Annotated in this window: 35 protein-coding genes (1 of these 35 running past the window's edge); 21 read left to right on the plus strand and 14 right to left on the minus strand. The window is 47.7% G+C overall.

Going from position 1 to position 42575, the window contains the following annotated elements:
* On the plus strand, nucleotides 1–181 hold the 3' portion of the coding sequence (rsmA, locus tag AC4IFB_RS14605) for a 16S rRNA (adenine(1518)-N(6)/adenine(1519)-N(6))-dimethyltransferase RsmA (RefSeq protein ID WP_490780537.1). The gene continues 614 nt to the left of window position 1, outside the view; the window shows 181 of its 795 coding nt (coding positions 615–795); the start codon falls outside the window, past its left edge; it ends in the stop codon at nucleotides 179–181.
* 830 nt (nucleotides 182–1011) lie between these two features.
* Complete coding sequence (locus tag AC4IFB_RS14610) at nucleotides 1012–2484, plus strand: formate dehydrogenase subunit gamma (protein ID WP_490780538.1); 1473 nt, start codon at nucleotides 1012–1014, stop codon at nucleotides 2482–2484.
* Nucleotides 2485–2496: 12 nt separating this feature from the next.
* Here AC4IFB_RS14610 and AC4IFB_RS14615 read toward each other — a convergent pair whose 3' ends face one another.
* Entirely contained in the window at nucleotides 2497–2916 is a 420-nt protein-coding gene (locus AC4IFB_RS14615) for a hypothetical protein (RefSeq protein WP_490780539.1), read from the minus strand.
* A 710-nt stretch (nucleotides 2917–3626) separates the two neighbouring features.
* On the opposite strand from AC4IFB_RS14615, the gene AC4IFB_RS14620 reads away from it, so the two are divergent.
* From AC4IFB_RS14620 to AC4IFB_RS14635, 4 genes are all read left to right on the plus strand, one after another.
* The gene (locus AC4IFB_RS14620) at nucleotides 3627–4061 is read left to right on the plus strand and encodes a c-type cytochrome (protein WP_490780540.1); all 435 of its coding nucleotides are present in this window, start codon (nucleotides 3627–3629) and stop codon (nucleotides 4059–4061) included.
* A 74-nt stretch (nucleotides 4062–4135) separates the two neighbouring features.
* A complete protein-coding gene (locus tag AC4IFB_RS14625; RefSeq protein ID WP_490780541.1) occupies nucleotides 4136–4573 on the plus strand; it encodes a DUF302 domain-containing protein in 438 nt (145 codons plus the stop codon).
* Entirely contained in the window at nucleotides 4570–5166 is a 597-nt protein-coding gene (locus tag AC4IFB_RS14630; protein WP_490780542.1) for a TlpA family protein disulfide reductase, read from the plus strand. The genes AC4IFB_RS14625 and AC4IFB_RS14630 overlap by 4 nt, the downstream gene beginning before the upstream one ends.
* 231 nt (nucleotides 5167–5397) lie before the next feature.
* Entirely contained in the window at nucleotides 5398–5814 is a 417-nt protein-coding gene (locus tag AC4IFB_RS14635) for a c-type cytochrome (protein WP_490780543.1), read from the plus strand.
* Nucleotides 5815–5844: 30 nt separating this feature from the next.
* On the opposite strand, the gene AC4IFB_RS14640 is transcribed toward AC4IFB_RS14635, so the two are convergent.
* The 6 genes from AC4IFB_RS14640 to AC4IFB_RS14665 form a co-directional block, all read right to left on the minus strand.
* Complete coding sequence (locus AC4IFB_RS14640) at nucleotides 5845–6600, minus strand: ankyrin repeat domain-containing protein (protein WP_490780544.1); 756 nt, start codon at nucleotides 6598–6600, stop codon at nucleotides 5845–5847.
* A gap of 51 nt (nucleotides 6601–6651) precedes the next feature.
* Entirely contained in the window at nucleotides 6652–7560 is a 909-nt protein-coding gene (locus tag AC4IFB_RS14645) for a sulfurtransferase (RefSeq protein ID WP_490775669.1), read from the minus strand.
* Complete coding sequence (locus AC4IFB_RS14650) at nucleotides 7560–8492, minus strand: metal ABC transporter solute-binding protein, Zn/Mn family (protein WP_490780545.1); 933 nt, start codon at nucleotides 8490–8492, stop codon at nucleotides 7560–7562. The genes AC4IFB_RS14645 and AC4IFB_RS14650 overlap by 1 nt, the downstream gene beginning before the upstream one ends.
* 23 nt (nucleotides 8493–8515) lie before the next feature.
* Nucleotides 8516–9127: a hypothetical protein gene (locus AC4IFB_RS14655; protein WP_490780546.1), complete on the minus strand. Its 612-nt coding sequence runs from the start codon at nucleotides 9125–9127 to the stop codon at nucleotides 8516–8518.
* Nucleotides 9127–10245: a NapC/NirT family cytochrome c gene (locus tag AC4IFB_RS14660; RefSeq protein ID WP_490780547.1), complete on the minus strand. Its 1119-nt coding sequence runs from the start codon at nucleotides 10243–10245 to the stop codon at nucleotides 9127–9129. The genes AC4IFB_RS14655 and AC4IFB_RS14660 overlap by 1 nt, the downstream gene beginning before the upstream one ends.
* Nucleotides 10246–10532: 287 nt before the next feature.
* Nucleotides 10533–12884 (minus strand): multiheme c-type cytochrome, encoded by a 2352-nt coding sequence (locus AC4IFB_RS14665; protein ID WP_490780548.1) that lies wholly within the window; start codon nucleotides 12882–12884, stop codon nucleotides 10533–10535.
* A gap of 608 nt (nucleotides 12885–13492) precedes the next feature.
* On the opposite strand from AC4IFB_RS14665, the gene lon reads away from it, so the two are divergent.
* The gene (gene lon, locus AC4IFB_RS14670) at nucleotides 13493–15880 is read left to right on the plus strand and encodes an endopeptidase La (RefSeq protein ID WP_490775703.1); all 2388 of its coding nucleotides are present in this window, start codon (nucleotides 13493–13495) and stop codon (nucleotides 15878–15880) included.
* 99 nt (nucleotides 15881–15979) lie between these two features.
* Here the strand turns inward: lon and AC4IFB_RS14675 are convergent, their stop codons facing one another.
* On the minus strand, nucleotides 15980–16234 hold the full coding sequence (locus AC4IFB_RS14675) for a hypothetical protein (RefSeq protein WP_490775664.1): 255 nt from the start codon (nucleotides 16232–16234) through the stop codon (nucleotides 15980–15982).
* 703 nt (nucleotides 16235–16937) lie between these two features.
* Between AC4IFB_RS14675 and AC4IFB_RS14680 the strand changes: the two genes are divergently transcribed.
* The 3 genes from AC4IFB_RS14680 to AC4IFB_RS14690 all read left to right on the plus strand — a co-directional run bounded on the left by AC4IFB_RS14680 (nucleotide 16938) and on the right by AC4IFB_RS14690 (nucleotide 19378).
* The gene (locus AC4IFB_RS14680; RefSeq protein ID WP_490775663.1) at nucleotides 16938–17438 is read left to right on the plus strand and encodes a type VI secretion system tube protein Hcp; all 501 of its coding nucleotides are present in this window, start codon (nucleotides 16938–16940) and stop codon (nucleotides 17436–17438) included.
* A gap of 219 nt (nucleotides 17439–17657) precedes the next feature.
* Entirely contained in the window at nucleotides 17658–18854 is a 1197-nt protein-coding gene (locus AC4IFB_RS14685; RefSeq protein WP_490780549.1) for an NnrS family protein, read from the plus strand.
* A gap of 170 nt (nucleotides 18855–19024) precedes the next feature.
* A complete protein-coding gene (locus AC4IFB_RS14690) occupies nucleotides 19025–19378 on the plus strand; it encodes a sulfur globule family protein (protein ID WP_490775661.1) in 354 nt (117 codons plus the stop codon).
* 81 nt (nucleotides 19379–19459) lie between these two features.
* Here AC4IFB_RS14690 and AC4IFB_RS14695 read toward each other — a convergent pair whose 3' ends face one another.
* The gene (locus tag AC4IFB_RS14695; protein ID WP_490780550.1) at nucleotides 19460–20206 is read right to left on the minus strand and encodes a sulfite exporter TauE/SafE family protein; all 747 of its coding nucleotides are present in this window, start codon (nucleotides 20204–20206) and stop codon (nucleotides 19460–19462) included.
* Between the two features lie 184 nt (nucleotides 20207–20390).
* Here AC4IFB_RS14695 and AC4IFB_RS14700 point away from each other — a divergent pair, with 184 nt between their 5' ends.
* Nucleotides 20391–23825 carry an EAL domain-containing protein gene (locus AC4IFB_RS14700; RefSeq protein ID WP_490780551.1) on the plus strand — a complete coding sequence of 1145 codons (3435 nt, stop codon included), beginning with the start codon at nucleotides 20391–20393 and terminating at the stop codon, nucleotides 23823–23825.
* Between the two features lie 166 nt (nucleotides 23826–23991).
* On the opposite strand, the gene ssb is transcribed toward AC4IFB_RS14700, so the two are convergent.
* Nucleotides 23992–24441 carry a single-stranded DNA-binding protein gene (ssb, locus tag AC4IFB_RS14705; RefSeq protein WP_490775658.1) on the minus strand — a complete coding sequence of 150 codons (450 nt, stop codon included), beginning with the start codon at nucleotides 24439–24441 and terminating at the stop codon, nucleotides 23992–23994.
* Between the two features lie 65 nt (nucleotides 24442–24506).
* Nucleotides 24507–25889 carry an MFS transporter gene (locus AC4IFB_RS14710; RefSeq protein ID WP_490780552.1) on the minus strand — a complete coding sequence of 461 codons (1383 nt, stop codon included), beginning with the start codon at nucleotides 25887–25889 and terminating at the stop codon, nucleotides 24507–24509.
* Nucleotides 25890–26715: 826 nt separating this feature from the next.
* Between AC4IFB_RS14710 and AC4IFB_RS14715 the strand changes: the two genes are divergently transcribed.
* Together AC4IFB_RS14715 and uvrA are read left to right on the plus strand one after the other, a co-directional pair.
* Nucleotides 26716–28617, plus strand: coding sequence for a hypothetical protein (locus AC4IFB_RS14715; protein ID WP_490780553.1), 1902 nt, complete (start codon nucleotides 26716–26718; stop codon nucleotides 28615–28617).
* 427 nt (nucleotides 28618–29044) lie between these two features.
* Nucleotides 29045–31864 carry an excinuclease ABC subunit UvrA gene (gene uvrA, locus AC4IFB_RS14720; RefSeq protein ID WP_490780554.1) on the plus strand — a complete coding sequence of 940 codons (2820 nt, stop codon included), beginning with the start codon at nucleotides 29045–29047 and terminating at the stop codon, nucleotides 31862–31864.
* On the opposite strand, the gene AC4IFB_RS14725 is transcribed toward uvrA, so the two are convergent.
* Nucleotides 31854–32291, minus strand: a complete 438-nt coding sequence (locus AC4IFB_RS14725) for a hypothetical protein (protein WP_490780555.1) — start codon at nucleotides 32289–32291, stop codon at nucleotides 31854–31856. The two genes, uvrA and AC4IFB_RS14725, sit on opposite strands and share 11 nt — an antisense overlap.
* A 151-nt stretch (nucleotides 32292–32442) precedes the next feature.
* Between AC4IFB_RS14725 and AC4IFB_RS14730 the strand changes: the two genes are divergently transcribed.
* The 6 genes from AC4IFB_RS14730 (at nucleotide 32443) to AC4IFB_RS14755 (ending at nucleotide 38939) form a co-directional block, all read left to right on the plus strand.
* Nucleotides 32443–32691 carry a GlsB/YeaQ/YmgE family stress response membrane protein gene (locus AC4IFB_RS14730; RefSeq protein WP_490775653.1) on the plus strand — a complete coding sequence of 83 codons (249 nt, stop codon included), beginning with the start codon at nucleotides 32443–32445 and terminating at the stop codon, nucleotides 32689–32691.
* Between the two features lie 718 nt (nucleotides 32692–33409).
* Nucleotides 33410–35602, plus strand: coding sequence for a type VI secretion system Vgr family protein (locus AC4IFB_RS14735; RefSeq protein WP_490780556.1), 2193 nt, complete (start codon nucleotides 33410–33412; stop codon nucleotides 35600–35602).
* 78 nt (nucleotides 35603–35680) lie between these two features.
* Entirely contained in the window at nucleotides 35681–36709 is a 1029-nt protein-coding gene (locus tag AC4IFB_RS14740) for a PAAR domain-containing protein (RefSeq protein WP_490775651.1), read from the plus strand.
* A gap of 78 nt (nucleotides 36710–36787) precedes the next feature.
* Entirely contained in the window at nucleotides 36788–37300 is a 513-nt protein-coding gene (locus tag AC4IFB_RS14745; RefSeq protein WP_490775650.1) for a hypothetical protein, read from the plus strand.
* A gap of 24 nt (nucleotides 37301–37324) precedes the next feature.
* Nucleotides 37325–37828: a hypothetical protein gene (locus tag AC4IFB_RS14750; RefSeq protein ID WP_490775649.1), complete on the plus strand. Its 504-nt coding sequence runs from the start codon at nucleotides 37325–37327 to the stop codon at nucleotides 37826–37828.
* A gap of 85 nt (nucleotides 37829–37913) precedes the next feature.
* On the plus strand, nucleotides 37914–38939 hold the full coding sequence (locus AC4IFB_RS14755) for a DUF2169 family type VI secretion system accessory protein (protein ID WP_490775648.1): 1026 nt from the start codon (nucleotides 37914–37916) through the stop codon (nucleotides 38937–38939).
* A gap of 15 nt (nucleotides 38940–38954) precedes the next feature.
* On the opposite strand, the gene gorA is transcribed toward AC4IFB_RS14755, so the two are convergent.
* Together gorA and AC4IFB_RS14765 are read right to left on the minus strand one after the other, a co-directional pair.
* Entirely contained in the window at nucleotides 38955–40364 is a 1410-nt protein-coding gene (gene gorA, locus AC4IFB_RS14760) for a glutathione-disulfide reductase (RefSeq protein ID WP_490780557.1), read from the minus strand.
* Between the two features lie 107 nt (nucleotides 40365–40471).
* Nucleotides 40472–41224, minus strand: a complete 753-nt coding sequence (locus AC4IFB_RS14765) for a glutathione peroxidase (protein WP_490780559.1) — start codon at nucleotides 41222–41224, stop codon at nucleotides 40472–40474.
* A 320-nt stretch (nucleotides 41225–41544) separates the two neighbouring features.
* Between AC4IFB_RS14765 and AC4IFB_RS14770 the strand changes: the two genes are divergently transcribed.
* Both AC4IFB_RS14770 and AC4IFB_RS14775 read left to right on the plus strand, forming a co-directional pair.
* Nucleotides 41545–41913 carry a YajD family HNH nuclease gene (locus AC4IFB_RS14770; RefSeq protein ID WP_490775646.1) on the plus strand — a complete coding sequence of 123 codons (369 nt, stop codon included), beginning with the start codon at nucleotides 41545–41547 and terminating at the stop codon, nucleotides 41911–41913.
* A 3-nt stretch (nucleotides 41914–41916) separates the two neighbouring features.
* Nucleotides 41917–42171: a DUF2164 domain-containing protein gene (locus AC4IFB_RS14775; protein ID WP_490775645.1), complete on the plus strand. Its 255-nt coding sequence runs from the start codon at nucleotides 41917–41919 to the stop codon at nucleotides 42169–42171.
* The last annotated feature ends 404 nt before the right edge of the window (nucleotides 42172–42575 follow it).

Raw genomic sequence — 42575 nt, forward strand, 5'->3', positions numbered from 1 at the left:
GGAGTTCAGCCTTGTGGTCAGAGAGGCCTTTTCACAGCGACGCAAGACACTGCGCAACTGCCTGAAGAAGAGTTTATCCGCCGAAGCTATCGAGTCTGCTGGCATAGACCCAGGGGCACGAGCCGAAACGCTCTCAATAGAGGATTTCGCTACCCTGACCGGCCAGCTCAAGCATGGTTGAACAACATTGAAATACCTGACCTGATTATTCGTCAGCCTCAATATGTGGAGTGCGCTGACGTAACTGGCCGAATAGACCTATTGAACTAAAAATCAAAGTCTATATAAACACGCTACTCTCCCCAAAAACAGTTCGTGTTGCATATTCCGGTTTTTAGTAATTGCCATTTTATAGAGACCCATAGACGGGACAGGGCATACGATCACTTTTCCATCCCTTTATGAATGTAGGTTAGGGCCTTGCCCCAACATATATGCTGTAAATTAGTCTGAAGTTGTCAACATTATCACCATTAATCATCCACTATCAGTCTTTTTTAACCCTATTTTGGTGGGGCATGGCCCCACCCTACCTGGGATGGATAACTTGTTTTCAACCTCATCTTGAAACAGGGAGGATGTGTCACAGTAGTAGCAGATATATTTATTCCATATGACCATAAATCTGTAGTAACAATGAGCAGCAGAATTGAGAAAATCGGGGATATTTGCCTTATGGTGAACATAGACGTTTTCTCTAAGTTGAAAATCTTGGCAGGCAAATTACATTGCAAATAAAACAGCAACAGATGAGATAACTAAATAACAGAATATAAAACCCCAGGTCGTCAGTTGGTAGAGATCATCAGATACAAGCCAACCCTTACATAAATGCGAGTTCCAAATAACACCTGAATTTGTTTTTTCAGCATACAGAGCCGGGCAAGCTCTGGATGTTCAGGGAAACCTTATGTTCATCTTCCTACCTGAGTGACTACAATATCAAATAGGTCAGTATGGTGTGATCAAGTTATTAGATATCCCTGAGTGTTAGCAAGGTAAAGACCCAACATGGCAATTAGTAAAATAGACTGCTGCCACTCTACTCGTGGCTTTATATCAAATTTATTGTCTGCACTCTGCCTGATAATTGTGTTCTCCTTCTCTGCCTTAGCCGAGACCGGCTTTGAGGATCCTAACGATCCCGGCTTACTTATCCCCTCCCAAAAACCAAACAGCAGTTGGTTGGAGGCTATCGGTCCAGGACAGGGCCCAGTGCGCCGTAACTCTGTAAATTCAGATGCACATGAAAAGGTTAAATCGTTCTATCACGCTCGTTATTGCCTCAGCTGTCATGAGGGACAGCAGAAAAACCTGCATTATGCTCGCACTAACCTGGTATGCCGGGACTGTCATATTTCGAAACCTGTAGCCGGTATAAACAATCCCAACGCTGCAGCTTATGCTAAACATCGCTATGAGAAAGTGTGCGCTAAGTGTCATGAAGGGGCCGGCCCTGGTATGGGTAGCTATGTGATTCATGAGAAGCGCCCGTGGTCAGATCAGACTCGTGAAGACTTTCCTGCCCTCTATTGGTCAACAATGTTGATATTCGCTCTAGCTGCAGCGGTATTTCTCTTTTTCATGCCCTATACCTCAGCCTGGGCATGGCGCGAGATCAAACTCTATTTAGCAAGCCGGCGTGAAGAAGATCAACCGCTTGAGAGCTCTTTACTGATTGAGCGTTTCACCCGCGGTGAACGTTGGTTACACACCATTCTAATCATCTGCTTCATGGCTCTTTCGGTGACCGGAGTGGCATGGATGTACATCGAAACCGGACTGGGTAAGGCATTGGCGTGGCCTCTTGGTGGGGCTGAAGGTGCTGTATGGGTGCACCGCTTGTTTGGCTTGATCCTGATGACTGTTTTTGTCGCCCACATTGCCTACCTGATCCGCTCTACACTGAGCGGCAAAGCTGGCCTCCTAAGCGGCCCGGACAGCCTGGTCTGGAGCTGGAATGATTTCAAGGCTGTACACCAGCATATGGCATGGCTGTTTGGACGCAGGGAACACCCGGTGTTCGACCGTTGGTCATGGTGGCAGAAATTCGACTACTGGGCAGTTTGGTGGGGGTTGGTTATCGTTGGCACCACCGGCCTGGTAATGTTCGATTCAGTCGTTACCACGACTATACTGCCGGGGTGGATGATGAATGTGGCCCGCTGGGTGCACAAAGTGGAAGCAATATTGGCCATGGCTCACATCTTCATTGTCCATTTTTTCATCGAGAGTTATCGCCCCAAGGCCTTCCCATTGAACGCCCACATATTCCATGGTGCTGCAGAACTTGAGGCACTGGAGCAAGAACATCCCGCATGGATCGAGCGAATGCGGGCCGAAGGTAGATTAGAGGAGCGTATCATCACTCAACCGCCCCGTAGTGTACAAATCGTCTTCTTCAGCTTTGGCCTTGCAATGGTAAGTCTGGGTCTACTGTTGCTGTTGGGTATGATGCTCTTTGCGCTGGATTTAAGCTTTTAGGGAAGTCCAGGATCATAACTTGGGACAACGGGTAAAAGTGAAGTTGTAGGTTTTATCTTTCCAGGCCCCACCCCAGATACGGGTAAGCTTCATCTCATTCCCATCCAATTGCATTATTTCAGTCACTGGTGATCCCCAACCCCGTACTGTCTTGGCCTCACACTCTGTATAGCCATCATTGCAGGTGAGATCCGCCTCGTAAGTTCGCCCACTGCGACCACCACGGATAAACAGCTTCCCTCTCTTAATGCTGTAGTGGGTGATCATACGCTTCTTCACACGACACCATTCCCCTATGAGATCCGTAGGCACTACGATCGGCTCTGATACAGCAGGCTCCAGCTTAGCGGTTGAGCACCCATGCACTGCAAAAACAGTAACCAGGACCGACAGCCAGGATCGGTGAACCGATGGTTTTTCAAACAGAATCACACCACGCCTCCTGATCAGTAATTTACAGTTGGGCCACCCGTGGTGGGTACTCCCATAAGATGGATAAGGATCATACGCCGTCTCCTCCAGTGGGTAAAATTGGGGTCGGTCAGCACTGCTGCCCCGAAACTTTCAATCTTCTGAGAACAACTCTGAAAGCCCCTCTCCCTTTACGGGAGAGGGGTTGGGGAGAGGGTGTACGCGAAGCGTTTCATGTGGTTGAAAAATAAACCGCACTGATCGTTCATATTTATCTTGCTGATTGTTGGGGAAAATAGGGTGTTTATTCCTGGTATTGGAGTAACATTGCCTGGGCAGAACATAATCTCACTACAGCTCACATATCCTTTCAGCAATTGACTGGAACGGTCTGTTCACACCAATCGGGATCAATGGAACGAATCGTTCAATGCTTTACCCGTAACAGATGCTCATATGCAACTTCTACAATCTCAGCAGAGCAAAAAACATCCAGCTATCAGCTCTTGTAAAACCTTGTGATTCCCCGACATTCCACACTAAGAAGCACTTTAGCGCTGCCGATACACTTGGCTTTATTACTCTCTTCCTCTTTAGGCCTTACACCGGCATAAATATTGCGTTCATATTAGTTTGATCGGAGTTCACATCTCTTTTTTCGATTGGGGTGAATAGTTACCAAAAGAGATCTTTTTCTCTGTCTCAACACATTATTGCTTTAGGAGTTTTTAATGAAGAAGTTTGCTCTTGTTGCGTTAGCTGCTGCTCTCGCTCTACCTATAGTTAACGTTCTCGCAATGGATAGCGGTATGGCAGAGGGTGACGCCAAAATGATAAAAAAGATGGTTAAAAGAGGTAAGAAAGTTGCCATCAAACAGTGTTTCGCCTGTCATGACATAACCAAAGAGAAGCAAAACAGAGTCGGACCGCCTTTGTGGGGCGTCTATGGCAGGGCTGCCGGTGCGGTTGAAGGCTATCCATATTCCGAAGTACATTTGAGCAAAGCGGATTCTATTGTTTGGGATGAGGCTACTCTCGACGCCTATCTGCAGGATCCAAAGGCACTCGTTCCCGGTAATAAAATGGCATATCCGGTCGCCGGCCTGCCTGTTATGAGTGAAAAGCAACGTAACAATGTAATCCTATTCTTAAAGTCACTAAAGTAATCATTCCTCATCTATTAACCCGGCAATCGAATAGTTTATTTCAGCCACAGTGAGTCAGCCTGCAGAGAGGAATCATGAACCATTTTAACACCCGGCTTTTTGTAATTGCTTTGCTCACCCTGCTTATGGCCTCGCCGCTATCGGCCGCTGATGGCAGTGTCATTAAAATCGAAGTTAAAAGCTCCGCTACTGAGACCGTGGAAAGCCTGAAAAAGCTGATTACGGAAAAGCGTTTTAAAATAGTTTCTGTACATAATCATGGAGATGAAAAAACTGTAAAGCAGGTCATTTCATTCGAAAAAACAGATCATAATGCGCGCATTATGTGGCATGATCCTGCCGCCATTCTGGAGCTGCCCCTCAAGATTGCTGTTTTTCAGGATGACGTCGGCACTCAAGTGGTCTATCGTAAACCTTCGGCTTTTAGAAACAGCTATAGCTTACAAAACTGTAACCTGTTGGATGAACTTGACCTGGTGATGGCGGAGTTGGCTCAGAATGCAAGCCAGTGACTCGATTTAAACTTCACCTCATCTCCCCCATCCTGCTTGGACTTCTTGCACTTCCGTCGACTGTGGTCTCTGCGCCGCAGTCACCTGAAGTGTGTGAGAGCCGCGCTTTCGATAGCGGTATGTTTCGCGCTTACACCAATCCGAAACCTGTATCCAAACATGCGTTTTCCACCAATGGCGGTCGGCAGATCAAGCTTTCCACTCTTCCCGGCCCTCGTGCACTGCTTGTCAATTTCTGGACTACATGGTGTACGCCCTGTAAAGAGGAGATGCCATCCATGGATCAGCTTCAGGGACGCATTTCTCCTGCCCAGTTATTGATTCTACCTCTGGTTCGGGATGGCAAAGGGTTGTCGGAAGCGAAGCGTTTTTATAAATCCTTTGATATCACCAATCTTCCTGTTGCAGCGGATCGATTTGGAAAGATCTCCTACGACCACAATATTGGTGCACTACCTCAAACTCTCTTTGTCGATCAAGGAGGACTGGTAAAAGGGATTTTGACTGGTGCTGTAGATTGGGAGAGCAAGCCAGTGTTGGAATTATTGGATAGTTGTTTGAATATAAAAATTGAACAAGATACGGCCATATAACAATCTCTGATTAAAAAGGCACTTACCATGTCAGTCGATAGTACAAGTTAGATGCTACACATCAATGGGATCAGATATAGCCAGTCCAGTAAACAGTAACTTCAGCCTACTTTCAGGTCGCCACATTGACTAATGAATAGAAATTTAATATCACCAATCAGCAGACTGCTGAGTGAATTCAACCCATCAAATATTTAAAAATACAAAATGAAATATTTTAGAATTTTTAGCTTGAGTTTATGCCTCCTCCTGCCATCAATACTCCTGGCCGATGATAATGTGGAGGAGACCTACCTCTATCGAACCAACATGATGGAGATCTCTGCTAACCACCTCAAGGCATTGAAAGGTTATGTGAATGGGTCATTGGCAATCAAAAATCATATCCCGACCCACGTGGACGCACTATTGACCCTGAACAATATATACCAGGATCTATTCCCAGAAGGGGAACAGCACCTTGAGTCTGAGGCTATGGGTGTAATCTGGAGTGATCCACGAGGATTTCAGAGCGCCATTCAACATAATCGCAAGAGGATCATGGCCCTCAAACAGGTTGACCCCAATGACATGCAGACAATGAAACGCGCCGTTAACGAAGTTCGCATGAGTTGCGGGGATTGCCACTCTTATTTCAGGGAGCGTTAACAAAAAGGCAGCCATATAAACCAGCTGCGGCTACTCTGCGGCAGCACTCCTGCTGTTACACTTCAGCAGGGTTATCATCTCCTGGTTTTCCAGTTTGCCGGCAAAATCACAGGCATCCACTTCTGTTTTATCCATTTTCAGATAATCTGCCGCCTTCATTGTCTGAGTGGTGTCCGCACCGTTATCAAGAAGCAGTGTAACCAACGGCCTATTCCCGCTATTGATGGCGTACATGAGCGGCGTAAGGTCCTCTTCACTCACCCTGTAGTTGACGTCAGCTCCATTCTCAAGCAAAAGCTTAACCGCTTCGATTTTCTCCTCACTGATAGCCTCTTGCAGCAGTGTTCTACTGAACATAGTCGTGACATTCAGATCCAGCCCGAGTTTAATTGCCTCTTTCAACTGTGCATCCCGATTCTCAACGCCTGGCTCATATAACACATGCTGAAGTAGCTCACCTTTCTCTGTTGCCCCTATATAGGCTTCACACCCCGCTTCAGAGCCATTGTCACAGGCAAGCTTAGTATATTTATAAGCTTCAATAACGTCTTTGGAGTTAATACCGAAATTAGGCTCCCCATCGAAATAGGCTGAGGCCAATACGAGGCAGAGCTCGCCGTTCCCCCTTGCAACGCAGTACTCTTTTAACTTTTCACCCGCTTCTTCGAAGCGCTGCTGTGAAACAAGGGAGACAATCTCACTTTGCCAGCCAGACGGATTGCCTGTCGCTGATGATGCGGTAATTAGAACCAATAGCGCAATAAATGCAATAACACCTTCTTTCATGGTTTTCCTTCTCAAACTTTAACTAGGTTGCTATGTAACAAGTCTAAAACACTAACCAATCGGACCACCCATATCATCGGTGCTGTCGTGCATCTCCCCACCCCAATCGATCCACTCCACCAGGGAGCCGTCGTATAGTCGGGCCATTGGATTTTCTAATATCCGATGCAATACAAACCAACCCAAAGCTGCCCAGACACCAGTATCACTGAATGTGGCGACCGCACCTTTGGTGGGAATATCATAACGTTCAAACTCCCGTTGAATGATTTCCGGGGACAAGAACCGCCCTGTGTCACTATCCAACAACCGTTTAGGTGGAATTCCAACACTATCGTAAATCGTACCGCCTTCTGCCACCTGTGGATCTCGCTTATAACCGTCAAAATAGAGAGTGGGCCGAAAATCAATCACAGGTTTGTTATCACTCAACAACTCTTCTACGCGGCTGGAGTCGGCCAATAGATCATGCTGAAAGCTGATGTTGCATACCTTTGGCTCTATAGATGAAACATCTTTAACCAGGTCATGAGCAATCAGCGACTCAATACCGCCATCCAGCAGAGCGACCTGTTGAAAGCCGGCCACCATCAGACTCCAGAGAACACGAGTCGCTTCTGCAACCTGTTTGGATTCTCTTGCGGAACCGATCACGACAATCGATTCGGAACCCTCTAATCCCAGGCTGCCCAATAACTTTGCCAGTTGTTTCTCGTTCGCCAAATAGCCGGGCAGCCCGTGTCGCTCAACCTGCCAATCAAGTGCTTTAAAACCAGCCCAACGCGCATCCGGCCAGTGACCATGCATGAACTCTGCACGGGATCTGACATCCAAAACAACAACCTGATGACTGTTTTTGGAGAGCCAATCACCATCAACCAATGCAGGGAACAGAGCAGCATAAAGGTGGAAAGGCCAGAGCCCCCCCAGCAGAACCAGGGTACGGAACAGCAAAGACATTACGTACGTTTCATACAGCTATTCAGCTTGGATGCCAAATCGCCAAACCACTTAAAGTAACCTCCCGTGGTAATAGGCATTTCCTGACCGGCAGGATCCAGAACAACACTATTCAAACCGGCTTTATCTAATACAGATTTTAACTGTTGGTCCAATGGTTCCGCAGCAACCACACAATTAGCGCCCCGGGTTTTGGCCTTATCAACTATATCCTGGGCACTTCCACCCGCTGGAACTGTTGTTAGCTTATAGCGCTGCTCAAGGTATTGAAATTCATCCTGTAAGACCACAAATGGATCTTTACTGACATCATGCAACAGCTTGTTAACCCGAATATCCAGTTCCCATAGGGCCTGAACAATCTGATCCGAATTACCCTGGTATGCCCAGTGGTTACGTTGATCCAGCCCCTGAAAAACCATCGTTACAGCCTCCAGGGTTGCCATTGCATTCAAAGGGTCAAGCCAGTAGTAGGTGTCTATCTCCCCTTCGGGTCGAATGGTTTGTACCATGCCATATCCCTTCCCCAAAGACTCCATGTGTGGATCTTCATCTTCATTCGGTCCTCTCCAGTCTACCGGAGTTCGTTTGGCCAACTGGTGTACACCGGCAGCGTCAATCAAGGAAACAGCCGCCTGGCCGGACTCCACCAGCTGTTTCCCGAGTTCGGGCTCTAATGTCCCACCAGTCCAGAAAAGAACTGTAAGATCGTTTGGGATTTGCCAACGCTGCTTCTCATCTTTCGACACCAACAGGACTTCCACTGGGCTTCCCCAAGCCAGAGCAGACGCCAGTGTGAACATCGGGGGCTGTGTAACGCCCACTCGGAATTTAGCTTTTGGCGTCTCCTTTACAGGCATATCAGCGGCGACTACCGATTGAGTAAACCCCAAACAGAAGAACGCAATACTTAGTACAATCAATCTAGTCATAACCACTCCAAACCAACTGCCCACTATTTGCTCACCGGGTCAATAGCACTTGCCGCCTGGCTATTTTTTGCCATCTGGCCTTTCACTTTTACCAGCAGCTCTTTGTATGGTCCCAACTCGGCTAACGCGAGGTGGCGAACCCCGCTGTGAGAGTTAAAAGTAAGAACAATTTTGTTTCCACTCTCCATCTGCTGGAGGATGGTCTCTGTGACCTCAGGGCTGATCATCAGGTTATTGCCTTTTGGGGCGGTAATCTCATGACGACTCTGTTTATCAATGCCGATAGAGACTGTCGTTCCTTCTTTGAATCCCAGGTAGGTTGCAACCACAAATCCAACAGCATCGGGGGAGAAAGCTGGCCCCAACTGAACAAAGTTCTTGGTTTTCCACTCGCCAAACTGCTCGATATGAAACATGCGGCAGTAGACCTTGCCATCATCCATCTCGTCGCAAGTCGCTTTCCATGTACCTGCCCGCGCTTCAAACAGATGATCCCGCCTGGTCATCGAGATGGGCATCTGTTGCTGCGCAAGAGCGTCTTGTTGCATCGCTCTCTCATCTGCCTCTTTTGCTAAAGCAGTGGTAACGGCTCCGATCAGAGAAACCAATAGAGCCGAGATAAAAAACGTCCTCATCAATCCGCCTCCGCATCATTGCGTGCACCACGTAACACCCAGTTGCTGACCAGTTGCAACTGCTCTGGACTCAACTTGGTGTAACGGCGCATCTCTTTCAGATTATTTCGCCAATCGAACATGATCCAGTTGTCCCTTGGAAAGGTTTTGTGACAGAGGTTACAGTCCAGACCGTGGAGATCGGTGACATAGTTCCAGAACTTATCTTCATCAGGCCCGAGTGCTGAGCGGGGTACCCAGCCGGTGAGCTTGATATGGTTCCATGTCAGCTCATACTCCGGTTCAAGCTTACTGCCTATCTTTTCCACACGATCCATGCCATCAAAGCTCATCTTGGCTAGAATCACAGCACGGTTGAAATCGATAAAGATCTGACTGCCCTCCTCCCGATCCCAACCTTCGCTGAAAACCTGAACCCACTCTCCTTCCTGTTTGACAACGATTACGGGCGTACCACCATAGACGGTAGCCAGAAGCTCTTCTCCGCCTGGGGTAGCCTTCATTTCCACTTCATTCAGAATCACAACTGCCTTTTCGGCCAGTTGTGCACTAAGGGCGTCAGCCAGATATGCGCTCTCCATCTCCCCATAGAGCTTCTCCATGTCAGGCAGATTATGTGCGATCCCTTTATGACAATTGATGCAGGTGGCCTCCCCACTCATCAAATGTTTGTGCATTTTTTGCGCCTTTGCAGTCTGTTTCTCTGTAACCATAGTCTCGTTGGTATGGCAGTTGCGGCACTCACGGGAATCACTCTCTTCCATGGTGCGCCAGACGTTCTGTGCAAGCTGTAGTCGCTGCGCCTCAAACTCTTCAGGGGTATCAATGGAACCTAAGGCCCAATGGTACAACTCTTTGGTAGCCATGATTTTGCGCATCAACTTTTGAGGCCATGGTTTCGGTACATGGCAGTCTGAACAGATTGCAGGAACCCCCGAGGCATTATGTGCATGAGCCGATTGCTGATACTCCTCTTTCACCACACTCATTTCGTGGCAGGAAGTACAGAATTCATAGCTGTTGGTGTATTCCATAAAGGTATTGAAACCGCCCCAGAGAATAATGCCGGCAACGATACCAACAGCAAGAACCGACCAACTGAAAGCTTTCTTAACCATCACATTCCTACCGATTAAAGGTTTGAGTTTCGTTTGAAGAAAAGAATCATCACTCCATGCCTGATCGATGATTCATTCGGGCAAAATATATCTTGTACAAATAGACCAATTCTCTGACCAGCAGCATGATAGAAGCTGTTCATAATCCTAGAGGCCATATCAAAATCGTTGCGTTCGTTAATTTTGATATGGAGTCTAATAAAAACCAGAGAGGGGTGAAAAAATGGAGCCAGCCCAGAGGACTGGCCCCACACAATCAGGTGATAATCACCTGTTACAATCTGCCCTTACTTCTTCTGTGCAGCAATCGCCTTCAGAGCTTTCTTCATGAACTGCTGGTGTTCAAAGCTATCCATAACGCCAGGTTGGGATACCTTATTCCAGAATTCAGGATTGAAGCGCTCTTCATGACAGCCGAGGCAGACACCAGTCTTCTCAATGGCGTCACGCTTCTCATCAGGCAGAGGACCGGTCAGCGGCCAGTGAGAGCCTACGGAGCTCAACTGCTCACCATCCTCAGTTACGATTGCGGACCAATCGTAGGTCAGGCCGGGAATACCGGGAATCTGAACCTGGGTTCTCTGAGGAATGATATTGCCAGTGGCTGAGTCCTTCAGATCGAGGACGAAGTCCTTGTCAGCCCCCAACAGGAAGCGACCACCTTCAACACCATAGCCCAGGGCCTTGGGGTTGTCGTGACAGGACTCACAGCTACGGGCACTGCGGCCAGCGGTGTGAGGCTGTACGGCTGCGGTGTCGATACCCGGGCCTTCAGGAGTTTCCCAGATCTTGTTGTTAACCAGAGTCTTGCCATCTTTGTCGATAACCGTGGTGGTTACCTGACAACCAGGCATCATAGGGCTAACACGGCCTTCACCGTTGATACCGAGAACCGGAGTCTCCCAACGCAGGTAGGAGCGGGTCTCCATGACTTTACCTGGGCTCTTCATACCATTAGTGCCCGGAGGCGCATCAGGCGTCAAACCGGTCTTGGGATCACGATTGCTGGCATTGACGAGCCAGTCAGTACCCTTATTGTCTTTCGAGTAGTCGACCGTGACGTGACAACCATAGCACTGTGGAACCCAGTCGGCGTGACAAGCGTAACACTCCATATTGTTTTGGTGCTGAGGAATCAGAAACATGGAGACCTTGGCCAGCGTCGACTTGAAGGTACCTTCATCGCCAATACGTTTCAGCAGAGGTGCTTTGAAGTCGAGACCGTTCGCAGAGTGAACAATAACGTCTTTGCCCTTCTTGACTACGTTACCCAGTGGATTGCCGCGTGCAGAGAGCAGGAAACCGTCCTCGGGCTCGTACTGAGTCGCGTCTTTCATATACTCGGGCCACTTATTGGCTAGACCACGTGCTTTGGTGTTGGCGGTCGGCAGACCATCTTTCATCTCACCGAACTCTTCACCACGACCCAAGGGAAGATCCCAGGGTAGCTTGTTGAAGGTACCATGGCAGTCTTCACATTCGACCTCAACCTGAGCCAGGGTGGTGCCGGGGATGTTGCCATCGCCATGAAGGTCGATAGTGGTATGACAGTCCTGACAGAGCATGCCACCCTTCGGGTTACCTGCAAGGGAGTTCATCTCGTGGTGGAGATCCTCTTTGATAAACAGGTAACGCTTGGTGTGCATCTTGGGCTGCTTCTTACCCTTCTCATTGAAAGGAGAGCCGTAAGGCGCTTCCATGATGCCCTGATAACTCACACCAACACGCTTACCGCGGTTGTGACAAGAGACACAGGTTTCAACTGGAATACCAGAGTATTCAACCTCACCAACCTTAACTTTGGTCTTACGGGTGCCCTGCATGCGATGAGTCAGTACATGACCGGCTTCATCCTTCTTGATGGTCGGGTCACCACCTTCGTAAAAGCCATCATTTGAGTAAGGTACGTGACAGGCAGAACAACCGGAACCCCGGTAGTCACCACGCTTATCGCGACCAGTAACACCAACGTGACAACGCTGACAGTCATGACGGGAGTAGGTAAGACCAGCATGGTTGGGATTGTCGGTCAGCTTTTCCAGATCTACCTGAGGCAGCTGTTTCAGACGCTTCGGCATCTGATCAGGATGCTTCTTGACGAAGTCTTTCATGTACTTCTTATAGGCTTTGGTACCGACCAGAGGCACAGGACCATCTTCGTCCATGATGTCATAGTTACCCCAGACAACCTTCATGTCTTTCTGATAGCCCCAGGACCACATGTTACCTTGCAGCTTACCCGCTTCAGTATTCATCAGGGATTTGTTCAAACGATCAAAGTAGCCGGAGTGACACTGACCACAAGCCTGGTCGTTGACAGGCATCGCACCAGGATCTGGTAGGAAGTTTTTGGGACCGCCCTTTTTTGCGAGGTCGGAGGGGGAGCCCATATGAGCCTTCATTTTGTCTGCTTCTTCAGCTGGGTTGCCACCATGGCAGACCACGCAACCTGCGGGATCACCCATTTCAGCTCCCATCTTCTCAATGTCCTCCTGCATGACACCGTCACTAAAGCGCTCAACGCCTTCATGACAAGCCAAGCAAGCTTTACCTTTGGCCTCAGCGATGGGGACGAAAGAGTTTCCTCCGCTCCCCCATGCGACTAACGCCACTACAGCTAGTAGTGCTAGGCGTTTCATTATTTGACTCCCGATTAAGTAAAAAACATCTGCTTCCTAGCGAGTGGAAGCGGCGACAAGGGGCTTTTACCCTTTCAATCTTTTCTAAGTTGAGTACGGACTGCGTGCAAATAACACACACGCTGTAATCGCAAGATCTATACCAATACTTTTTTCAGGGGTTTGGGAGAGTCGGAATCCAACAAAAAAACATCTGAAAAATTGTGCTAAATACAGGGTGGCCGGGGGTCAGAGAAGGACAAAGAATCTACCTATTTAGGGTAAATCGACCTACTTCAAAAGAGAACGATTCGTATCAGGGGAGAGCGTGATTCAAAAACATTGAACGAATCGTTCAACCCCGCATAATATAAGTGAATGAACTGTTCCAGATAATCATCCGATTAACCTGACGGGTAGATGCTGACTGAACTGTATAATTGGGGGATATATCCACTCCCAAAGAGCAATTCCACCTCTGCCCGCTTGCAACCGGCAAATCCGCCCCCATATCAGTTCGATAGCTTTTCTTAATTCAAAAATTAAACGGCTAGTGGGTCGTATGATGATAAATGCGATAACTGCCAGACCAGCCAGACATAGAGTAGGACTAACCAGTAGGTAGCATGATGTCAGAAGAAGAAAACAGTGTAGATGAGGGTGTTGAAGTCATTACCGGCCATACCCTGGCCCGCTCGAATGAAGTATTGCCGAACCTGATCCATATACTGCCCGTATCTGCACGCCCATTCTTTCCTGGCCAGGCAGTTCCCCTGTTGATGGAGCAGGAGCACTGGGAAAGCACCATGGATGAGGTTGCTAACTCATCACACATGCTTCTGGGTGTTGTGCTCTCATCCGCTGACTCAGCGGAGTCGGCCACCCCCGACTCCTTCAAGAAGATCGGTACCGTTTGCCGGGTCCACCGGATTCAGCGCTCTGAAGGGAGACTGCAGGTCCTGGTTGAATGCCTGCAACGCTTCAGATTCGTGAAGATGGTAAAAAAGGGCGCGCCATTCACCGCCCGTATTGAGTATATTCCAGAACCATCCAGCGACAGCAAGGAGATCAAACCCTATGCTGTGGCCATCATCAATACAATCAAAGAGCTTTTACCTCTCAATCCGCTCTATGCCGAGGAACTACGCATGTTCCTCGATAGATTTGGACCGGACGACCCTTCACACCTAACCGATTTTGCGGCCAGCCTGACCACCTCAGATAAGTTTCAACTCCAGGCGGTTCTGGAGACTGTAGAGCTGCTGCCGAGAATGGAGAAAGTACTAGAGTTGCTCCATCGTGAGCTTGAAGTGGTAAAGGCTCAGGCCTCGATTCGTAAAACCGTCGAAGAGCGCATGGAGAAGCAGCAGCGTGAATTCCTGTTACGAGAGCAGCTGAAGGCGATCCAACAGGAACTTGGCATTGAAAAAGATGACCGTACTGCAGAACTCGATAAATTCCATGAACGACTGGAAAAGCTGAATCTCTCTGAACAGGCACAAACCCGTGTCGACGAGGAGATGGACAAACTGGCTGTGCTTGAACCTGGCTCACCTGAATATTCAGTCACCCGAAACTACCTGGACTGGATTACCCTGCTGCCATGGGGCATAGATTCAGAAGATAAACTTGAACTGCAATCTGCACGAAAAACTCTGGATAAAGACCACTATGGATTGGAAGATGTCAAAGAGCGCATTCTCGAGTTTCTCGCACTAGGCATCATGAAGGGTAAGATTGCCGGCTCAATCATTCTGCTGGTTGGTCCACCTGGCGTGGGTAAAACCTCTATCGGACACTCCATAGCAGAAGCTATGGGCAGGAAGTTTTATCGCTTTTCAGTTGGCGGCATACGTGATGAAGCCGAGATCAAAGGCCATCGACGCACCTACATAGGAGCAATGCCTGGTAAGTTCATCCAGGCCATGAAAGACGCTGGAACCGAGAACCCGGTGATCATGCTTGATGAGATCGATAAAATCGGTGCCTCCTACCATGGCGATCCGGCATCAGCCCTACTTGAAGTTCTCGATCCTGAACAGAACAGTGACTTTCTTGATCACTATCTGGATCTGCGTTTTGACCTTTCCAAGGTGCTCTTCATCTGTACCGCGAATCAACTCGATACTATCCCCCGCCCCTTGCTGGATCGCATGGAGACGATTGCACTTTCTGGCTATATCGCCAGCGAGAAGTTACAGATAGCTCGAAAATATCTGGTACCCCGTCAACTCGAAAGAGCAGGTCTGAAACGTCGCGACATCAAACTCAACAGCCCGGTTCTGCGTGCCATTATAGAGGGCTATGCACGGGATGCTGGAGTTCGAAGACTTGAGAAACAGATCGGGAAAATAGTACGCAAAGCTGTTGTAAAATTTCTTGAAGGGGTCAAAAAGCCAATCGAAGTAACCCTGGAGAACCTCGAAAGTTATCTTGGCGGCCCAGTATTCAAAGATGAACGCAATCTCAGTGGAGCTGGTGTCGTGACTGGCCTTGCATGGACAGCGATGGGTGGTGCGACACTCAATATTGAAGCGGTTGCAACCCACGAATTCAATCGTGGTTTTAAACTTACTGGCCAACTTGGCGATGTGATGCGTGAATCTGCCGAAATAGCTTATGGCTACATCGTCAGCCACGCAGAGGAGTTCGGCGTTGACCAATCCTTCTTCAAAAAGGCCTTTATCCACCTACATGTTCCTGCTGGTGCAACACCAAAGGATGGACCTTCGGCAGGTATCACAATGGCATCCGCACTACTCTCTCTTGCCAAGCAGAAGCCAGTACGCAACATTGCAATGACTGGTGAGTTGACCTTGACGGGACAGGTTTTTCCAGTTGGGGGTATCCGGGAAAAAGTAATTGCTGCAAGACGTGCCGGCATCAAGGAGCTGATCCTTCCTGAAGATAATCGAAGCGACTTTGAAGAGGTGCCTGAACATATACGCAAAGGACTTAAGGTTCACTTCGCCTCAGTCTATGAAGATGTGATACCAAAACTATTTCGCAGCAGTTAGCAATTGTGGTTTAGTCTAAAGTCACATTTCTAATGTAGCGCCATCGCCGTTCAGATACGATCTGTCGGAAAGCGTATCATTAACGGAAAACACTCTATTTCAGGATGGGTTTCTAGCACAATCAGAATCATCACAGATAGAGTCAAAGCGGGTAATTTTGAGCCAACTTTGTATACGACAGGCTATACACTGGCCCAACTCGTTAATCATACTGATCATGATCCCGGTTATGATCAAAGACCAGAAGACGGTATCAATCCATGCATAATGGGTAAGGCCTTCCAGGCCGTAGACCATATATGACATCAGGCCAAAGAACATAGCCAATATCAGTCCAAGAAGTATTGGTAACATGTCAAACTCCATATAAGCAGAAATTAATTAGTATATTAGCAGAGACTAAAATTAATAATATATTCTGATATCAACTACATGGACAAGTTCATGAAAATTTACAATATCCTGGCAATTCAATCAGATAGCTCCTTTCCACTTTGATGTAAACCACTCAGCGGCTTGAGTATCGCAAAGACGCAGCGAACGCTAAAGGAAAAGCATATAGTCCCTTTTGATTATCAGCAAAACCTCAGCAAGCATTTGCAACCGATATGGTTGTTTGGTTTGATTTCTAATCTCAGCTCCGTAAATCAAGCACAGACCATTGAGGTTAATCAGCAAGATAAAACAGCTTTCCTTCACCCAGGTATATTATTGACAAAGTATTACCTGTATACCCAAACAAACATCCATCAACCAAACTATAAATAGAGAAAAACCATTCTCTATTTACTAAAAAATACCTACATAAACAGATCGCCTCACGCAGGCTGTCGAATGCGATGTGACATGTTGAATAAGATTAATGTGCAATATTTCCTATCTCACTTTTTGATCTGCATTTAGATTAATGACCAACACAGTAAGTAGCACTTTTTTGAAGGGTACTGACAAAGGACGATCCAAAAAAAAATTTAAAAATCAGGTAGCAGACAGGATTTCTCTGACTTTCTGAATTGTTGAAACAGCGTTGTTATTTTAATACTGATTGGAGATTAACATGATCAAGGGTAAGAACTTATTTTTCAGCATTGTACTACTGAGTATTCTGAATCCATTAACTACTTCAGCACAAGCAGGAGAACTATTTCTCACAATTGAGTTTGACGACGGAAGTATACAAAGAGCAACCATTGATGAATTCAAGCTTGGCCTTGAAGGTGATGAACCAAAGATGGCCCTTCTTTTACCTGCTGTGCAGGCTGCAAGAGAAGCCGCCAGACGCATGGAGGACGCAGTCACAAAGAATGAAAAAATCCCAACAATCATCTTACAGACCACTGCAGAAAATACCCTGTACCAATGGAGACTACAAAATGCAATGGTGAAAAGTTACTCAATTCATGGAAGCAGTTCTGCAGGAAACACAGCGCCAGTTGAAAGCTTTTCATTTTATTATGATAAAGTTGAAGTCTCCTATAACGGCGAATCCAAACACTACGATTGCAGTTCCAAAACCTGCATTCTAGAAAAGAACACAAGTGGTAGAACGATCTATTGATCCTAACTGCTAATCCTAGTGTGGTGCGTCATTTTAGAAACTAATATCGTTCACCATCGAGCATGGATGCTCGATCATCCTCCTTAAGGCGTAGATATTAACCCGCCCCCCCCTTTACAGGTAGATTCAACCTAAGGCTTCCTCACCTTTGATATGCATCAAGGCCATTGGCCGTAACTGGCCCTAAGGTTGGACGGACTATCATCACCGGTAATCAACTTGGCCCTCATACCCTTGGGTGAAACCCCCGCACCATCCAAACCACCCCAGGGATTTGTCCCCTTCGCCCTGGGGTTTCGTCCTTTTTTTGCATTGGCTGCAATTTCCGGACTATTGCTGATGCTACTCTGGCTCTGGTTCAGGTTGAGCACTTCTGCACCGAACTACTACAGCTCTATTGGCTGGCACAGTCATGAGATGTTGTTCGGCTTTAGCATGGCCATAATAGCCGGCTTTTTGCTTACTGCTGTACGCAACTGGACAGGCATCGATACACCAACGGGTAAACCACTGGCCCTGCTTGCACTGTTATGGGTTGCGGGCAGAGTGCTCCCCTTTATCCCATCTTTACCAACCTGGCTGGTTGTTTGTGTCGATTGGTTATTCATCCCTGCACTGATCATCGCCCTCACCAATCCCCTGATAAAAGCTGAAAACCGGGTCAACCGGCTCTTCATTCCTCTGTTGGGCGTAATGGCCATAGCCAACCTGCTATATCATCTGGAGGGTTTGGGGTTTACCCAAACGGGCCAGGATGGTATCTCACTGATGCGCAATATGGTGCTGCTATTATTGATCTTCGTCGGTGGTAGAGTTCTACCATTCTTCACAGAGAAAGCGATTCAGGGCGCTGCACCTCAGTTCAGCAAACAACGGGAACAGATCATCTACACCCTGTTCACCCTCTGGATAGTTGCTGAGTTATTGTTACCGCAAAGCTGGCTTATCGCCCCACTGGCCCTAGGCGTTGCATTCACTCAGGCTTGGCGCCTCTACGACTGGTACCATCCGGGTATATGGCAACAACCGATGCTGTGGGTACTTTTTTGTGGACTGGCCTGGTTGATCCTAGGTTTTCTGCTGAAAGCAATGGCACTATACGATCTCTTTCCGAACAACCTGGCAACACATGCGTTCACTGTTGGCGCCATTGGAATCTTTACCCTGGGCATGATGGCCAGAGTCTCCCTCGGGCATACTGGGCGTAACATTCAAGCCGGTAAATCCATTACCATAGCCTTCATCCTGATCAATATTGCTGCGGCCATACGAGTATTGCTGCCTGTCACCGGCCTACTCAGCTATCAGGCCTGCATCACGTTGTCCGGGTCTATCTGGTCACTCAGCTATCTCTTGTTTGTTATCGGCTACATCCCCTTACTATTGAGACCTCGTATTGATAGTCGCCCCGGTTGAGCCCCTCTAACTAGCTCTAAAACCCTGCCTATAGAGACAGGCTATAAGATTTAATAGCCCGATAGATAATTAGTTGTTGAATATTTAAGTAAATACTAATATTCTTTCGCTCCATGAGTAAGCAGTAACTACTTGTACATTTTTTAAAACTAATTTTTGAGGAATAACTCATGTCCAAAATCGTAAAAATCGCAGCTGCTGCTGCTTTGATCGCCGCTTCTGCTTCTGCTTCTGCTTGGTGGGGCAACCCTTGGAACAACGGCTGGGGCAACAACGGCAACAATGACTTCATGGGCGACGGCTTCGGTGACGGTGATTTCTCTTTCAACATGAGTGGAAATGCTCGTGGCGCTGGCAACGGTTATGGCCGTGGCAACAACAGCTACTACAACCGTCCTTACTACGGTTATGCTCCTTATGGTGCTCCTTATGGCGCTCCTTACGGTGCTCCTTACGGCGCTCCAGTAGCTCCTTATGGCGCTCCAGTAGCTCCAGCTCCTCAGCAGGCTCCTGCTGCTCAGTAATCACTTTCCAGTGATCACTGTGGAGTCCGTATAACCGGACTCACTAGAAAAAGGCGGGCTTGATGCCCGCCTTTTTTACTTTCAAAAGAAGAGTAATTTTAAGATAAAAGCAGATAACGCAATATAGAGCACACGTCGTATCAGTGTCTCACCATGAGAGATAGTTGTATGAGCACCCAACCAGCCTCCAATCGAGTTACCGATTGCGAGTCCAAGCCCAGTCCACCACAGCAGTTCCAGGTTTGTAGCAAATACGCTTAATGCCACTACGGTATAGACCAGCACAATAAGCACTTTATGCATATTGACCCTAACCAGGTCCAATCCGAGTACCTTGTGCAGAATCGGCATCAGAATAAAACCTACACCGATTTGAATAAATCCTCCCCAAAAACCAGCCCCAACCATCAGGATATGGCCTGCTAGCAGGTTTTTTGCTTTTTCATCACCTCCACTTGGTTTCACCTTGTCATGACCAGTGGCCATTAGCAGCATGACACCGACCATTACCAAGGCAAGTACGCGATCAAACCAGACACCTTCGAGGTGAACGCCAAGAGAAGCGCCACCAATTGCCCCTACCGAAGCGGCACCAGCCAGACTGAAACCCAACTTGAAATCCGAGTACCCAAGACGCCTGAAGGCCGTCACTGCTGTGATATTCTGGGCTAGAATAGCGATGCGATTGGTACCATTTGCAACGGGCGCTGGAACGCCCATGAACAACATTACCGGAACAGTCAATAGTGACCCGCCACCGGCCATAACATTGAGCCAACCCGCCGCAATGCCTACCATGGCAAGCACAAGAATCTGCCAGATTTCCAAACTTCTACCCTACCTGTAATCCTCAATGGGCTATCAGACTAGCAGAGTTGATATTAAAGCGGGTAATGACGGTTAAAAAAGATCTAAATCGGCCGATACACTCTGGAGTAGCTACTATTTCCCCTTTTGCAGCTCTGTTAGGGCATTGGTAGATTCAAATGCTCCTTGAATGCCAACAGGATCGATGAGTAAGAGACGCCACCCATTAATAGCTCTTTATCTTATTCTTCTACTGACGATATCTATCGATCTTCGAGGGTGGGTTGCTCTGGCTGACAGTGCTACCCCAGTCACACACTCCAGCCATCTGATTGCTGCAATTCCCAGCTCATTTCCACCTCAATATGCCATTGATGATCAAGGCAAACCTTATGGGTTTGCAATTGATATTATGAATGCAGTCGCTGAAGAGGCCGGTTTGACTGTGGAGTACCAAGTCTATGAATCGTGGCAGGAAGTCCATCAGGCCATAAAAGAGGGTCAGGTTCAGCTGATACCCAACATGGGGATAACCCCTGATCGACAGACATACGTCAACTTTACCTCCCCAGTTGAGACCTTCTCAGTGTCGCTTTTTGTACGCGCTGAAACAGAGTCTCTCAATTCAATCCAGGATCTGACAGGACATCATGTAGGGGTGATAAAAGGCAATGTGGCAATAAAATTACTCCAAGACAAACAGCTGAATCTAAAGAAATACAATCAATTATCAGAGGCCCTGATTGAGTTGTTAAGCGGCCAAATTGACGCCCTCGCTTACCCTGATCCAGTGGTCTGGCGCTATACCCAACATCTTGGATTGGACGATCATATTCGCAAACTGCAGCCATCGCTGATAGAGATAAAACGCGCTATTGCTGTAGATAAAGGGGAGATTGATCTACTAAAACGTTTAAACCAGGCTCTCAACTCGGTTATCCAAAGCGACAGGTTTGAAAATATCTATTCTCAGTGGTACGCCACACCTGCTCCCTACTGGAATATACTAAGAACCATCACAGCAATGTCGGTAGTTGTGATGTTGGTCGCCATGGGGATGCTGCTCTGGCGCTATCGCAGTCTGCAGAAGCTCTACCATCGCCTTACCTCTGAAACTGAGATGCGCCGAGAAGCGGAGCATCAACTGCAACGATTGAATGCTGACCTTGAAGAGACAGTGCGCAGACAGACAGAGGATTTAGCAGAGGCCCAACGCATGGGAAAGATGGGCAGCTGGGTATTGGATCTGCAGCAGGATAGTCTTGAGTGGTCTGATGAGACTTTTCGAATCTTCGAGATTGACCCGAAACAGTTTGATGCAACTTACGAAAAATTTCTAGAAACAGTTCATCCAGATGACCGGGAACGAGTCAGCAATGCTTACATGAGTTCACTGGAAGACAAAGAGTTTTACGAGATAGAGCATCGTCTGCTGTTTGCCGATGGCAGAGTAAAATGGGTGAAAGAGCTGTGCGAAACCCAGTTTGACCGCGATGGACTCCCGATGATTTCACGAGGAACGGTTCAGGACATTACAGCGCGCAAAGCCTCGGAACGTCAACTCACTCTGACTCAATATGCTTTAGACCACATCTCCGAAGCTGCCTACCTGATGACAGCGGATGGCCAATTCAAATATGTCAATACTGCAGCTTGCGAAGCACTGGGCTACTCATGTGAAGAGCTGATGACGAAATCTGTGATAGATATCGACCCTTCAGTAACGCCAGAGCAATTTGCTGAAATAGACCAGAAACTTAAGGATGCGGGTTCATTGCGCTTTGAAACCAAACATCAGCATCGTGATGGTCACACTATTCCGGTGGAAATCGTAGCCAATCCTATCTTTTTCGAAGACGATGTATTTTCATTTGCAGTAGTGCGAGACATCAGCGATATAAAATCAGCGCAACGGGAGATCCAGCAGCAACATGCCCTGCTGCAACAGGTCATCGATGGTGTTAGTGACCCAATCCTGATGATCGATACGAACTATAACGTCCAACTCATGAACCATGCCGCTAAATCTGCAGCAGCTGTCGAAGCCATTGAGGCCGAACAACCTAAATGTTATGCCATCTCACATCACACGGATCAACCCTGTCAGGGAAATGACCACCCATGCCCCCTGCAAGAAGTGATGAAGACACACAGCACAGTTAAAGTGGTTCACAATCATCCAGGTCAGGATGAAGAGGTGAGTACTTATGAACTGCTTGCAAATCCCCTGTTTGATGAGCAGGGCAACATTACCGGCATCATCGAATCGGGCAGAGACATTACTGACTACCTGAGCGTCGCGGATCAACTGAGGAAAAATCAGAGCCGTCTCGATCACATCGCCCATCACGATCCATTGACCGGCATGCCCAATCGTCTGCTGTTTGTAGATCGTCTGCAACAAGCCATTTTTAAAGCCAAACGCAGCGGCACTATGGTTGCCTTACTGTTTATAGATCTGGACAGATTCAAGCAGATCAATGACAGCTTCGGTCATCCTACCGGTGATCTGATATTGAAAGAGGCGGCCGTTCGTCTCAAAAGTATGATTCGCGAAGAGGACACCATCGCCCGAATCGGCGGTGATGAATTTACCGTAATTCTTAACGAAATTGGTCAAACTCAAAACATTGTAAAAATTGCTGAGAAACTGTTGAGTGCATTTACCCAGAGCTTCCAAATTTTGGATAAAGAGCTGTTTCTATCAAGCAGTATAGGCATCAGTATCTATCCCCAAGACAGCGATGAGCCAAACACCCTCATACGAAATGCAGATTCAGCAATGTACAAGGCCAAGGAGATGGGCAGAAACGCATATAGCTTCTATACCTCAGAAATGACTGATAAGGCCTTTGAGAGATTGATGATGGAGAACAGCCTACGCAAAGCTGTGAAACTGGATCAACTGGTTCTGCATTACCAGCCTCAGATTGATATACGTACCGGTAGGGTAGTCGGAGTAGAGGCTTTGGTTCGTTGGCAGCATCCAGAACTGGGCCTTTTACCACCTGCCAAATTCATCCCTCTTGCTGAGGAATCAGGGCTGATCCAATCTATAGGTGAATGGGTTTTACACCAAGCCTGCCAGCAGGCTCATAACTGGTGCGAAATGGGTTTTACCCCTGAACGTATTTCGGTCAACTGCAATCTTTCAGCAAGTCAGTTAAATAGTGAGCGCTTTATTGAGCGCATACTGAATGTTCTTGAGGAGACAAGAATCGATGCTGATCTGTTGGAGCTGGAGATTACAGAAACCACCATCATGGACAATCCGAAGCATATGTCAGATGTTCTGAACCGCCTACGCGATATCGGTATCAAACTGGCCATTGATGACTTTGGAACCGGTTACTCTTCACTCGCTTATCTGAAAGCTCTGCCCATCTCCAAACTCAAGATCGACCAATCTTTTGTGCGGGATATTCCCTCCGACCCGGATGACATGGCTATAACCCGGGCGATCATCGCCTTGGGTGAAAGTCTGCAGATGCAGGTGATCGCTGAAGGCGTGGAGACCGAAGACCAGGCCAGATTCTTAATCAATGAAGGCTGCTTCCTCGCGCAGGGATTTCTCTATGCGAAACCCATGGGATCGGAAGATCTGAATCGTTACCTGGAATTGGCGCACGCCAAAGCCTGACGATAAGGCAAAGCACCCTGCTTCCGCTTCGACATTGCAGCCAACCTGCTTTAGGTCTCCTGAATCCCCCCGCTCTACCCTACATGCCGTAACGAAAAAAAGCCCCTTTAGAAGGGGCTTTCAAGAAGATAGCCAGATATAGAAATCCAACTATTAAATATCCTGTTTAAAACGGTATGTCGTCATCGAAATCATTGTCAGGCACCGATGAAGGGGCCGGGGCCGACTGTGGCCTGGACGCGCCCTGAGATTGCGGCGCATCAAATGAAGCACTCCCACCACGGCTGTCGAGCATCTGCATTTCACTGCCGACAATTTCGGTTGTGTAGCGATCTTGGCCATCTTGTCCCTGCCACTTGCGGGTACGTAGACTCCCTTCGACATAGACCTTGGAACCTTTTTTCAGATACTCCCCAGCGATCTCTCCCAGGCGATTAAAAAATACCACCCTATGCCACTCTGTTCGCTCCTGCTGTTCGCCGGTATTTTTGTCCTTCCAACTCTCAGAGGTTGCCAAGGTGACATTTGTGACCGCACCACCGCTAGGCATGTAGCGCGTCTCAGGGTCCTTACCCAGGTTGCCGATGAGTATTACTTTATTGATTCCTCGAGCCATCTATTTTTTCTCCACAGCAGTTTCAGCCCCTTTCCTTGGAGCCTGTAATAATCCTATAGTGTACCTCACCCTTGTACGGCATATCCATCCAGCAGCGCCTGGTCAACGATTTTCAGATCGACTTTCAGATAGGCGACCCCATCTTCAGCGATGATTACGGCATCGTCCACCCCATCGATGGCCATCAACTGCTCAGCCAGCTTAGCCACCTCAGATGCTTCAAGCTGCCCCACAGGGAGCATGTAGTTACTCAGATAGTTAGGATCCGGCATGCCGCGAGCGATCAGAAACCAGAGCAGAATCATGCCGCTACAGAGGAGGAAGACCCCCTCATTTTCATAGTGGGTATGAATCCACCCACCCAGCACCCCGCCGAGAAAAGCACCAAGAAACTGGGAACTGGAATAGACCCCCATGGCTGTGCCTTTTCGCTCTCCGGGTGCTGCCTTGGCGATCAGGGAGGGTAGTGTCGCTTCCAGTAAGTTAAAGGCAGTAAAGAAAATAAACAGGCCCACAACCAATACAAACAACTGCTGACTGTAGCCATATAGCAGTAGTGCAGCCAACCCCAATGCTGCAATCGCCCCGAGAAATACAGGACGCATGCGACGTCGACTCTCCGCAATAATCACGAAAGGTACCATCATCACCATCGAAAGCAGCATTACCGGCAGATAGACCTGCCAATGAGCGCTGCTCTCCATACCCAGATCACGCAGTGCCAGAGGATAAGCGAGGAACATTGCCGTCAGAGACATGTGCAATGTCAGGATACCAACATCAAGCCTCAGTAGTTCAGGATCAGCGAGAACCTTGCCAAATTGATCGGGCACCGCCTCTGCATCCCGGTGAAAATGGCTATTCTGGGGGGTAGGTACAATAAATATGACAATACCTATACCCAGTAGCGCCAATATTGCTGTCAGCCAGAAGATCCCAGGAACGCCGATCCAGCTGTTCAAAATAGGTCCCAGAATCAGGGCCACAGCAAAGGCAAATCCGATGCTGATACCGATGATCGCCATCATGCGCAAACGTCTCTGTTCACGGCTGAGATCAGCGGCTGTTGCCATTATCACGGCCGCAATCGCACCACTTCCCTGCAGGGCGCGCCCTACGATGATGCCATAAATGGTATCAGCAGAGGCAGCAACCACACTCCCCAGAGCAAAGATCAACAGACCTCCGACCAATACCGGCTTACGCCCGATTCTGTCTGAGAGCATGCCAAATGGAATCTGCAGCACTGCCTGGGTCAGACCATAGATACCGATGGCTATGCCAACCAACTGAGGCGTGACATCCGGTAAACCCTCAGCATAGAGAGAGAAAACAGGCAGAATAAGAAATAACCCCAGCATTCTTAGGGAAAAGAGACCGGAGAGAGAGTAAGCGGCTCGTTTTTCAGTCGCATTCAATCCGGTGGAGGCACCCTGCTTGGTCGTCATCTATCAGTCACTTTGCCAGTTAAATATTAAAGAGTGCGTATAGTATCAGGTTCGCACAATTCTATGCAGTGTAAGAAAAAAACTGCCCAGACATAGTGACGAAGCTTAAGGCATTACCACAAAGGTTAAATTATTGAATTCACAACAAACTGCCAACTTGACTTCATTCGGAACCCAGAATAACCAAGTAATTTAAATGCTTTAACCTCTCCAAATCGTATTAGCTCATCAACGAACATCTGTAATCATTTGCGCCCTATCAGTGGGCAAGAAATCACCCCTAACCACCAGGTTTCCCTGCATTCACCTGGAGACTTAAAGTAGAAATGGCATCTCTACATTGAAATTTATCCGATAACTGGTGATTGCTTGTTTTCGCGTTGTTCAGGTTGTTGACATTAAGCCCATGACCGGGAGCGATCCAGCGTGTAAGCTATTCAGATGAGTTTTTGATACGCCCTAACATCCCACAACTCGAAGAGCGGGAGCCAGCTCACAGAACAGCCGAGACTGGAGAAAATATTGCTAATAGTGTGCACCAACTCAAATTCTAGAATTTTTCACGTCGCAACATAGCCTGAAATCAATTAATCAATGACAACTAATGTGGGATAGTTACTCACTCAAAGAACAACATATGTTTATAACAATGAGCGTATAACAGACTGAATAACGATACCACGCTTGCTTTTTAATATTCTACATGACCCTGGAAGGGAAAATAACTTCAAAACCCCTTACTGAAAATGCTAGAACCGAGCAAGCGAGACATTAGAGGCATATCTAATACTAAAACCATATTGGATTGAACTAAAAGGAATTAGTAATGAATTATCTAAAGGCAAAATACCTAATTATAGTTTTCATGTTCAGCTTGCTATTACCCAACCTGAGCTTTGCCGGTGTTTGGCTAAATCTTGAAGGCCAAAACGGAATTAAGCTACAAACACTTAATAATAAACTGGACTGGCTGGATCAGCAAAACAACCGCAACCAAAACCTGGATCCATGGATTGGAATAAGAGTCTATCTCACATGGGGAGAAATCCCCTATAAAGGCAATAAAAGTGATCCCAGTACCATTCGGTATGATTTTTCAAATCTTGTAAATATCTTAAATAATACTCATCACAGAGGAAACAAAAGAAGTTATAAAATCGCCCTGACAATTTCTGATAAACTTTGGGTGTTTCAGAAAAATGGCACTTACGATTACACACAAGGAGCCTTGCCTAGGTTTTTTGCGGAAGATCTGGGAGAAGGTGATTGGATAAACAGTACAGTCACACCCAGTGGTAGCAATAAAACTATTCTTAAAGATGAAGATGAAGATAATGATGGTGTCTCTGACAACTTAAGATTTGCTGTTGCCAATTCAAAAACAAATAGCAATCCTGCACGAAAGTATAGCGCTGTCCGTTGGAATCCAAAAATAAAAGAATTATGGGGAGAATTCTGGTATCAGCTTGCTAACTACTCCTACACAGAAGATGGTGTTACTAAAAAACTCGGCGACCATCCCGCATTATATTCAATAATCACACATGAGAGTTCTCTTTCTGGTATTTATCACAATATTGATGAGTTAGATGCTATTGGATACATTGGCCCTCAGCAATACTCAGAAGCGTTGCTTGAGCAATCAATAGAACTAAGCAGTTACTTCGTTGCAGTGCCTATCCTCAATAACATTAACTGGATATCAGAAAATGTCGCAAATAAATTAGCCCCTTACTATCAACAATACTTAGGCGATCAACTAAGCAGTCTAAATCAAACTTCCAACAGTCACGGTTGGTTTGCACAGGACCTTCGAATTGATGCATACATGGGCATTAGCAGTTATCAGAATATTGTTTACCCCGAGTTTTCGAAATTCGATAAATCCATGCGTTACGCCATGATTACTGGTGATACCTATAAAAACAGTCATTTCACAAGCTCAACCAATCAGGGAAAAGCTCAGGAGTTAATTGAATTGGCCTCCCAACTCTCAATTGGCCACCTATTATTTTTAAATCAGAGTCAACAGCAAAGGTCATCCACTAATTCGGAAATTTTTAATCTGATCGCGTCTGCTGATTACGATGATTACAGCTTCCTTCCCGAAGCCATACCAAATCTCCTCAACGCAGTAGTCAATGAAGGCTCGGATGCAAATAGAATTGTTTTGACCGCTTCCAATAGAGTAAACAACATCTCTTCCAGCGGGTTCTCTATTAAGGTCGACGGGCAGCCAGCAACAATAACTCATATTCAAAGAGACCCTGCAGACCCAACCAAAATCTGGGTAACTTTGTCAGACAGAATCTATAAGGGTGAAATTGTTGAAATCATATACGATGGAAATGAGTTACAGAACAGCCAAATTGCCGCGACAAACAAGTGCACAGTTTCCCCAGACCCAAACCCATCTATGGTGAAGTCTTATGTGTATGAAGGCGCTCACCCAGACAGAATTGCTCTATTTATTTCAGAGCCCGTCAAAAAACATGTCACCAGCACAGGCTTCTCTGTAGCTATTGATGGCCAAGCTGCATCAATCATTAACTTAGTCAGACATCCAACAGAATCTGCCAGGCTCTGGATCACCTTATCCAGCAGGATCAATCCAGGCGAAATAGTCCTGATTACATATGCTGGCAATGGCACGATAGAAGATATTTCGGGACACGAACTGGACGCTGGAACCATCCGCGTCACTAATAAAACAACCAATTCGCATTGATACCACATGAGGGCCGGTTAACACCTCAAGTCGTGGCATTCAAATTTCCCTCATCCACATGTTCTATGTTTGAGTGTGAGGCATTTAACCAGCCCCCGTTATTCCGGTACCCTCGGGAATGACGGGGCCAGTAGAGCCAAAGGGTACGGTCCTGCCGCACCACAAGGGCGTGAATTCCTAAGAAATCCCGGTTGTTCTTCTCGTAATCACCAGTGTAAGTTGATGTAAGCTGGCTGTTAATCTGCTCATCAGGTGGTTTTCGTCTCAGTTGGGCAGTGTGCGGCAGATAGCACCCTACATTTCACACGTAAAGCCAGCCTCCATCTTGGTTGTCTTTCCAATCTCTCAGGCGTTTTATCAGTTATTCGAAAGATCGCGTATAGTATTGGGTTGGCTCATCTCAAAGCAGTTCAACCACAATAAGATTATGGACACCATCAGCATACGCGGCGCCCGCACCCACAACCTGCAAAATATCGACCTGGATCTACCGCGTGATAAATTGATTGTGTTCACCGGTCTTTCCGGTTCCGGCAAGTCTTCACTGGCCTTTGACACCATCTACGCAGAGGGTCAACGACGTTATGTTGAATCACTCTCTGCTTATGCCAGACAGTTTCTCTCTTTGATGGAGAAACCGGATGTGGACCACATTGAAGGACTCTCCCCGGCCATCTCCATCGAACAGAAGACCACGTCTCACAACCCCCGCTCCACAGTCGGGACAATAACTGAGATTTACGACTATCTGCGTCTGCTGTTCGCCAGGGTTGGTAACCCACGCTGCCCTGAGCATGACACTACCCTGGAAGCGCAAAGCATCAGCCAGATGGTCGACCAGGTAATGGCACTACCGGAAGGAGAGCGGATGATGTTACTGGCCCCGGTCATACAGGAGCGCAAGGGCGAGCACCACAAACTACTGCAGGAGCTGCATGCTCAGGGATTTATCCGCGCCAGAATCGATGGCGAGGTGTATGAACTCGATGATGCTCCTACCCTGGAACTGCACAAAAAACACACTATCGAAGTGGTGGTGGATCGCTTCAAGGTCCGTGAGGATCTATCAACCCGTCTGGCAGAGTCCTTTGAGACTGCCCTCAATCTGGCAGATGGACTGGTACGGGTAGCCTGGATGGATAGCAGTCAATCTGAATTGATCTTCTCCTCACGTTTCGCCTGCCCACACTGTGGCTATAGCCTTTCTGAATTGGAGCCGAGGCTATTCTCTTTCAATAACCCAGTCGGCGCCTGTTCAACCTGCGATGGCCTGGGTATTGAGCAATTCTTCGATCCAGAGAAGGTGGTTGCTCACCCTGAACTCTCTCTGGCGGGAGGCTCGGTAAGAAGCTGGGATCGACGTAATGCCTACTATTTCCAGATGATTAAATCCTTGGGCCGACATTTTAAGTTCGATCCGGAAACCCCTTGGAACAAACTCACCAAGCGGGTGCAAAAAATCATCCTGCAAGGCAGCGGCAGTGAATCAATCGAATTCAGCTACCACAACGAAAGGGGCCGTTCAGTCAAGAAGAGCCATCCTTTCGAAGGCATCATTCCGAATATGCAGCGCCGCTATCGGGAGACAGATTCCAATGCTGTACGGGAAGAGCTGTCACGCTACATATCCAGCCAATCCTGTCCCGATTGTAAGGGCACCCGGCTCAACCAGGCGGCACGCCACGTATTTATCAATACACATACTTTGCCGGAACTCACGAAGATGCCCATAGGGCAGGTAAAGAAGAGCTTTAAGGCCCTTAAATTACAAGGCAAACGTGGCAAGATCGCCGCTAAAATTCTGAAAGAGATCGACCAACGACTCCATTTTCTGGTCAATGTGGGACTCGACTACCTGACCCTGGATCGCAGCGCTGAAACCCTTTCCGGTGGTGAAGCCCAGAGGATTCGCCTCGCCAGCCAGATCGGTGCAGGGCTGGTCGGTGTCATGTATGTGCTCGATGAACCCTCCATAGGTCTGCACCAAAGGGATAATCAACGCCTGCTGGACACCCTGATCTACCTTAGGGATCTGGGCAACACAGTGATTGTTGTGGAACATGACGAAGAGGCCATTCGTAGTGCCGATCATGTGGTGGATATTGGCCCAGGTGCAGGGGTACACGGCGGAAAAATCATCGCCCAGGGTACGGCTGAACAGATCTCAAAAAGTAAGGGTTCACTTACTGGTGAGTACCTGAGTGGCAAACGTAGTATAGAGACCCCTGAACGAACCACTGAGAGCGACCAACGCACACTTGAACTGTTAGGCGCTACTGGCAACAATCTTAAATCTGTGGATCTGGTGATCCCGGTTGGGAGTTTTTGCTGTATCACCGGGGTTTCCGGCTCTGGAAAATCGACCCTGATCAACGACACCCTCTATCCGATCTGCGCCGCAACACTGAATAAAGCCAACACCACCCCTGCCCCCTACAATGAAGTTGCAGGGCTGGAACATTATGACAAGGTCGTGGATATCGATCAGAGCCCGATCGGCCGAACACCAAGATCCAATCCTGCAACCTACACCGGCCTCTTTACCCCGATAAGAGAACTCTTTTCCGGCACTCATGAAGCACGCTCCAGAGGCTATACACCTGGACGTTTCAGCTTCAATGTCAAAGGGGGGCGATGTGAATCCTGCAGTGGCGATGGCGTGATCAAGGTGGAGATGCATTTTCTGCCGGATATCTATGTCCAGTGCGATGTCTGCAAGGGTAAACGCTATAACCGTGAGACCCTCGAGATTCACTATAAAGGCAAAACCATAGACGAAGTTCTGAGCATGACCGTTGAAGAGGCATTACCCTTTTTCGATGCGGTACCCACCATCAAACGAAAACTTCAGACCTTGATGGATGTCGGCCTCTCCTATATCTCCCTGGGGCAGAATGCCACTACCCTTTCAGGGGGCGAAGCACAACGGGTCAAACTCTCTCGCGAGTTGTCCAAGAGGGACACAGGCAACACCCTATATATCCTTGATGAACCCACCACCGGACTCCATTTTCATGACGTGAGCCATCTGCTAGAAGTGCTACACAGACTGCGAAATCATGGCAACACAGTGGTAGTCATCGAACATAATCTGGATGTCATCAAAACTGCCGACTGGGTTATCGATCTTGGACCTGAAGGGGGCGATAAGGGCGGAGAAATTATTGCTCAAGGCACGCCTGAACAACTGTCAAAAGTGCGCAAATCCTACACCGGGAAATTTCTCAAAAAGTTACTCAGCAGTTGAGCAATGGAAGCAACTCAAGGTGTTTCGTAAGCCCCCAGCAACCTGCAGACGGGTTGCTCTCTTCGATCAGCAGCTTGGTGCTATTGTCATTATGGGCGACCAGTCCGGCACCAACACAGTGCCCATTGGCATCCACAGCAGAATCACTGAGCCAGTTGCCGCGAACAATGCTGTCTCGCCTCATTTGACTCAGATAGACATTGTGCAGAAACATACTGGCATTGAGCCAGCCATTATTATGAAAGCGGTTGCGCTCGACTAAGGTACGATTGGTACCCCCCAGCCAACCCATACCCCCATTATCATGCATATAAGAGTCACTGAGGGTGACGTCTCCGCTCTCTAATCCATTGCTGTTGAGATGGACACCAATCCCGAATCCATCCACCTCTACTAATTGCTGAAGCTGTAAATATTGAATATTCACAATAGTTAGCAATTGCCATCTGTAGTTATTCAGTTTGCTTGGTAAACTCTACGCAATTGACCTTCATGAAAGACAAATCATTACACTAGCCAGATCTATTTCATAAGTAACTGATTTTCCATACACTCAATATTCAATTCAGGAGACCATCATGGATTTAACTTCATTACTAATATTTATAGCGATCGGTGCTGTAGCTGGTTGGTTGGCTGGCACCCTGATGAAGGGTGGTGGTTTCGGCCTGCTTGGCAATATTGTAGTTGGTGTTATTGGCGCATTTATTGGCGGCTGGGTGTTTGGTCTCCTTGGACTCTCTATCAACGGATTAATCGGATCGTTGATTACTGCTGTTGCAGGTGCAGCAATCTTACTGTTTGTTGTGGGACTCATTAAAAAATAAAGATCTTCCAAAGATCTTTATGGGGAGAGAAACTCCCCTCTCCCCACGCGGGAGAGGGGGAGAATGAACACCCTACTTCCCCTAACAATCAGCAAGATAAATATGAACGATCAATGCGGTTTTATCTTTCAACCAGATGAAACGCTTCGCGTACACCCTCTCCCCAACCCCTCTCCCGTAAAGGGAGAGGAGCTTTCAGAGTTGTTCTGAGAAGGTTGAAAGTTAATGAGACAGCAGCGCTCTCTTATATAAAATATAGTCCTCATAAAATCAGCTTGGCTAGTAATGCTGCCAGCATATCAATCGCTACTATCCTCTATCTATTCTTCTTGATGGCTTTTTAGCTGAATAGCACACTCCCTGGATGCAGTCATACATGATTTCGCATGTCGTTTTGTGGTCTGGGACATAAAAAAGCATTACAGAGCAGAGGAGGGAATGAAAAGCACACGAAACAGCCTCCTGACAATCGGACAAACATCACTCAGATGGCTCTATTTGACAGCAAGATATCTACCACTGCCATGCTCAGAAATGCCCAAAAATTGAGCTTTGGGTGAAATCAGCACACAAGGATTGTGTAAAAGTACCTACAGAACTACATATAGCGACGTTATTCTGCTACATATACAGATGTACACCACGCTGTTTAATCAAAAAAAAACTCAAATAGTGAAGAGACGGCAAATATAATAATTTCATCAAAAAGGAACCTGGGATGTCATTCACACAAAGCAATAGACAACTAAAAATCAAAACCCCACTAGGTCCTGATGAACTCCTGATTTTGAGCATGGAGGGCAGCGAAGAACTGGGCCGTTTATTTGAATTCACAATTGACCTGCTAAGTGACAACGAGGCTATCTCTCACTATGACTTGCTAGGCAAAAAAATGACTGTCGAAATGGACATGGTGAACACCACTAAACGTTATTTCGATGGTTACGTAAGTGACTTCGCACAGGTGGGTCACCTCGCCTTTTTTGCCCACTACCGGGTTACGCTTCGCCCCTGGTTCTGGCTTATGACTCAGACCTCTGACTGTCGTATATTTCAGAACAAGAAGGTACCTGACATCATCAAAGATGTCTTCAGAGACAATGGCTTCACCGACTTTGAAGAGCGCCTGAGTGGAAGCTACAGAGAGTGGGAATATTGCGTACAGTACCGGGAAACTGACTTTAATTTTGTCAGCAGGCTGTTGGAGCAGGAGGGAATCTACTACTTCTTTAAGCATACTGCAGGCAAGCACATACTTGTCTTATGTGATGATTATGCCTCTCATAACACACTGGAAGCCTATGCTGAAATACCCTATGTTCCCCCCACAGAAACTGGGGCAAGCCGCTGGCAGGATTATATCCACAGCTGGACATTTCGCCGATCCATACGTCCCGGAAACTTTGCCCATACCGACTACGATTTCAAGAAACCTAAGTCAGACGTCTCATCGAATGCGTTGATACCAAGAGGGCACCCTTACTCTGACTATGAGGTCTTCGACTATCCAGGGGAATATGTAGCATCCTCAGAGGGCGAACGCTATGCCAAACATCGGATAGAGGAGTTACAGGCAAAACATGAGGTATTGGAGGGTAAAGCGAATACTCGGGGCTTAACCACCGGTGGTCTGTTCACCATGACAGAACATCCACGGGGTGACCAGAATAAGGAGTATATGGTCACCAGCGCTTACTATTCACTGCAGTCCGATGCCTTCGAGTCAGTACCAGAGATCGCCCAAGGGCCGCTCTATTCCTGTGAATTCACCTGCATGGATCCTAAGACGACCTTTCGCACATCACGTATCACATCAAAACCTATTGTACAGGGCCCTCAGACAGCAGTTGTGGTTGGCCAGGCAGGTGAAGAGATCGATACCGATGAATATGGACGGGTAAAACTGCAGTTTCACTGGGATCGATATGGTAACAGGGATGAGAACAGCTCCTGCTGGGTTCGTGTGGCACAGGTCTGGGCCGGCAAAAACTGGGGGGCAATGCATATCCCCCGTATTGGCCAGGAGGTTATCGTCGATTTCCTCGAGGGAGATCCCGACCGTCCAATCGTCACTGGCCGGGTCTATAACGCTGACCAGATGCCACCCTATGAGTTACCTGCCAACAAAACCCAAAGCGGCATCAAGAGCCGCAGCACGAAGGGAGGCAACAGCAATAACTTCAATGAGATCCGCTTTGAAGATAAAAAAGGCTCTGAGGAGCTCTACATACATGCAGAAAAGAACCATACCAATGTAACAGAAAGCAGTCGTAGCGAGCGGGTTGGTTATAACCGATCCCTGACAGTCGGTCACGACAAGAGTGAACAGGTTAATAACGATAAAACTATCACTATCGCAAAGAATCACAACGAAACCATCGGTCTTAACATGAGCCAGGTGGTTAGTGTGGACAAGAAAGAGACTGTCGGTTCCAATAAATCCACAGTGGTTGGCATCAACCGTTCGGAGACTGTGGGCGCCGCCAAAGAACTGACCATTGGCGGCCTCTATCAGGTCTCAGTTGGTGGTGCAATGAATGAGACCGTGGCAGGCGCAAAAGCTGAGGAGGTCGGTGGCGTCAAACTTGAAACCGTAGCAGGTGATAAGAAGTCCATAGTAGGCGGTGATAGCGGCAACAGTGTTGGTGGCGACCTGTCAGAGGAGGTAGACGGTGAGAAAAAATCCCAGATCAATGGTAACTACACTATCGATACGAATTCTGAGTATAAATTGGAAGCTGCCTCAAAAATCGAATTAAAAACAGGTGCTTCATCCATCAGCATGGATTCGAGTGGAAAGATCGAGGTATCAGGAACTGACGTGACCTTTAAAACAGCCGCAGGCAAAGTACATATTGATGCAGGTGGCATCATCACCATCAAAGGCACCATGGTCAAAATCAACACCTGAATAAGATAACTGACTACTCAGATTGACAAGTGTTAACAGGCCCTAGTATGGATAACCAAACAACAGAGGATATAAGCAATGAGCGGTAAACCTGCAGCCCGCGTCGGTGATACGATTCTCTGCATTCTGCCTCAGATCCTACCGGCAGTACCGCCACCGCCCCATGCGCCCCCCCCCGGCCTTCCCATTATTCCACCAGGTGCGCCCACGGTATTAATTGGGGGACAACCTGCCGCAAGGATGGGCGACTATAGCCTCTGTATCACCCCGGTTCCTGTTCCAAATCCAATTGTTCGCGGCGCATTTCCCGTGCCGATCATGAATATGCCCGCCGCCAGGATGAGTGACTCAGGCACCCATCCTGGATCAATCATCATGCCACCATGCTGTCCGACAGTACTGATCGGCCTGTCAGGCGTTACCGGTAATCCAAGACTTGGCAATCAGGCCTGTCAAAATATGGCGGCAGGAAGAAATCCTCCTCCGGGCTCCACCACTGCCAGCGGAAACCCAATCAGCCCAAACTCTGCGGGACAGAGCTATAACAACTGCGGCGTCGAGTCTTCCAGACAGATTGTACAACTGGCCACTGGTGCAAATCCCGGACAGGAAGCGATGCTAAACACTGCCATCGCAAATAGTAACGCCTCCCAACCCGCCATTGGCAGCGCAGGAAGTGGTGGACCGGTAACAGCACAAAATCAGGCTTTTTACAGTGGTGGCACTACATCAGGGCAGCAAGTTTCAATACTCGGTAATAATGGTGTTCCATCAAGCAGAATTGCCCCTACCTCAAGCGGCCTCCAGCTAGGGCAATTTGAAACAGCGCTATCCCAGGGTAGAGGCGTTATTGCCAATGGTGATGTTGCCGGTCTGCCAGGCTGGGGAACTCAAACAGGTGCTCATGCCGTGTTGGTCACCGGTTATGAATATGACGATGATGGCAACATCACACACGTTATCTACAACGATACAGGCATTGGAGTCTGTAACCAGAGGGCTACAGCAGCCCAATTTCAAAATTTTCTGACAACTGGTGCAAATAATGCGGTTGCAAATGGCTTTGCTATGAGTGGCGCATCTGTCACCAATAATCCGATATTTTGAACAATCATGAGTAGAAAACTATTTTGGCATATCAATATACTTTTTTTGATTTGCGTTAACACGACAGGGGTATTCGCCATGTCCATGAAAGACGCGGTGCAGCAGATAGGTCAGCACGCGAACATGATGCCACTAGAACGCGGTATCACTCTGCCAATGATAAAGGCAGAAGGTAACAGAATTATTGTAACGCGCCTGATCTACTTCACCCGCACCACACCGGAATCAGGGACAGCGATAACAGATCCTCAGTATATTGCTACGTATGACCTGTCCAACGCTCGATTCATTACACTTAAGCGGTTTGAAATGGAGGTTCCGAATCTGCAACCGCCTCCATGGATACACAACCGCCCCTCATTTGAGAATCCAAATGAGATCATTCCTGAATTTGAACGCATCTGGACACTATATGACATCCTGATCCCGGAATACATCAGAGGGAGTATGAATGTCAGCAGTGAAATCAAGCAGGCAGCCAAAGCCTATGTCGGTTATTTCGAGCGACATGCTGAAAAGCCACTCATGCCCTACTACGAACTATTCAGCGGCGAGTTTTTACGCTGGATTGGTCAAATTGCCAACTCTTAAATTGACCGAAGAGGTATCTATCTAATGTCTGATCAGCAATACACTTCGGTCACAACAGCATCGGCAAGAAATCTGATTTCACCATCACTACAGTTCACCAGCTATATGAGTTTACCGATGCCGGTAATCGGCAACAACAGATTATTTTTAGCCTTTCTTGTTGGTAGAGGAGAGGCACTGAATCCTGAGCTTGGTTACCAAATCTGGCCACCGAGCTTACTGGCTCTGTTCGAAACAGAACGTGGTCAGCTTCACGAGTTACGCACCATAACACCAAACTATTTTTCGATTGATCACCCCCCCGATCACCCCATGGGCAAAGGGGTGTCACCACCGGAGAAATCCACTACAGAGTACTTGCAAAACGAACTCCATCTTTTTCAGAGTTGCGATACTCTGCTTATTGCGATAGCTGGCAAACATACCCATCAGGATGAACTACATCGGTTTGACGAGTTATACAAATCCCTTACTGAAGAGGCTTTGTTGCCCTATTGTCAGCGATTGCGATTATCAAAGGTGGAGTAAACACAGATTTAGCACCGAATCATGATAAAGCCATTCTCAATAAATTATTAGGCCATTTCATTGATATTGTAATCTTGGTAGAACAGTGGAAATAATCAGCTCAACACAATTTCAAACCGGTTATACCTTATGCCATGTACACGATGGTCATGAACTTTTGGTAATCATTACGAAGGGCACATTTAATATACCTAAACAGGGAGAGTTCGCTGAGTTAACTGAGAAGCAAAAACCCTTGGTCATTGCTGATCTCTATTCTGGCGAACCTGGCTATTCGTCACCTTTATATGAGCTGGATTATGCCCCTTTCAAACGACATTGCGATGTTCTCTTGCTAGGCAGTGCCTACGCACCAGGAGGAATACCTGTAACCAACGTCGACGTCAATCTCAAACTGAGTACTTTAAATAAATCGTTCAGAGTCACCGGAAGCCGAAATTGGGAAGCGGGCAAATTTGCAATCAGACCTGGCTATCCTGCCATTTTCGACAAAATGCCAATCAGCTACGACCAGGCTTTCGGTGGCATCGACAACCATCATAAAAACATAAACAAACACAGCGCATTCATGAAAAACCCAGTTGGCAGAGGCTACCATCTGCAGTTGAACAAATCGTTCATTGATGGTTCACCAATGCCATCTACCGAACAGTTGAATCAACCCGTGACCATACCAAACGGTCAATATATACCGATGTCATTCGGCCCAGTGGGAAGATACTGGACTCCCCGGCTGGCACTGGCAGGAACCTACGACGAGGCGTGGGTAAATAACAAATACCCATTACCACCTGCAGACTTCGATACAGCCTATTTTCAGGCCGCACCTGTTGATCAACAGATCCCCTATCCACAAGGGGGCGAAACTGTTTTTTTGCAAAACCTGACACCTCAAGGCGAGACCATTTTTAACTTACCTGAAATTGAAATGCCTGTGACTTTCTTTTATAAAGGCGGCAAACAGGTTAAAAAGAGTGCCTTCATTGATACCATCACTTTGGAACCAGATGAAAGCCTGTTTACTATGACATGGCGAACCTATATACCGCTCACTGACTCTATCCTTGAAATACCTCAGGTGGAGATAGGCGATCAAGCCCATCTCCATTGATGTTAGAAAGAGTTTTTACTGACACATCTGCTCGTTCCTTTCCGAATCGATATTTTGCTGATCAGCAGGATCTGGATCGGATACCTTCATCGTCACCAACTCTTCAGAACTGACTGGATGTATGGCAATGGTATTATCTAAATCGGCCTTAGTGGCTCCCATCTTAACTGCCACTGCAAATCCCTGAAGCATCTCATCCACATTGTCACCAATCAGGTGAATACCAACCACTCGTTCTTCTTCACCAACACATATCAACTTCATTGCTGTAGTCACACCATGAGATGAGAGAGCGTGTCGCATAGGTGTGAATTGAGTTTGATAAACGCGAACCTGCTGGTGCTGCTCTCGAGCCTGAGGTTCAGTCAAGCCTACCGTAGCAACCGGAGGATGAGAGAAAACCACACTAGGGATGTTAACGTAATCCACTCTGCTGTTGATTTGATTATTGAATAACCGATCAGCCAAGCGTCTTCCGGCAGCTATCGCAACCGGAGTCAATGGTGTACGACCTGTGATATCGCCTATGGCATAGATACCTGGTACGTTTGTGTTCTGATACTCGTCGGTCGGTATGATACCGTTGCCCTGTTTTTCAATGCCCGCCATCTCCAGGCTTAGTGATGAGGTGTTAGGGGAACGACCTACCGCCCAGATCACTGTATCGAATCCTTCAACACGTTCACCTTCACTTCCATTCAGGGCGATTCCCGCATCGTTTTTTTCCAACCCATTAACCTGAAACGAGAGCTGTTGTATTACGCCCTGCTTCTCCATCTCACTCATCAGTACTCTGCTGACCATTGGATCAAAAACCTCAAGCAACCGCTCCTCCAATGCAACTATCGTTACTTCAGACCCCAATGCAGACAACATACCTGCCAGCTCTACACCGATATATCCACCGCCTATCACGGCCACTTTTTCCGGCTGCTCACTTAGGGCGAAAAAACCATCTGAGGTAATCCCCAATTCAGCACCCGTTACGCGAGGTACAATTGGTTCACCGCCCGTTGCAACCACAATATGATCTGCTGCATATATCTCACCGTTCACTTCAACTTCACCAGGACCAACGAATCTGGCATATCCATCAATGTGGGTAACACCAAGTTGATCAACGTAACCATCCCAGTAACGGTTGATATTTTCGATGTAGGCGTTACGACCATCAACCAAGCTGGCCCATTCGGTTTTACCACGAGAGGCGGGCACGCCGAATCCGCTCGCATCATCAACAGCATGAGCCAGCTGAGCCGCATACCACATAACCTTTTTCGGTACACAGCCACTATTCACACAGGTACCTCCCATCTTTGAGGGTTCCACTACAGCAACTCTGCGCCCAAGCTGAGCAGCCCTTTCGGCTACCGCCAAGCCACCACTACCACCCCCAATTGAGATCAAATCGAAATGTCTGTTCATGATGATTCCTAATTATACTACCGCGTCGAACTACCCTGATTTCAGCTGTCGCGACTTGTCTTGGATAGAATTACCCTTTCCAGGCAGGAGAGGGTCTATTGAATGACTTAAGCCGCACTTCTGCTCTGCTCAGAAAGATACTGCTCAAGATTGTCTGCGCCACCAACGCGCTCACCATTGATAAAGATCTGAGGCACCATTGAAACCCCGGCAACAGCACGTAGACTGCTCTCGCTGTAGTCCCTGTTCAACACCAACTCTTCAAACTCAATGCCGGCATCTCTCAACATCCCTTTAGCGCGCACACAGAAAGGACAGCCTTCGCGGGTAAAAACGGTAACATCCAGAGGCTTAGGCTGCTGAGGCGCAATATAGGCCAGCATAGTATCGGCATCAGAGACTTCAAAAGGGTCTCCTGGAACATCTGGCTCGATGAACATCTTTTCGATAACCCCATCCTTCACCAGCATGGAGTAACGCCAGGAGCGATCACCAAAACCGAGATCCTCTTTTGAAATCAACATCTCCATACCACGGGTAAAGTCTCCATTGCCGTCAGGCAGGAATGTAATCCGGTCGGCCTTCTGTTCCAGTTGCCACTCATTCATTACAAAGGCATCATTTACAGCGATACAGATCACCTCATCAACACCCTGACTCTTTAAGACCGGGGTTAGTTGGTTATAGCGAGGTACATGGGTAGATGAGCAGGTTGGCGTAAATGCACCAGGCAGTGCAAACACCACTACGGTCTTACCTTTAAATATCTCGTCACTGGTGACATCAACCCACTCATGCTCTCGGCGGGTACGGAAGGTGACATTAGGTACGGTCTGATTTTCACGATTGGTTAACATTATTATCTCCTAAGTTTTTAAAGAGTCTGTAAACTTGGAGGGAACTCTACGCCAATCCGATTAATTGGTATATTCGTAAATTTTAATTGAATCTATAGATTCCCTCTATCAATAAATTCAATCAAAAGAAAGGGCTACCCGTAGGGTGCGGCCCTGCCGCACCATGACTGGCAAACGGTAACAGAGGGATTGTGATCCCCACTCAGTTAAATTCAGGCCTTTAGACGAAACTTAATATGGTTTAGGCTTTACTATTATCCCGACAATTAGATAGGTCATTTTCGGCCTGTCCTTTTAATATCAGAATGTTAGGGGCCATCACCATGACATCGGAAAGCTCTTCAGACAAACTCGATCGCATCGTTGCTGAGGCTCACCGCAACCGGGAGCAGCGGGAAAAGGGGTACCGAGAGCGAGCATTGAAAATGTACCCCTGGGTTTGTGGACGCTGCGCGCGGGAGTTCAGCCGCGAAAATCTCCGTGAACTGACCGTGCACCATCGCGACCACAATCACGACAACAATCCAGCGGATGGCAGCAACTGGGAGTTACTGTGCATCTACTGTCACGACAACGAGCACTCCCGCTACAAAGATTCAGCTTACGGTGATGCCGCAGACAGCAAGCAGACAAACACCACCACCCATAACCCATTCGCCGATCTTGCGGAGATGCTCAAGGAGAAGAAATAAGCCATGCCGATGATTGAATTTTCAAAGGACGAAAAGGAACTTATCGTACATAAGATCAAGCGCTACTTCAGCAAGGAGATGGATCAGGAGATTGGACAGTTCGATGCGGAATTTCTCTTGGATTTCTTTTCCGAAAAGATTGGCCCCTACTACTACAACCGCGGATTGCATGATGCCCGAGCCGTGCTGGAGAGCCGGTTGGAGAACATAGACGAGGCACTTTACGAGATTGAGAAGCCGACTGAGATGGTCCGCTAACCCTGAACGGTTGAAGATTGAGAAAAATCGATCTGTAGGGGGCGGCCCTGCCGCACCACAAGCGTGTGGATTCTTCAGAAATCACGGATATCTCCCTGGCTACTATCAACGTCAGTAGAAACAAGCTCTCTGTTAACCGGCTCGTCTGTTGGTTTTCGTTTCAGTTGGACATGGTGCGGCAGGGCCGCACCCTACGAAAAAAAACCAACATTGAACAATGCACCTCTTGGCACGCCGTTTTAACACGGGCGAGCAAGGTAGCCTGGATGAAGTGAAACGGAATCCAGGAAGATTGGTGCAGTGTTCTCCCGGATTCCGTTGCACTTCATCCAGGCTACGGGCTGCTGCATTCAACGAGGAAAGTGACTCGCAGGGGGGCTCGTGCTGACTCCCGAATTAAATTG

The organism is Candidatus Thiodiazotropha sp. AKIB8 (genome assembly GCF_058244675.1).

Coding starts and splice junctions, on each gene's coding strand:
- lon (WP_490775703.1), top strand. CDS start 13,493: ATGTCAGAAGAAGAAAACAGTGTAGATGAGGGTGTTGAAGTCATTACC.
- AC4IFB_RS14715 (WP_490780553.1), top strand. CDS start 26,716: ATGAATTATCTAAAGGCAAAATACCTAATTATAGTTTTCATGTTCAGC.
- AC4IFB_RS14640 (WP_490780544.1), bottom strand. CDS start 6,600: ATGAAAGAAGGTGTTATTGCATTTATTGCGCTATTGGTTCTAATTACC.
- AC4IFB_RS14620 (WP_490780540.1), top strand. CDS start 3,627: ATGAAGAAGTTTGCTCTTGTTGCGTTAGCTGCTGCTCTCGCTCTACCT.
- AC4IFB_RS14700 (WP_490780551.1), top strand. CDS start 20,391: ATGAGTAAGAGACGCCACCCATTAATAGCTCTTTATCTTATTCTTCTA.
- AC4IFB_RS14675 (WP_490775664.1), bottom strand. CDS start 16,234: ATGTTACCAATACTTCTTGGACTGATATTGGCTATGTTCTTTGGCCTG.
- AC4IFB_RS14735 (WP_490780556.1), top strand. CDS start 33,410: ATGTCATTCACACAAAGCAATAGACAACTAAAAATCAAAACCCCACTA.
- AC4IFB_RS14625 (WP_490780541.1), top strand. CDS start 4,136: ATGAACCATTTTAACACCCGGCTTTTTGTAATTGCTTTGCTCACCCTG.
- AC4IFB_RS14610 (WP_490780538.1), top strand. CDS start 1,012: ATGGCAATTAGTAAAATAGACTGCTGCCACTCTACTCGTGGCTTTATA.
- AC4IFB_RS14740 (WP_490775651.1), top strand. CDS start 35,681: ATGAGCGGTAAACCTGCAGCCCGCGTCGGTGATACGATTCTCTGCATT.
- AC4IFB_RS14730 (WP_490775653.1), top strand. CDS start 32,443: ATGGATTTAACTTCATTACTAATATTTATAGCGATCGGTGCTGTAGCT.
- AC4IFB_RS14745 (WP_490775650.1), top strand. CDS start 36,788: ATGTCCATGAAAGACGCGGTGCAGCAGATAGGTCAGCACGCGAACATG.
- AC4IFB_RS14680 (WP_490775663.1), top strand. CDS start 16,938: ATGATCAAGGGTAAGAACTTATTTTTCAGCATTGTACTACTGAGTATT.
- gorA (WP_490780557.1), bottom strand. CDS start 40,364: ATGAACAGACATTTCGATTTGATCTCAATTGGGGGTGGTAGTGGTGGC.
- ssb (WP_490775658.1), bottom strand. CDS start 24,441: ATGGCTCGAGGAATCAATAAAGTAATACTCATCGGCAACCTGGGTAAG.
- AC4IFB_RS14775 (WP_490775645.1), top strand. CDS start 41,917: ATGCCGATGATTGAATTTTCAAAGGACGAAAAGGAACTTATCGTACAT.
- AC4IFB_RS14660 (WP_490780547.1), bottom strand. CDS start 10,245: ATGGTTAAGAAAGCTTTCAGTTGGTCGGTTCTTGCTGTTGGTATCGTT.
- AC4IFB_RS14710 (WP_490780552.1), bottom strand. CDS start 25,889: ATGACGACCAAGCAGGGTGCCTCCACCGGATTGAATGCGACTGAAAAA.
- AC4IFB_RS14655 (WP_490780546.1), bottom strand. CDS start 9,127: ATGAGGACGTTTTTTATCTCGGCTCTATTGGTTTCTCTGATCGGAGCC.
- uvrA (WP_490780554.1), top strand. CDS start 29,045: ATGGACACCATCAGCATACGCGGCGCCCGCACCCACAACCTGCAAAAT.
- AC4IFB_RS14645 (WP_490775669.1), bottom strand. CDS start 7,560: ATGTCTTTGCTGTTCCGTACCCTGGTTCTGCTGGGGGGGCTCTGGCCT.
- AC4IFB_RS14750 (WP_490775649.1), top strand. CDS start 37,325: ATGTCTGATCAGCAATACACTTCGGTCACAACAGCATCGGCAAGAAAT.
- AC4IFB_RS14690 (WP_490775661.1), top strand. CDS start 19,025: ATGTCCAAAATCGTAAAAATCGCAGCTGCTGCTGCTTTGATCGCCGCT.
- AC4IFB_RS14770 (WP_490775646.1), top strand. CDS start 41,545: ATGACATCGGAAAGCTCTTCAGACAAACTCGATCGCATCGTTGCTGAG.
- AC4IFB_RS14650 (WP_490780545.1), bottom strand. CDS start 8,492: ATGACTAGATTGATTGTACTAAGTATTGCGTTCTTCTGTTTGGGGTTT.
- AC4IFB_RS14665 (WP_490780548.1), bottom strand. CDS start 12,884: ATGAAACGCCTAGCACTACTAGCTGTAGTGGCGTTAGTCGCATGGGGG.